61 protein-coding genes and 1 pseudogene (1 of these 62 running past the window's edge) are annotated in these 53,436 nt (G+C 60.9%); 30 read left to right on the plus strand and 32 right to left on the minus strand.

Going from position 1 to position 53,436, the window contains the following annotated elements:
• The first annotated feature begins 162 nt into the window (after positions 1–162).
• The 5 genes from ABLV64_RS03090 (at position 163) to ABLV64_RS03110 (ending at position 3,814) form a co-directional block, all read left to right on the plus strand.
• Positions 163–1,278 carry a serine hydrolase domain-containing protein gene (locus ABLV64_RS03090; protein WP_049093366.1) on the plus strand — a complete coding sequence of 372 codons (1,116 nt, stop codon included), beginning with the start codon at positions 163–165 and terminating at the stop codon, positions 1,276–1,278.
• Positions 1,265–1,609 (plus strand): hypothetical protein, encoded by a 345-nt coding sequence (locus ABLV64_RS03095; RefSeq protein WP_004205915.1) that lies wholly within the window; start codon positions 1,265–1,267, stop codon positions 1,607–1,609. Before ABLV64_RS03090 ends, ABLV64_RS03095 begins: the two co-directional genes overlap by 14 nt.
• A gap of 28 nt (positions 1,610–1,637) precedes the next feature.
• Positions 1,638–2,171 carry a hypothetical protein gene (locus ABLV64_RS03100; protein WP_004205916.1) on the plus strand — a complete coding sequence of 178 codons (534 nt, stop codon included), beginning with the start codon at positions 1,638–1,640 and terminating at the stop codon, positions 2,169–2,171.
• A gap of 2 nt (positions 2,172–2,173) precedes the next feature.
• The gene (locus ABLV64_RS03105; protein WP_004205917.1) at positions 2,174–2,380 is read left to right on the plus strand and encodes a helix-turn-helix transcriptional regulator; all 207 of its coding nucleotides are present in this window, start codon (positions 2,174–2,176) and stop codon (positions 2,378–2,380) included.
• A gap of 141 nt (positions 2,381–2,521) precedes the next feature.
• Positions 2,522–3,814: a glycoside hydrolase family 10 protein gene (locus ABLV64_RS03110; RefSeq protein ID WP_099441800.1), complete on the plus strand. Its 1,293-nt coding sequence runs from the start codon at positions 2,522–2,524 to the stop codon at positions 3,812–3,814.
• 16 nt (positions 3,815–3,830) lie between these two features.
• On the opposite strand, the gene ABLV64_RS03115 is transcribed toward ABLV64_RS03110, so the two are convergent.
• The 5 genes from ABLV64_RS03115 to ABLV64_RS03135 form a co-directional block, all read right to left on the minus strand.
• A complete protein-coding gene (locus tag ABLV64_RS03115) occupies positions 3,831–5,153 on the minus strand; it encodes a type II toxin-antitoxin system HipA family toxin (protein WP_032456033.1) in 1,323 nt (440 codons plus the stop codon).
• Positions 5,153–5,419 (minus strand): type II toxin-antitoxin system antitoxin HipB, encoded by a 267-nt coding sequence (gene hipB / locus ABLV64_RS03120; protein WP_032456032.1) that lies wholly within the window; start codon positions 5,417–5,419, stop codon positions 5,153–5,155. Before hipB ends, ABLV64_RS03115 begins: the two co-directional genes overlap by 1 nt.
• A gap of 282 nt (positions 5,420–5,701) precedes the next feature.
• Positions 5,702–6,028: a hydroxyisourate hydrolase gene (gene uraH / locus ABLV64_RS03125; RefSeq protein ID WP_032456031.1), complete on the minus strand. Its 327-nt coding sequence runs from the start codon at positions 6,026–6,028 to the stop codon at positions 5,702–5,704.
• On the minus strand, positions 6,025–6,525 hold the full coding sequence (gene uraD, locus ABLV64_RS03130; RefSeq protein ID WP_017900378.1) for a 2-oxo-4-hydroxy-4-carboxy-5-ureidoimidazoline decarboxylase: 501 nt from the start codon (positions 6,523–6,525) through the stop codon (positions 6,025–6,027). Before uraD ends, uraH begins: the two co-directional genes overlap by 4 nt.
• Complete coding sequence (locus ABLV64_RS03135) at positions 6,503–7,882, minus strand: nucleobase:cation symporter-2 family protein (RefSeq protein ID WP_017900377.1); 1,380 nt, start codon at positions 7,880–7,882, stop codon at positions 6,503–6,505. Before ABLV64_RS03135 ends, uraD begins: the two co-directional genes overlap by 23 nt.
• A gap of 345 nt (positions 7,883–8,227) precedes the next feature.
• On the opposite strand from ABLV64_RS03135, the gene hpxO reads away from it, so the two are divergent.
• On the plus strand, positions 8,228–9,382 hold the full coding sequence (hpxO, locus tag ABLV64_RS03140; protein WP_032456029.1) for an FAD-dependent urate hydroxylase HpxO: 1,155 nt from the start codon (positions 8,228–8,230) through the stop codon (positions 9,380–9,382).
• Here hpxO and hpxR read toward each other — a convergent pair.
• On the minus strand, positions 9,363–10,286 hold the full coding sequence (hpxR, locus tag ABLV64_RS03145) for a LysR family hpxDE operon transcriptional regulator HpxR (RefSeq protein WP_049003669.1): 924 nt from the start codon (positions 10,284–10,286) through the stop codon (positions 9,363–9,365). The genes hpxO and hpxR overlap by 20 nt on opposite strands.
• A gap of 125 nt (positions 10,287–10,411) precedes the next feature.
• On the opposite strand from hpxR, the gene hpxD reads away from it, so the two are divergent.
• Entirely contained in the window at positions 10,412–11,449 is a 1,038-nt protein-coding gene (gene hpxD / locus ABLV64_RS03150) for a molybdenum cofactor-independent xanthine hydroxylase subunit HpxD (RefSeq protein ID WP_021314344.1), read from the plus strand.
• A gap of 11 nt (positions 11,450–11,460) precedes the next feature.
• Entirely contained in the window at positions 11,461–12,435 is a 975-nt protein-coding gene (hpxE, locus tag ABLV64_RS03155; RefSeq protein ID WP_205608547.1) for a molybdenum cofactor-independent xanthine hydroxylase subunit HpxE, read from the plus strand.
• On the opposite strand, the gene ABLV64_RS03160 is transcribed toward hpxE, so the two are convergent.
• Positions 12,412–13,650 (minus strand): MFS transporter, encoded by a 1,239-nt coding sequence (locus tag ABLV64_RS03160; protein WP_205608548.1) that lies wholly within the window; start codon positions 13,648–13,650, stop codon positions 12,412–12,414. The two genes, hpxE and ABLV64_RS03160, sit on opposite strands and share 24 nt — an antisense overlap.
• 105 nt (positions 13,651–13,755) lie before the next feature.
• Between ABLV64_RS03160 and ABLV64_RS03165 the strand changes: the two genes are divergently transcribed.
• Positions 13,756–14,700, plus strand: a complete 945-nt coding sequence (locus tag ABLV64_RS03165; protein WP_004205934.1) for an AraC family transcriptional regulator — start codon at positions 13,756–13,758, stop codon at positions 14,698–14,700.
• A 9-nt stretch (positions 14,701–14,709) separates the two neighbouring features.
• Here the strand turns inward: ABLV64_RS03165 and ABLV64_RS03170 are convergent, their stop codons facing one another.
• From ABLV64_RS03170 to ABLV64_RS03180, 3 genes are all read right to left on the minus strand, one after another.
• Complete coding sequence (locus ABLV64_RS03170; protein ID WP_004205935.1) at positions 14,710–15,465, minus strand: VOC family protein; 756 nt, start codon at positions 15,463–15,465, stop codon at positions 14,710–14,712.
• A 178-nt stretch (positions 15,466–15,643) separates the two neighbouring features.
• On the minus strand, positions 15,644–15,955 hold the full coding sequence (locus tag ABLV64_RS03175) for a cupin (RefSeq protein ID WP_186920904.1): 312 nt from the start codon (positions 15,953–15,955) through the stop codon (positions 15,644–15,646).
• Between the two features lie 21 nt (positions 15,956–15,976).
• Positions 15,977–16,240 carry a VF530 family protein gene (locus ABLV64_RS03180; RefSeq protein WP_004205937.1) on the minus strand — a complete coding sequence of 88 codons (264 nt, stop codon included), beginning with the start codon at positions 16,238–16,240 and terminating at the stop codon, positions 15,977–15,979.
• A 281-nt stretch (positions 16,241–16,521) separates the two neighbouring features.
• On the opposite strand from ABLV64_RS03180, the gene ABLV64_RS03185 reads away from it, so the two are divergent.
• The 4 genes from ABLV64_RS03185 to ABLV64_RS03200 are packed head-to-tail and all read left to right on the plus strand — an operon-like array spanning position 16,522 to position 19,824.
• Complete coding sequence (locus tag ABLV64_RS03185) at positions 16,522–17,550, plus strand: isopenicillin N synthase family oxygenase (protein ID WP_038431657.1); 1,029 nt, start codon at positions 16,522–16,524, stop codon at positions 17,548–17,550.
• A gap of 23 nt (positions 17,551–17,573) precedes the next feature.
• Positions 17,574–18,380 (plus strand): MetQ/NlpA family ABC transporter substrate-binding protein, encoded by an 807-nt coding sequence (locus tag ABLV64_RS03190; RefSeq protein WP_004205939.1) that lies wholly within the window; start codon positions 17,574–17,576, stop codon positions 18,378–18,380.
• On the plus strand, positions 18,377–19,168 hold the full coding sequence (locus ABLV64_RS03195) for a methionine ABC transporter ATP-binding protein (protein ID WP_075201745.1): 792 nt from the start codon (positions 18,377–18,379) through the stop codon (positions 19,166–19,168). The genes ABLV64_RS03190 and ABLV64_RS03195 overlap by 4 nt, the downstream gene beginning before the upstream one ends.
• Positions 19,165–19,824, plus strand: coding sequence for a methionine ABC transporter permease (locus ABLV64_RS03200; RefSeq protein WP_004217626.1), 660 nt, complete (start codon positions 19,165–19,167; stop codon positions 19,822–19,824). Before ABLV64_RS03195 ends, ABLV64_RS03200 begins: the two co-directional genes overlap by 4 nt.
• 10 nt (positions 19,825–19,834) lie before the next feature.
• On the opposite strand, the gene ABLV64_RS03205 is transcribed toward ABLV64_RS03200, so the two are convergent.
• The gene (locus ABLV64_RS03205; protein ID WP_049003682.1) at positions 19,835–20,893 is read right to left on the minus strand and encodes a nitronate monooxygenase; all 1,059 of its coding nucleotides are present in this window, start codon (positions 20,891–20,893) and stop codon (positions 19,835–19,837) included.
• A gap of 89 nt (positions 20,894–20,982) precedes the next feature.
• Here ABLV64_RS03205 and ABLV64_RS03210 point away from each other — a divergent pair, with 89 nt between their 5' ends.
• The 7 genes from ABLV64_RS03210 (at position 20,983) to ABLV64_RS03240 (ending at position 26,134) form a co-directional block, all read left to right on the plus strand.
• Positions 20,983–21,828: a LysR substrate-binding domain-containing protein gene (locus ABLV64_RS03210; protein WP_017900370.1), complete on the plus strand. Its 846-nt coding sequence runs from the start codon at positions 20,983–20,985 to the stop codon at positions 21,826–21,828.
• Between the two features lie 202 nt (positions 21,829–22,030).
• Complete coding sequence (locus ABLV64_RS03215; protein ID WP_004205943.1) at positions 22,031–22,453, plus strand: VOC family protein; 423 nt, start codon at positions 22,031–22,033, stop codon at positions 22,451–22,453.
• Positions 22,454–22,608: 155 nt separating this feature from the next.
• Positions 22,609–23,796 carry an MFS transporter gene (locus ABLV64_RS03220; RefSeq protein WP_004205944.1) on the plus strand — a complete coding sequence of 396 codons (1,188 nt, stop codon included), beginning with the start codon at positions 22,609–22,611 and terminating at the stop codon, positions 23,794–23,796.
• A gap of 229 nt (positions 23,797–24,025) precedes the next feature.
• Complete coding sequence (locus ABLV64_RS03225) at positions 24,026–24,316, plus strand: hypothetical protein (protein WP_004205945.1); 291 nt, start codon at positions 24,026–24,028, stop codon at positions 24,314–24,316.
• 203 nt (positions 24,317–24,519) lie between these two features.
• Positions 24,520–25,281: a trans-aconitate 2-methyltransferase gene (gene tam, locus ABLV64_RS03230; protein WP_130938998.1), complete on the plus strand. Its 762-nt coding sequence runs from the start codon at positions 24,520–24,522 to the stop codon at positions 25,279–25,281.
• A gap of 161 nt (positions 25,282–25,442) precedes the next feature.
• Complete coding sequence (locus tag ABLV64_RS03235) at positions 25,443–25,763, plus strand: carboxymuconolactone decarboxylase family protein (protein ID WP_004205948.1); 321 nt, start codon at positions 25,443–25,445, stop codon at positions 25,761–25,763.
• Entirely contained in the window at positions 25,754–26,134 is a 381-nt protein-coding gene (locus ABLV64_RS03240) for a tautomerase family protein (protein ID WP_004205951.1), read from the plus strand. The genes ABLV64_RS03235 and ABLV64_RS03240 overlap by 10 nt, the downstream gene beginning before the upstream one ends.
• Before the next feature lie 209 nt (positions 26,135–26,343).
• Here the strand turns inward: ABLV64_RS03240 and ABLV64_RS03245 are convergent, their stop codons facing one another.
• The 7 genes from ABLV64_RS03245 to sad form a co-directional block, all read right to left on the minus strand.
• Positions 26,344–26,790, minus strand: a complete 447-nt coding sequence (locus ABLV64_RS03245) for a GNAT family N-acetyltransferase (RefSeq protein ID WP_348842952.1) — start codon at positions 26,788–26,790, stop codon at positions 26,344–26,346.
• A 253-nt stretch (positions 26,791–27,043) separates the two neighbouring features.
• A complete protein-coding gene (locus tag ABLV64_RS03250; protein WP_049003684.1) occupies positions 27,044–28,495 on the minus strand; it encodes a tagaturonate reductase in 1,452 nt (483 codons plus the stop codon).
• A 113-nt stretch (positions 28,496–28,608) separates the two neighbouring features.
• The gene (locus ABLV64_RS03255) at positions 28,609–29,139 is read right to left on the minus strand and encodes a GNAT family N-acetyltransferase (protein ID WP_064183707.1); all 531 of its coding nucleotides are present in this window, start codon (positions 29,137–29,139) and stop codon (positions 28,609–28,611) included.
• A gap of 77 nt (positions 29,140–29,216) precedes the next feature.
• Positions 29,217–30,641, minus strand: coding sequence for a GGDEF domain-containing protein (locus ABLV64_RS03260; RefSeq protein ID WP_004205958.1), 1,425 nt, complete (start codon positions 30,639–30,641; stop codon positions 29,217–29,219).
• Positions 30,642–30,755: 114 nt separating this feature from the next.
• Positions 30,756–31,124, minus strand: coding sequence for a DUF4186 domain-containing protein (locus ABLV64_RS03265; protein WP_004205959.1), 369 nt, complete (start codon positions 31,122–31,124; stop codon positions 30,756–30,758).
• The gene (gene glsB / locus ABLV64_RS03270) at positions 31,124–32,050 is read right to left on the minus strand and encodes a glutaminase B (RefSeq protein WP_004205960.1); all 927 of its coding nucleotides are present in this window, start codon (positions 32,048–32,050) and stop codon (positions 31,124–31,126) included. The genes ABLV64_RS03265 and glsB overlap by 1 nt, the downstream gene beginning before the upstream one ends.
• A gap of 80 nt (positions 32,051–32,130) precedes the next feature.
• Positions 32,131–33,516 (minus strand): succinate-semialdehyde dehydrogenase, encoded by a 1,386-nt coding sequence (gene sad / locus ABLV64_RS03275; RefSeq protein ID WP_049115611.1) that lies wholly within the window; start codon positions 33,514–33,516, stop codon positions 32,131–32,133.
• A 106-nt stretch (positions 33,517–33,622) separates the two neighbouring features.
• Here sad and ABLV64_RS03280 point away from each other — a divergent pair, with 106 nt between their 5' ends.
• Complete coding sequence (locus ABLV64_RS03280) at positions 33,623–34,501, plus strand: LysR family transcriptional regulator (RefSeq protein ID WP_004205962.1); 879 nt, start codon at positions 33,623–33,625, stop codon at positions 34,499–34,501.
• Here ABLV64_RS03280 and ABLV64_RS03285 read toward each other — a convergent pair.
• The gene (locus tag ABLV64_RS03285; RefSeq protein ID WP_004205963.1) at positions 34,455–34,937 is read right to left on the minus strand and encodes a GNAT family N-acetyltransferase; all 483 of its coding nucleotides are present in this window, start codon (positions 34,935–34,937) and stop codon (positions 34,455–34,457) included. The genes ABLV64_RS03280 and ABLV64_RS03285 overlap by 47 nt on opposite strands.
• A 145-nt stretch (positions 34,938–35,082) precedes the next feature.
• Between ABLV64_RS03285 and ABLV64_RS03290 the strand changes: the two genes are divergently transcribed.
• Entirely contained in the window at positions 35,083–36,027 is a 945-nt protein-coding gene (locus ABLV64_RS03290) for an L-lactate dehydrogenase (RefSeq protein ID WP_017900360.1), read from the plus strand.
• Positions 36,028–36,048: 21 nt separating this feature from the next.
• Here ABLV64_RS03290 and ABLV64_RS03295 read toward each other — a convergent pair.
• Positions 36,049–36,129: pseudogene (locus tag ABLV64_RS03295) on the minus strand (DeoR/GlpR transcriptional regulator); the annotation flags it as partial.
• A complete protein-coding gene (locus tag ABLV64_RS03300; RefSeq protein ID WP_049003692.1) occupies positions 36,129–36,923 on the minus strand; it encodes a PhzF family phenazine biosynthesis protein in 795 nt (264 codons plus the stop codon). The gene ABLV64_RS03300 and the pseudogene ABLV64_RS03295, both read right to left, overlap by 1 nt.
• A 201-nt stretch (positions 36,924–37,124) precedes the next feature.
• On the opposite strand from ABLV64_RS03300, the gene ABLV64_RS03305 reads away from it, so the two are divergent.
• Positions 37,125–38,324 carry a sugar transporter gene (locus ABLV64_RS03305; protein ID WP_323073119.1) on the plus strand — a complete coding sequence of 400 codons (1,200 nt, stop codon included), beginning with the start codon at positions 37,125–37,127 and terminating at the stop codon, positions 38,322–38,324.
• Positions 38,325–38,391: 67 nt separating this feature from the next.
• On the opposite strand, the gene ABLV64_RS03310 is transcribed toward ABLV64_RS03305, so the two are convergent.
• Positions 38,392–39,060, minus strand: coding sequence for a MarC family NAAT transporter (locus tag ABLV64_RS03310; RefSeq protein ID WP_004205969.1), 669 nt, complete (start codon positions 39,058–39,060; stop codon positions 38,392–38,394).
• Between the two features lie 261 nt (positions 39,061–39,321).
• Between ABLV64_RS03310 and marR the strand changes: the two genes are divergently transcribed.
• The 3 genes from marR to marB are packed head-to-tail and all read left to right on the plus strand — an operon-like array spanning position 39,322 to position 40,410.
• Positions 39,322–39,756, plus strand: a complete 435-nt coding sequence (gene marR / locus ABLV64_RS03315) for a multiple antibiotic resistance transcriptional regulator MarR (protein ID WP_004143563.1) — start codon at positions 39,322–39,324, stop codon at positions 39,754–39,756.
• A gap of 20 nt (positions 39,757–39,776) precedes the next feature.
• Positions 39,777–40,151: an MDR efflux pump AcrAB transcriptional activator MarA gene (gene marA / locus ABLV64_RS03320; protein ID WP_002904397.1), complete on the plus strand. Its 375-nt coding sequence runs from the start codon at positions 39,777–39,779 to the stop codon at positions 40,149–40,151.
• Between the two features lie 40 nt (positions 40,152–40,191).
• Positions 40,192–40,410, plus strand: a complete 219-nt coding sequence (marB, locus tag ABLV64_RS03325; protein ID WP_043519537.1) for a multiple antibiotic resistance protein MarB — start codon at positions 40,192–40,194, stop codon at positions 40,408–40,410.
• A gap of 48 nt (positions 40,411–40,458) precedes the next feature.
• Here the strand turns inward: marB and eamA are convergent, their stop codons facing one another.
• Positions 40,459–41,358: an O-acetylserine/cysteine exporter gene (gene eamA, locus ABLV64_RS03330; RefSeq protein ID WP_049003694.1), complete on the minus strand. Its 900-nt coding sequence runs from the start codon at positions 41,356–41,358 to the stop codon at positions 40,459–40,461.
• 194 nt (positions 41,359–41,552) lie between these two features.
• Between eamA and ydeE the strand changes: the two genes are divergently transcribed.
• The gene (gene ydeE / locus ABLV64_RS03335) at positions 41,553–42,749 is read left to right on the plus strand and encodes an efflux MFS transporter YdeE (protein WP_004205975.1); all 1,197 of its coding nucleotides are present in this window, start codon (positions 41,553–41,555) and stop codon (positions 42,747–42,749) included.
• A 129-nt stretch (positions 42,750–42,878) separates the two neighbouring features.
• Positions 42,879–43,361, plus strand: a complete 483-nt coding sequence (locus ABLV64_RS03340; RefSeq protein WP_004205976.1) for a helix-turn-helix domain-containing protein — start codon at positions 42,879–42,881, stop codon at positions 43,359–43,361.
• Between the two features lie 35 nt (positions 43,362–43,396).
• Here the strand turns inward: ABLV64_RS03340 and urtE are convergent, their stop codons facing one another.
• The 7 genes from urtE to ABLV64_RS03375 form a co-directional block, all read right to left on the minus strand.
• A complete protein-coding gene (gene urtE / locus ABLV64_RS03345; protein WP_004205977.1) occupies positions 43,397–44,095 on the minus strand; it encodes an urea ABC transporter ATP-binding subunit UrtE in 699 nt (232 codons plus the stop codon).
• A 9-nt stretch (positions 44,096–44,104) separates the two neighbouring features.
• Positions 44,105–44,902 carry an urea ABC transporter ATP-binding protein UrtD gene (urtD, locus tag ABLV64_RS03350; RefSeq protein ID WP_004205978.1) on the minus strand — a complete coding sequence of 266 codons (798 nt, stop codon included), beginning with the start codon at positions 44,900–44,902 and terminating at the stop codon, positions 44,105–44,107.
• A complete protein-coding gene (urtC, locus tag ABLV64_RS03355) occupies positions 44,902–45,975 on the minus strand; it encodes an urea ABC transporter permease subunit UrtC (protein ID WP_017900354.1) in 1,074 nt (357 codons plus the stop codon). The genes urtD and urtC overlap by 1 nt, the downstream gene beginning before the upstream one ends.
• Positions 45,975–47,549, minus strand: coding sequence for an urea ABC transporter permease subunit UrtB (gene urtB, locus ABLV64_RS03360; protein WP_348842953.1), 1,575 nt, complete (start codon positions 47,547–47,549; stop codon positions 45,975–45,977). The genes urtC and urtB overlap by 1 nt, the downstream gene beginning before the upstream one ends.
• Positions 47,550–47,610: 61 nt before the next feature.
• Complete coding sequence (urtA, locus tag ABLV64_RS03365) at positions 47,611–48,882, minus strand: urea ABC transporter substrate-binding protein (protein WP_004205981.1); 1,272 nt, start codon at positions 48,880–48,882, stop codon at positions 47,611–47,613.
• Positions 48,883–49,052: 170 nt separating this feature from the next.
• The gene (locus ABLV64_RS03370) at positions 49,053–50,156 is read right to left on the minus strand and encodes a cobalamin-independent methionine synthase II family protein (RefSeq protein ID WP_023280916.1); all 1,104 of its coding nucleotides are present in this window, start codon (positions 50,154–50,156) and stop codon (positions 49,053–49,055) included.
• Between the two features lie 148 nt (positions 50,157–50,304).
• Positions 50,305–50,703, minus strand: a complete 399-nt coding sequence (locus tag ABLV64_RS03375) for a rhodanese-like domain-containing protein (protein WP_032456007.1) — start codon at positions 50,701–50,703, stop codon at positions 50,305–50,307.
• 67 nt (positions 50,704–50,770) lie between these two features.
• Here ABLV64_RS03375 and ftrA point away from each other — a divergent pair, with 67 nt between their 5' ends.
• Positions 50,771–51,868, plus strand: coding sequence for a transcriptional regulator FtrA (gene ftrA, locus ABLV64_RS03380; RefSeq protein WP_048324123.1), 1,098 nt, complete (start codon positions 50,771–50,773; stop codon positions 51,866–51,868).
• The gene (locus ABLV64_RS03385; RefSeq protein WP_004205985.1) at positions 51,837–52,052 is read left to right on the plus strand and encodes a DUF4177 domain-containing protein; all 216 of its coding nucleotides are present in this window, start codon (positions 51,837–51,839) and stop codon (positions 52,050–52,052) included. The genes ftrA and ABLV64_RS03385 overlap by 32 nt, the downstream gene beginning before the upstream one ends.
• A gap of 54 nt (positions 52,053–52,106) precedes the next feature.
• Here the strand turns inward: ABLV64_RS03385 and ABLV64_RS03390 are convergent, their stop codons facing one another.
• Both ABLV64_RS03390 and ABLV64_RS03395 read right to left on the minus strand, forming a co-directional pair.
• Complete coding sequence (locus ABLV64_RS03390) at positions 52,107–52,547, minus strand: GNAT family N-acetyltransferase (protein WP_004205986.1); 441 nt, start codon at positions 52,545–52,547, stop codon at positions 52,107–52,109.
• Between the two features lie 263 nt (positions 52,548–52,810).
• On the minus strand, positions 52,811–53,436 hold the 3' portion of the coding sequence (locus ABLV64_RS03395; RefSeq protein WP_004205987.1) for a LacI family DNA-binding transcriptional regulator. 439 nt of this gene lie beyond the right edge of the window; 626 of the gene's 1,065 nt are visible here — the last part of the coding sequence; the start codon falls outside the window, past its right edge; its stop codon occupies positions 52,811–52,813.

Genomic DNA, 53,436 nt, shown 5'->3' on the forward strand with positions numbered 1-53,436 from the left:
ACACCGCGCCGGGTGTGTCTGCTTTACTCCTTATAGAGTTAATCATAAAACGATAAAAATTTATTGTAAAACGATAAACACCAGGCTAACCTGCGCTCACTTTAACACCAGGGAGAAACGGTATTCCCTCACCTGGATGTCGTACCGCGTTAAGGAGAAAACATGCGCTGGAACCGCTATCGCCGGGACAGACAGATCATTGCCGCCGTGCTGGTTTTTACCGTCATCGTGGCGGCGGGGATCGCCCTGCAGCCCGGCTTTCATCCCCCCAGCTCCCGGACGACGGGGGATAAACAGCTGGTCTCGATATTAACGCCTCTGCTTAACGGCGCCCGCGGACAGGTCGCCGCCGCGCTGATTACCCCTCAGGGGGTGCGCTACGGCCTGTGGGGGAGCGAGTATACGACGCAGTATGAGATCGCCAGCCTGAGCAAAACCATGACCGCCAGCCTGCTGCTGGAGGCTATTCGCCGCGGCGAAGTCACCGCGCAGACGCCGGTGTCGGCGCTGGTCCCGGAGATTGTCAGCCCGGTGCGGGACGTTACCCTGGAGCAACTGGTTTCTCACCGTTCAGGACTGCCACCGCTCACCGCGTCGGTTGGGCAGCGGCTGGCTATTCTGAGCGACATTGCCCGGCGGCAGAATCCCTGGCGCTACGATCGACCCGCGCTGATCGCGATGATGAACCAGGCCACTCTGCAGCCGACGAAATGGTTTGATTATTCCAACGCCGGGTTTGCCCTGCTCGGACTGGCGCTGGAGCGGGCGTCTCATCGCGATTTTGCCACACTGATGGCGCAACGGGTCTTTGCCCCCGCCGGAATGCAGGACGCGGAAGTGGCCCGGCACAATACTCCAGCCTCGCCGACGTTTACCGTGGGCTGGTCAGCCTCTGGTTTCCCTCAGCAGCCATGGGTGATGGACGCCTTCGCCCCCGCCGGCGGCGTACGCGCCACGATTGTCGATATGGCGAAATATGCCCAGGCGCTGCTGGCAGGAAACCTGGCAGGCAGTGAAGGCATGCCCCCCCTGTTCGCCACCGATGATCCCGATTCCCGGGTGGGTTATGCCTGGTTCACTACCCGCGTCCGCGGACGGGAGATCGTCTGGCATGACGGGCAGAGTGGCGGCTTTGCGGCAATGATGGCCTTCGACCGACAGCGACAGACCGCGGTAGTGATCCTCTCCGATACCGCCTGGCCGGTGATCGGGCCTGCCATCAAGCTCTTACTGGCTGCCACCCCTGATGAACAGGAGGCGCGTAATGAACGGAATTGACATCCTCTGGGCGCTGTTAACGCTGTTGTCGGTGATCCTGTTTATTTCCGGCGACTGGCTGGCGCAGCGAAAAATACGCCTGCTCAATTATGTTTTGCTGGTGACCGGGGTTATTTATCTCGCCGAGGTTTTCCAGACCCTGCAGAATCTCGGCAAAATGGGCTACCTGTTTCGGATGCTGACCTGGACCATCCAGGCATCGTTCATCACCCTCAGCCTGTACCGCGTCTGGACCCGTCCGTGGTTTGCCAGCCGTCGACGCGGCGTCCGGGCGATGAGCGTTGTCTTCGCCGTGGCCCTTATGTCATGCTTGACGCGGCTGGTGCTTTAATTATTCTCATCAATCAGGAAGGTAAATTGTGAAGCAATCCAGAACCCGGCTGAGTCTGGCTATTATTAGCGGCATACTGCCCCTCTTTTTTATGCTCGCCCTGATCGTGCCGCTGTGGATTTTCTTTACCGGCGAACGATATTTTCTTTCCACCCTGCTGCACTTTGCTGAAGTGCCGTTAACCGACAACCCGGCCCAGGCGCCGGGGATGGCGAGACGTTTGTTGCTGCTGGCCCTGCTGTATCTTCCGGCCGGGCTGTTCGCGTTCGCTATCTGGCAGGGCATGAAGGTAACCCGTAGCGTCCGCCAGCGCAGCGTGCTCAGCCTCTCCCTGGCGCACAGCGTTCGTTACATCGCTCTGGCCATGGTGGGCATGGGGATCCTGTTGCCGGTGTGCCGCTTTCTGATCCCGCTGCTCGCCTGGTGGCCGCAGCCTTATTACCAGGTGGTGTTTCTGCTCAGCGACGGGGTGCTGCTTCTGACAGGAAGCTTGCTGTTTGTGACATTTCACGCCATGCTCCACGGGATCCGTGCGGAAGAAGAGAATAAGGAGTTTATTTAACGATGGCTGTGGTGGTGAATCTGGACAAACTGCTGGTGGAAAAAAAGATGACGTCCAGGGCGCTGGCGGCCTTTGTAGGCATTACCGAACAGAACCTGTCGCTGCTCAAGTCGGGAAAAGTCAAAGGCATCCGCTTTGATACCCTGTCCCGCATCTGCGAGGCGCTCGAGTGTCAGCCTGGCGATATTCTGGCGTGGGAGCCCGACTGACCTCTCCCACCTGATGTCAACAGTCCTGTCAAGGAATTGCTCTGGCCGGCGAATCGTAAGAGAATAGCGCCTACACGCGACGATCTGATTACACGGGAGTTCATCATCAGCCATTCTCGTCGATTCCCCCTAGCCAGCAAAGTGGCGCTGGCAGGCGCGGCGCTCATCGCCGCCGGCATGCTGTTCAGCTGCACCAGTAAGGCCCCCAAATCCCTCGTCACGCCGCCGAAGAGCGCGGCCGTTAAAGCCGGTCAGACGCACCGGGAGCCGGTACGCGGCGTCTGGCTGACCACCGTCTCGCGCCTTGACTGGCCGCCGGTCGGGTCAATTATCGCCAGTACGCCGGAAAGCCGCATCACCCAGCAGAAGCTGGCGCTGATCGCCAAACTCGATAATCTGCAGCGCCTGGGGATCAACACCGTCTTTTTCCAGGTGAAACCGGACGGTACGGCGCTCTGGCGGTCTGATATTCTGCCGTGGTCCGATATGCTGACCGGCAAAATCGGCGAATACCCCGGCTACGATCCGCTGCAGTTTATGCTGGATGAAGCGCACAAGCGCGGCATGAAGGTCCACGCATGGTTTAACCCTTACCGCGTCTCGGTCAACACCAAACCGTCGACGATTGCCGAGCTGAACAACACCCTCACTCAGGTGCCGGCCAGCGTGTTCGTCCTGCACCGTAACTGGATCCGCACCGCCAGCGATCGCTTTGTTCTCGACCCGGGTATTCCCGAAGCGCGTGACTGGATCACCAGCATTGTCGCTGAAGTGGTGCAGAACTACCCGATTGACGGCGTGCAGTTCGATGACTATTTCTACACCGAAACCGCTTCTTCCCCGCTTAACGACAACGAGACCTTCCGTCGTTACGGGCAGGGCTATGCCTCGAAGGGCGACTGGCGGCGGCATAACACTCAGCAGCTTATTGCCCAGGTCTCCGCGACCATTAAAAAACTCAATCCGAACGTCGAGTTTGGCGTTAGCCCGGCCGGGGTGTGGCGCAACCGCTCCCACGATCCGGCGGGGTCTGATACCCGTGGCGCGGCCGCCTATGATGAATCCTATGCCGATACCCGCAGCTGGGTGCAGCAGGGGCTGCTCGACTACATCGCCCCGCAGATTTACTGGCCGTTTGCCCGCGATGCGGCGCGCTACGATGTGCTGGCCAACTGGTGGGCCGAGGTGGTCAAGCCGACGCATACCCGGCTGTATATCGGCGTGGCCTTGTACAAGGTGGGTGAACCGTCAAAAAATGAACCTGACTGGACGGTGGATGGCGGCGTGCCGGAGCTGAAAAAACAGCTCGACCTCAATGAGTCCCTGCCGCAGATCCAGGGCACCATCCTGTTCCGCGAAAACAACCTCAATCAGCCGCAGACCCGCCAGGCGGTTAACTACCTGCGCAGCCGCTGGGGACAGCCGCAGAGCTAACCGCCAGCCGGCTTCGCTATCCCGCCTGCAGCCCTTGCTGCAGGCGGGCGTGCAGTTTCAACATGTTCTCCGTGATGGCACGCCAGACGTGGGCGGAAAAGTCCGACGGCAGCGTTTGGCGGGCGCTTTCGATGGCCTGCGGCACGCGGTCGGCAAACTCGCCCAGGATCGCCAGCATCTGCTCCCGGGGGAAGTTAACCGCTTTGGCGGTCGCCAGAAAATGACGCGGATAGATAGCGTTAATCTCCGTTTTCCGCCCTTTTGTGGCATTGAGCCCCATCGACAGCTTCAGGTCGCGCAGATGCAGTCCCGTCCCGCCCAGCACCGGAAATGCCGAAATAATGTCGTAGAACGGCGTGAGCCGGTAGCTGCCGCCGGGCAGCAAAAAGAGCGAGAAGTTCTTCGCATGCCCGTCCGTTGCCCCGGTCAGCCACTGGAACACCATGAACTTCATAAAGTCATAGCGATCTTTCAGGGCCTCACTGGAGCCCAGCAGAAAGGTCATGATCGCGGCGATACCCGGCCCGCCGTCAGACTCATATTTCATCGACGACGGTATGCCGAATGCCTGACACAGATCCTCCTGCGGCAGACGCAGCAGCACGCGCCCCTCCTGCGCCCAGCGCCGGTCGAAGCGGGTCACCGCCAGCGCACGGATCCGCGGCGTGTTGATAATCTCCGCCTCCGGCACCGCCAGGCCCAACGCCCTGGCCAGCGCCAGGCACAGATATTCGTTATCCACGCTTTCACGCAGATCCAGCGTCGCATTGGGCTGCTTTATCTCGCCGATAGGCAGTTTAATGATATGGGTGGTCGGGGTGGTGCCCTGCGGAATACACCAGTGCTCGCCCATTCGCAGCAGCGCGGTTTTCTCCTGAGCGCCGGCCACCGAGATACGAAAATCGTCCTGGCCGGTCACCATCCCGAGAGGAATATCCGACTGGTAGGCGGTCAGCAAAGCGGTCAGCTGCGCCTCATCCAGCGTCTGCCAGCGCAACGCGGCAAGATACGCCTCTTCCCCCGGCGGCAGCAGAGTCACCGCCCCTACGCTGTCCCGCCCGACCTCGGCCAGCAGATCGAACGGCTGTTTCGAACGCGCCTGATAGCGCCTGACGATCCGCTCGCGGACCTGCGGGCTGTCGGGCAGCAGGTTATCAAAATAGTGATACACCGCGTCGGCGGTAATATTGCCATACTGCAGCGGCAGCGAGAGGGAGAGCGGTCTGGCGCGCGGGCTGCGCAGCCACTCCTCATCATAGCGGAAACTGTGCGCCCCGTTGGCCTGGCGGGTTAAGGTTCCCACGCGCGCATTGTTCATCCAGGTGGTGAGCGTCGCCATTACCAGTCAAGATCCGTGGTGTTATCGGGAATCATCGCCGTCTCTGCCGGTTTGGCGTTCAGGGTCATCACCACCTCCAGCGACTGGAGGATCTTAAACAGGGTGGTTAAGGTGGTTTTGTCGGGGTGATTTTCAAAATTGGACAGCGTCGCCTGTTTAATGCCGATCCGGCTGGCCAGCGCCTCCTGAGTCCAGTGATTTTGCTGGCGCAGCAGTTTCAGGTAATTGGCCAGCTGAACCGGACTGTATATCTGCGGGGAATTCATCGCCTTGTTCCTCACCATCATTTATCCCTCTATCGGGATAAAACTGGTTTTATACCCTGCAAGGGATAATGTCAAGTTTATCCCCTGGTGGGGATAGGTCAATGATTATCCTTACGTAGGGATAAAGCAGAAGGGATGGCAGCCGGAGCAACGTGGTCTGCCCGGTGGCGGCTGCGCCTTACCGGGCCTACGGGCTGTCGCTACCAGTTTCATCATCATCCAGGCCGGGCAAGCGCAGCGCCGCCCGGCAATGGCTGTCACTCGGGCAACGCGCAGCCGGGCTTAGCTGCCGCGGTAGGTCGACCACCCGCCCGGGGCGATCAGAAACGGCAGATGGAAATGGTCCTCTGCCGCCTCGCCAATGACAAAATCAATCTGCGCTCGGGTAAAAACGCTCTCGCGCCCGGCACGGGCAAACCACGCCCCGGTTTCCGCGGTTAAACAGTAGCGCCCCGCCGGCAGCGGCGCGGCGCTGAAGGTGACGATACGCCCCTGGGCGTTGGTCACCAGGTTCGCCAGGGTCTCGCCCTCCTGGCTCAGGCTGACCGCGACGCCTTCAGCCGGCGTGCCGGTGGAAATATCCAGAATATGGGTGCTCAGGGTGCTCATTCGCCAATCGCTCCTTCCAGTCTTAACATCGTAATTTCCCGCAGCTGGGCAAGCGCCTCAGCCACTTCTTCGTCAGCGGTATGCTGCAGCCGGCGCGTCAGCGCCTGCAGAATCTCTTCGCCGCTGCGCCCTTTGGCGCGGATTAAAAACACCCGGCCAAAGCGGGCTTCGTAGCGGGCATTCCCCTCCCGCAGGGCCTGCGCCAGTCTTTCATTATCGCTGTCCACCGCCGACTGCTCCTGGCGTGACATCGTCGCGTGCGCCTGGCTGCCGCTCGGTTTTTCGCCGATCCGCGGATGGGCGCTGAGCGCCGCGTTCAGATCGTTCTCTCCCCAGTCGCCCATCGCTTCCCGGGCGACCTGCAGCAGCGCTTCACGGTTGGCGAAGGGGCGCAAGTTCACCAGCTTATCGCTCCAGGCCGGGATCGCCACACAGGGAGCCAGCAGCTCCCCTGCCTCATCGCCACTCAGGCTGTTAAACTGACTCAGCGCGATCATCCTGACTCCTTATCGTTTTCGTCGCCGCCTGCTCCTGCGGCAGAACAAGGTTCAGCGCTATCGCCACCAGCCCACCGCTGGTGGCCGCGGAACCGAACAGATCGCCGACCATCGGCGGAAAATGGCTGAGAAACGCCGGCACCGACTCCACGCCAAGACCCGCGCCAAACGCCAGACCCACGATCAGCACATCGCGTCGGGTGAGCGGGTTCTGGGTAATGATCCGGATCCCGGCCGCCACCACGCAGCCAAACATCACCATCGTAGCGCCCCCCAGCACCGGCGCCGGGATCTGCCGCAACAGTTCGCCCACCGGCGGGAACAGCCCGAGCAGGATCAGAATCACGCCAATGTAGCGTCCGACATAGCGGCTGGCCACCCCGGTCATCTGGATCACGCCGTTGTTCTGCGCGAAAGTCGTGTTCGGAAAGGCGCTGAGCATTGCGGCCACCATGCAGCTGACGCCATCCGCCAGGATACCGCCCTTCAGCCGGTTGCGGAAAGCGCGATCGTCAACAGACTGTTGTGAAATCAGCGAGTTGGCCGTCAGATCGCCCACCGCCTCCAGAATACACACCAGCGACACCAGCGCCACCGGCAGAAATATCGCGCTGTTAAACTGAAAGCCAAACGGGAACAGCGTTGGCAGGCGAAACAGGGTGTCGCCCAGGCTGTGAAGATGGAACTGACCGCTCAGCCCTGCCGCCACACAGCCCACGGCAATGCCCACCACCACCGAGGAGAGCCGCAGCCAGCGGTTTTTGGCGCAGCTCAACAGGACGATAACGCCAAGGGTACCCGCCCCGAGCGCGATATTGCTCATGCTGGCGAAATCCTGCGCCTTTTCCCCACCGCACCAGTTAATGACGCTGACCTTGATCAGGCTGATGCCGATCAGCGCAATCACGCTGCCGGTAATGATAGGGGTAAAGATTTTCTTCAGCGGTTCGATAAAGCGGCTGACAATCACCGGCACCAGGGCGGCGACAAAGTTAACGCCAAACAGCATCGCCATAATATCCTGCGGCCCGCCGCCCTGCGCTTTCACCCACATCCCTCCGGCTACCGCCACGCCCAGAAAGGCGAAGCTGGTGCCCTGCATGCAGATCATCCCGGCGCCAATGCCCCAGACCCGGTTGGACTGCAGAAAGGTACCGATACCCGAAGCCAGCAGCGACATACTGATGAGATACGGCAGCCAGTCGCCAAGTCCGAGGGTGGCGCCGATGATCAGCGGCGGCGTGATGATCCCCACCAGACCCGCCAGCACATGCTGGAGGGCGCTAAAAAAGGCCGGAAGCGGTGGGATCCGCTGTTCAAGGCCGTAAAGCAGGCCGCTGTGATGTTCGTCAGACATGGTGTTATCCCGTAGCAAAGAGAAGTGCATGGGCTACTGCACAAAGCAGGCCAGAGACGACAAAAGCGCACGAATAAATTTATTAACACTTTAAAATCATAAGCTTAAATTACTCGAATGATGCATCACTTCCCTCCGCTGCTGAACCAGGCTTATGAAACGATAGATTCTTAATGCAACATACAGAAACTTTTGATTCATAAAAAGGCAACCAATGCATCGCATTGCACCGAGGTGGTGCGCCATGACCTGTCGCTGTGCCTCTGGCGGGCGGTTTTCCTCCCTCCGGCGAACTGGTACGCAAATTGCTGTAGTCAGTGCCTACATCTGGAGAAGGAGAAAAAAATGAAAGCAATCGTGATTGGCGCGGGCATCGGCGGCTTAAGTGCGGCAGTGGCGCTCAAACAGTCGGGGATCGACTGCGACGTCTATGAGGCGGTGAAAGAGATCAAACCGGTCGGCGCGGCGATTTCCGTGTGGCCCAACGGCGTGAAATGCATGGCCCACCTCGGCATGGGCGATATCATGGAAACCTTCGGCGGACCGCTGCGCCGCATGGCGTATCGCGATTTCCGCAGCGGCGAGAACATGACCCAGTTCAGCCTCGCGCCGCTGATCGAACGCACCGGCAGCCGCCCCTGCCCGGTATCCCGCGCAGAGCTGCAGCGGGAAATGCTGGATTTCTGGGGACGGGAGCGCGTGCAGTTCGGCAAACGCGTCACCCGCTGTGAAGAAAACGCCGACGGCGTGACGGTGTGGTTTACCGACGGCAGCAGCGCCAGCGGCGATCTGCTGATTGCCGCCGACGGCAGCCATTCCGCGCTGCGTCCGTGGGTGCTAGGCTTTACCCCGCAGCGCCGCTACGCCGGCTACGTCAACTGGAACGGTCTGGTGGAAGTAGATGAAGCGCTGGCGCCCGGCGATCAGTGGACCACCTTTGTCGGCGAAGGCAAGCGCGTCTCGCTGATGCCGGTCTCCGCTGGCCGGTTCTACTTTTTCTTTGATGTGCCGCTGCCGGCGGGTCTGGCGGAGGATCGTGACACCCTGCGCGCTGACCTCAGCCGCTACTTTGCCGGCTGGGCGCCGCCGGTGCAGAAGCTGATCGCCGCCCTTGACCCGCAGACCACCAACCGTATTGAAATCCACGATATCGAACCGTTCAGCCGCCTGGTGCGCGGTCGCGTCGCGCTGCTGGGCGACGCCGGACACAGCACCACCCCGGATATTGGCCAGGGGGGATGTGCGGCGATGGAAGATGCGGTGGTGCTGGGCGCCGTTTTCCGCCAGACCCGCGATATTGACGCCGCCCTGCGCGAGTATGAAGCCCAGCGCTGCGATCGGGTTCGCGATCTGGTGTTGAAGGCGCGCAAGCGCTGCGATATCACCCACGGTAAGGATATGCAGCTCACCGAAGCCTGGTACCAGGAGCTGCGGGAGGAGACCGGCGAACGGATTATCAACGGCATGTGCGACACCATCCTCAGCGGCCCGCTGGGCTGACGGTCGCCATGGACTCAATCACCGCGCTCAGCGTCTGAATGGCCATCTGCGCGGGACGCGATAGCTGACGCGAGGGCGCGGTGCACAGCGCCAGGGTCAGCGGCCGCAGCAGCGTACTGCGCAGCGGGATAAAGGTCAGCTGTCCGCGCTGAACCTCGTCCAGCACGTCGAGCAGGCTGAGGAGCGTCACGCCGCTGCCGCGCAGCACCAGCGACTTAATGAGGCGAATATCATTGCAGCTGATGGTATTCTCCGGCGCAAAGTCATGGTGGCGATAGAGGAGCGCAACACGCTCATGAACGATCAGCGGCGCGCCGGGCACGATGTGCCGCTCCAGGCTGAGCTCGCCCAGAGACAGGGCCTTTGCCCCCGCCAGAGGATGGTCCGGGCGCATCACAATCCCCACCTCCAGTTCGGCAAAGGCCAGTACGCTGAGTCCTGCCTGCCCCTGCGGATCGAGGATCAGACCGACGTCCAGATCCGCCTGACGCACTTTCTGGCTGACGGTGTGGCTGTCGGCCACCTGCAGATCCAGCTCCAGCCACGGCCAGCTGGCAATGATCTCCGCCAGCGCGGCGGCGAAGCCTCCTTCCGCCAGCGCCTGCACCATGCCGACGCTGACGCTCCCGCGCTTCATCCCCTGCAGCTCATCAAATTTTTGCCGGGTCTGACGAAACTCCTTCTGCCAGCGCAACAGATTGTCATACAGCAGTTCACCCGCAGTGGTCATCCGCAGTCCCTCCGGCAGCCGCTCGAACAGCGGCGTCCCGAAGGCCTCCTCGGCCTGCAGGATCTGGCGGTTAATCGCCGAGGCCGAGATATGCAGCTGCTCGGCGGCCCGGCGCAGGCTGCCGCAGCGAGCCACGGCGATGAAATAGTGGGCGAAACGGGAAAATGGACTCATGGTGCCCCTGTACTCTTTTTTGCAACAGCAGAGTGAATTAATGGTGATGGATGTGAACACCCTAATATGACAACAATAATCTCACAACAATAAAACAATCACCGATGTGAGCAGGAAGAGAAATCATGAAGACAACCACCCCCACGCCCCCCGCCCATTGCACCTTCGATCCGGAAGACTGGCTGCGGCTGGCCCGTTGCTGGCACCCGGTGGCCCGCGCCTGCGATATTGACGGCGCTCCGGTGAAAGCCACCCTACTGGACGAACAGCTGGTTATCTATCGTATAAAAGGCCAGGTGGTGGTCGCCCGCGACGTCTGCCCGCACCGCGGCGTCCCGCTGACCCTGGGGTTTCATGAAGAAGAAGGCATCGTCTGCCCCTATCATGGCCTGCGCTTTGGCGAGGATGGCCGCTGCAACCGCATCCCCTCCAGTCCGGGGCAACCCATTCCGGCCAAACTGCATCTCACCAGCTTCGCCGTGGAGGAGCGTTACGGGCTGATCTGGACCTGCCTGGACTGCGATCCGGACAATCCGCCGCCGTTACCGACCATGCCGCACTGGGACGACGCCGGCTTTCAGCAAATCAACTGTCCGGCCTTTGAAGTGAAGGGCTTTGCCGGCCGCCAGGTCGAAGGCTTTCTCGATGTCGCCCACTTCGCGTGGATCCACACCGAGACCTTCGCCGATCCGGACAACCAACAGGTGCCGGACTACACCCCGCAGGAGACGCCGTTCGGCTTTGTTGCCGACTACTGGAGCTCGGTAGGCAATTACCCGGCCAGCTCCGATTTCCGCGCGCCGGAAGGGTTCCAGTGGCTGCGTCACTTTGAAATGCATCTGCCGTTCACCGCCACGCTGACCATCCATTTCCCTGCCGATGCGAAGCTGGTGATCATGAACGCCGCCTCGCCGGTGTCGTCGCGCGTGACGCGAATGTTTGCCCCTATCGCCCGCAATTTTGACCTGCATGTGCCGGTGGAAGACGTTCATGCGTTCAACCTGCGGGTGTTTGAGGAGGACCGCCTGATGGTTGAGACCCAGCGCCCGGAGCGGCTGCCGCTGGATCTGACCCTGGAGGCGCATATTCCGGCAGACCGCAGCTCTATCGCCTACCGGCGCGGGCTGAAGAAGATGGGCTTTGGCGATTTCTTTCTGGTATGAGTGGAGGTCTTATGCGCGACATACTCCCGGTGGTGGTCGATGGCCTGTGGCGCCAGGGCGCGAAAAATCTGGCCGTTCGTCTGGTGAGCGCCGATGGGCAACCGCTGCCGGCGTGGGCGCCCGGCGCCCATATCGACCTCCATCTCCCCTGCGGGCTGATCCGTCAGTATTCGCTGACCGGCAGCCCGGCCAGACGGGATCACTATCTGCTCTGCGTCGCCCGCGAGGCGCAGTCGCGAGGCGGCTCCCGTTATATTCATGACACCCTGCGTCCGGGGCAGCCCTTGCTGATCTCTGCTCCGCGCAACCACTTTCCTCTGCACGGGGGCGGCCACGTGGTGCTCCTCGCCGCCGGGATCGGGATTACGCCGCTGCTGGCGATGGCTCATGCGCGGGCGGCGTCCGGCGCCAGCTTTACGCTGCACTATTACGTCAGCCGCGCGCAGGAGGCCGCCTTCGCCACCGAGATCGCCAGCCAGCTCACCGGCGGAACCTGCCTGATCCACAGCTCTGCCGACGGGCACAGCCCGCGCCTGTGGCTGGCGCAGGATCTGGGCGCGCCGGACGCCGACACCCGAGTCTATTTCTGCGGACCGCCGGGGTTTATGGCCCAGGTGCGCGACACCGCGCTGGCGGCCGGCTGGGCGGAAACGCAACTGCACAGCGAAGCGTTCCAGCCGACCGTCCCGACGGCGGCGTCGGCGGAGGACGGCACCTTCACCATCACCCTCGCCTCCACCGGTGAGCGCTGGCCGGTCCCGGGGGACAAAACCATCGCCCGGGTGCTGCAGGAGCATGGCGTTGAGGTGCCGCTCTCCTGCGAGATGGGGATCTGCGGCGCCTGCCTGACGCCGGTGCGGGAGGGAACGGTAGACCACCGGGATACCGTGCAGTCGGAGGCGGAAAAACAGGCCGCGGAGCAGCATATCGCGCTGTGCTGCTCCCGCAGTCTGTCGGCCAATTTAGTTATCGATCTCGCGGGATAAGCGGCCGGTCTCCGGCTGCTCGGCGCTGGCGACCGGTTTCACCCGCACGGCGGTGAAGACCACGACCATCGCGGTCAACAGTAGCAAACTGCTGCCGGTGAAGACGCCGCTGGCGCCATGCAGATCGAACACCGCCCCGCCGCCGGCGGCGCCGGCGCTGATGGCCAGCTGAATAGAGGCCACCAGCAGACCGCCTGCGCTTTCCGCCTCATCCGGCACGGTGGTGGCCAGCCAGGTGGACCAGGCCACCGGCACCAGACCGAAGGCAAATCCCCACAGGGCGACCAGCAACCCGTCGAGCACGGACAGATGGCCAAACGTCACCATCAGCAGCGCCAGGACGCTCATCATCAGCGGCACCAGCGCCAGGGTCAGACGCAGGCTGCGGCTCAGCAGATAGCTCGCCACCGAGGTGCCGACAAAGTTAGCGACACCGAAGCCGAGCAAAATCAGCGAAACGCCTTCAACGCTGGCCTGCGCGACGGTCTCAAGGAACGGTCGCAGGTAGGTGAAGAAGGCAAAATGGCCGCTGAAAATCAGGATCGACGCCAGCATGCCCCCCAGCATACCGGGACGGCGCAGCACCCTGAACAGCGTGGAGAAGGTGCCAACGCTTTCCGGCCGCATGGAGGGCAGCACCCACAGCTGCCAGAGCAGCGCCAGCAGGCTGGGTATCGCGCAGAGAATAAACACGTTGCGCCAGCCGATCAGCTCTCCGAGGTAGCTGCCGAGCGGCGCGGCCACCACCGTGGCGACAGACACCGCGGAAAAGATGATCGCCAGCGCTTTCGGCACATGGGCCGCCGGCACCAGACGCATCGCCGTGGCGGTGGACATCGCCCAGAAACCGCCGATGGCGATCCCCAACAGCAGACGACCGAGCAGGAGAAACGCCAGCGAACCGGCAAAAGCGACCATCAGGCTGGAGACAATCTGCAGCACGGAAAAGAACATCAGCACCCAGCGGCGGTCGATATTGCGGGTGGCGGTGGCGATCAGCAGGCCGGTGACTAACGCCACTAACGCCGTGGCGGTCACCGCCTGCCCGGCCATCCCTTCGCTGACGCCGAGGCTGCTGGCCATCGGCGTTAACAGGCTGGCGGGCAGAAATTCAGCCACGATCAGGCCGAACACCCCGAGGGCCAGGGCATAGACGGCGCGCCAGGCAGGCCTGACGGGTGACAGGCTCGCGTCAGCAGCTATGCAGGAAGTCATATACATCTCTCCAGGTTTATTAACATCCTGGACATCTTAGGGGCTTACCCCTGGACGATATATGATGCATACTCTTCAGTTATTGATTATTCGTCCGGAATTACCATGAGCCAGCCCACTATCGACCTGACCAGCGAACTGCTGCGCGGTATGCGCCTCTCCGGCGTGAATTACCGGCGCATCGAGACCTCCCGCCCGTTTGGCGTCGGCTTTAGCGCCGTGGCGGGCAAAGCCCAGTTCCATTTCATCAGCCGCGGGCCGGTGCTGCTGCGCATGGCCAGCGGAGAACAGTTCACCCTGGAGAGCGGCGACGCGCTGTTTATTCCCAACGGCGACGGGCACGCCCTGCTCTCCGATCCGCAGGCCGCGGTGGTGAATGTGGCGCAGCTGAACAGCGAAACGGTGTGCAGCACGGTAAGTTGTATCAACGCTGGCGGCCAGCCTGACTGCCCGGAGCGCGCCGTGATTTTCAGCGGTTGTATGGACTTTGAACTCGGCGGCATGCAGCCGCTGGTGAAGGCCATGCCCGAAGTGATGCGGGTGAGCTGCCTGCTCAACACCTGGCCGGAGATCCAGCCGCTGCTGGCGGCGATGGAGCGGGAATCGCTCACCCGCCAGGCGGGCTATGCCGGGATCCTCGCCCGACTGGCGGACGTGGTGGCCGCGCTGATTGTCCGCGGCTGGGTGGCCTGCGGGTGCGGTAACGCCACCGGCTGGGTGCAGGTCCTGCGCGATCCCCGGCTGGCGAAAGCGATCTACGCCATGCATCAACGTCCGGGCGTTAACTGGAAAGTGGAAGATCTGGCGCGGGAGGCGGGGCTGTCGCGCTCTCTCTTCGCCGAGCGTTTTCTTGCCGCCACCGGCACCACCCCCGCCCGCTATCTCACCGAGCTGCGTATGCGGCTGGCGGTGCAGTACATCACCCACGAAGGCCAGGCGCTGGAAAAAGTCGCCTTCAGCCTCGGGTATCAGTCGCTGGCGGCCTTTAGCCGGGCTTTCAAACGCATCACCGGCCAGCCGCCGGGGGCACTGCGCGCGACGGTACGCTAGCGTCAGCCGTTATATAAAGCGATACACGCCGTTGCCGACGCGAAAGCGTTGCCCCTTAAGCGCCGGGTTGGCGACGCGAAACACCAGCTCGGTCAGCTGGTTGGCGGGTCCCTGGCGGAAAGTAAACCACTGGCCGCCCGCGTCCAGCCCCTGCTCTCCCTGTGACGGGAAGCCCAGCAGTGCCTGCCAGCGGTCGCGCACCGCCTGCGGATTGTCCACCTCGAACACCGCCTGCTCGAGCACAATGTCGCCCAGCGGATGAGGCACGTCCAGCCCCTGAGCGCGCAGCCGCGCCAGCCGGGTCTCGTCGTCTTCTCCCCACTGCAGCACAAAAGGAAAGACCAGCCCGTCGGTGTCGCCATCGATGGTGAAGATCCGCCAGCGGATGACATTGCCCTGCGGATCGTGGCGCTGGCCATCGACAATCGGTGACACCGCCAGCCCCTTGCGACGCAAGTGGTCATGGGTGGCCTCGATGTCGTCGCTGCGCAGCGCGACGCGTAACAGCGCTTCGTTCTCCGGCAGCAACCGCGCGGCATCCCGCGAGAGCAGAAATCTGTCCGTCGCGGCGCGCAGTTCGTCGGGGTCGGAAATGGCGAGGAATTCGATATAGGTCAGACCAAAATAGCTCAGCGCATTGCGGGTTCCCCAGCCCGGATGGCGCCCGCCGACCGCCGCCCGCAGCTGCTGCCCGGCAAAGATTTCAATCGCCGCTTCCGGCTGATTCACAAACTGTACTGCGTGATCCCACTGCAAGGTGGCCATGATCTCTCCCGGGGTTGTGCCTGTTAAGACGTCTGCGGCAAAAGATAGTGCTGGGGTGAAGGCAATGGCAAACAAGAATTATGTATATTGAAAGCTGGATAAGTGATTTATATCAACGCGGTATGTTGAGTGTGACAGGCTATGAAACGGCGGGCTAACGAATTGCCCGCCGGCGGGATCAGACCGACCCTTCTTTCTCAATCACCAGAATACGCGCCGCCCCCTGGGGATGGGCGACATGCTCGCATCCCACCTCGGCGTAAAAGATATCTCCGGCGTTCAGCATGAACACCTGCTCCTCGCCGTCGACCTTCACATGCATCGCCACCTGACCATCCATCACGGCAAACACCTCCTGACCGTCGTTGATGTGCCAGATATAGGGTTGGTCGGTCCAGTGCAGGCGCACGGTGGTGCCGGAAAAATTGGCAATGTCCAGCGCGCCCCACGCGCGGTCGGCGGTGAAATCTTTACTGCTCCAGCTCTGCATGATGTTGTCCTGTGGTAAGGGTTATTTTTTCTGCCAGTTTGCCCAGGGATCCGCTTTCTCTGCCGGCGCATCGTCGTCGAGCGAAGCCAGATACATCGCCTCCACCTCTTTGCGCGCCCACGGCGTCCGGCGGAGAAATTTCAGGCTGGACTTGATGCTGGGATCGCTTTTAAAGCAGTTAATGTTGACCTGGCGGGCCATTTCCGCCCAGCCGTAGCGCGCCACCAGCGCATTGAGCAGCGCTTCCAGCGTCACGCCGTGCAGGGGATCTTTTGAGCTGTGCATGAGGATACATCCGTTCCGCATTAAAAAAGTGCGCCCACCTTACTGACTCTCGGTGACGGGCGCAACGGCTTCAGTTCGCCCTTACGCCTTTATCTATTTAACGCAAAAGCACAGAACCCCGCGCGGACATAAATTAGAAAATAACGTTATTGGTTGCTTATCTGGCCCTGAGGCAAGCTGTGTTCAGCCCCGGACAGAGGAAATCACCATGCGCTGCTGTTGTGCCAGAACCCTGAACCTGAATCGACCCATAACTTATTATCCCGTTTTCGGAGAACACAATGAACGCGACCACCCTGCCGATTCTCGATCTGGCCCGCTACGCGGACCCCGCGGATAAAGCGGCCTTCCTGGCCGACCTGCGTCACGCCGCCCGCGACATCGGCTTTTTCTATTTGATCAACCACGGTGTCGACGACGCGCTTCAATATGAAGTTCAGCGCCAGTCCCAGCGTTTTTTTGCGCTCGATGAGGCGCAAAAACAGCAGGTGGCGATGATCCACTCCCCCCATTTTCGCGGCTATAACCGCGCGGCTTCTGAGCTGACGCGCGGCCAGCCTGACTGGCGAGAGCAGTTTGATATCGGCGCCGAACGTCCGGCGCTGACCCTCAGCGACGACGCGCCGCGCTGGCAGCGCCTGCAGGGTCCGAATCTGTGGCCTGCCGCGCTGCCGTCGCTAAAACCGGTATTACTTCACTGGCAACAGCAGATGACTCAGGTGGGGATCCGCCTGCTGCGCGCCTTTGCCGAAGCGCTGCAGCTCCCGGAGAATGCCTTTGACCGGCTTTACGGCGACCAACCCAACGAGCATATCAAGCTGATCCGTTATCCCGGCCAGCAGGAGACCCAGAGCAGCCAGGGCGTTGGCGCCCATAAAGATTCCGGTTTTCTCAGCTTCCTGCTGCAGGACGAGCAGAAAGGGCTGCAGGTTGAGGTGGCGCCCGGGCAGTGGATCGACGCCGTACCGCTGGCCGGCAGCTTTGTGGTCAATATTGGCGAACTGCTGGAGCTGGCCACCAACGGCTATCTGCGCGCTACCGTTCACCGGGTGGTGTCACCGCCGGCTCAGCAGCAGCGCCTCTCCATCGCTTTCTTCCTTGGCGCCCAGCTTGACGCGGTGGTGCCGGTTTATACCCTGCCGCCCGAGCTGGCGCGTGAAGCGCGCGGTCCGGACAGCGACCCGCACAATCCGCTGCTGCGCGATGTCGGCTGGAATTATCTCAAGGGCCGTCTGCGTTCCCATCCGGACGTGGCGGAACGCTACTATCAGGACGTTTTTCGCGAACGCGCCGAGCAATTGATCGTTTAACCATAACTAAAAAGGAACACACCATGAAATATGCTGCTTTTAAACTGGCAGGGGTCGCACTGTCTCTTTCTCTGGCATGGACGTCTGCCCAGGCCGCCGCGCTGCGCGTCGCCGCGGACCCGGTTCCCCACGCGGAGATCCTCAACTACATCAAAAAAATCGATCCCAGTCTCGATCTCAAGGTGGTGGAGCTGACCAGCGGGGTCAACGCCAATGAACTGCTGGCCAGTGGCGATGTGGATGCCAACTACTTCCAGCATGTCCCCTACCTGAAGGATCAGGAGAAAGCGCTGGGTAAAACCTTTGCCGTCGCGGCCACGGTTCATATTGAGCCGCTGGGGATCTACTCGCATAAGCATAAAGATTTCTCGTCGCTGCCGGAAAACGCCACGGTGGCGGTACCGAATAACACCACCAACCTGAGCCGGGCGCTGTTCCTGCTGCAGGCGCAGAAGCTTATTAAGCTGGACCCGAAATTTACCGACCCGGCCACCACCCTGGCGACGCCGAAGGATATTGTCGAGAACCCGAAACACCTGAAGATCCTGGAGATTGAATCGCCGCAGATCCCGCGCTCCCTCGACGATGTCGACCTGGCGGTGATTAACGGTAACTACGCGCTGGAAGCCGGTCTGGTGCCAGCGAAAGATGCCCTGGGGCTGGAAAGCGCCGAGCATAACCCCTACGCCAATATCCTGGTGACCACCCCGGCCCTGGCGAATGACCCGCGTATTAAGGCGCTGGCGAAAGACCTGACGTCGCCGCAGGTGGCGGAGTTTATCCGTAAAAACTACAACGGGTCGGTGATCCCGGTGGCCCCTCAGTCATGATCACCATCGAAGGGCTGAGCAAAACCTACGCCGGAACCGGCCGACCGGCGCTGAACGATATCGCGTTACAGATCCCGAAAGGGGCGATATACGGCATTCTCGGGCGCAGCGGCGCCGGCAAAAGTACGCTCATCCGCTGTCTCAATTTGCTGGAGCGGCCCACCTCGGGCCGCATTCTGGTGAACGGACAGGATATTACTCAGCTGAACAAGGCGGCGCTGCGGGATTATCGCCTGCGCACCGGGATGATTTTCCAGCACTTCAATCTGCTGCATGCCCGCACCGTCGCCGCCAACATCGCGGTGCCGCTGGAGATTGCCGGGGTGCCGCGGGCCGCTCGCGAAGCGCGGGTGCGCGAACTGCTGGAGCTGGTGGATCTCAGCGAAAAGGCCGCCGCTTTCCCGTCGCAGCTTTCCGGCGGGCAAAAACAGCGCGTCGGCATCGCCCGGGCGCTGGCCGCCCGACCGGAGGTGCTGCTGTGCGACGAGGCGACCAGCGCTCTGGATCCCGAGACCACCGCCTCGGTGCTGGCTCTGCTGGCGGATATTAACCAGCGGCTCAATCTGACCATTGTGCTGATAACGCACCAGCTGGAGGTGGTGAAAACCATTTGTGACCACGCGGCGCTGCTGGAACAGGGCGAGATTGTCGAGAGCGGCAAACTCGCCGACCTGCTGGTGACCCCATGGTCGCGGCTGCGCCAGTCGCTGCTGCACGACCCGCAGGCTGAACAGGATTTTCTTACCCGTCACGGCGTTCAGGGGAGGCCATTATGCGGAGTAGCATGAGCTGGGAAGATTTGTGGCCGTTATTACTCGACGGCACGCTGGATACGCTCTATATGGTGGGCCTGGCGGCCCTGTTTACCGTGCTGATCGGGCTGCCCACCGGTGTGTTGTTATTTATTTCCCGCGCCAACGGGCTGGCGCCGATGCCGAAACTGAACGCGCTGTTAGGCGCGGTGATCAACATCGGCAGGTCGCTACCGTTTATCGTGCTGCTGATCGCCCTGATCCCTTTTACCCGGCTGATCGTCGGCACCACGCTGGGCAGCACCGCCGCCATCGTGCCGGTGACCATCGGCGCCTTTCCGTTCTTTGCCCGCCTGACGGAAAACGCGCTCGACGAGGTGGATTACGGAAGAATCGAAGCCATTCTGTCGATGGGCGGCAACGTCTGGCACGTGATTTTTAAATCCCTGCTGCCAGAAGCCCTGCCGACGCTGCTGGCCGGGATCACGCTGACTATCGTGATGCTGATTGGCTTTTCGTCGATGGCCGGGGTGATCGGCGGCGGCGGACTCGGCGACCTCGCCATCCGCTACGGCTATCAGCGATTCAATAATGAGGTGATGTTTGGCACAGTGCTGATCCTGGTGGCGATGGTTCAGGGCGTGCAGATGGCCGGCGATCGGCTGGTGCGCAGCCTGGCCCACCGCCGTTAGCCGTCAGTCATTAGTTCCAGCCGCTCTCTGCCGCCAGCTGGCGGACCAGACTGGCGGCGTCACACTCGCGGATCAACCCCACCCCCTGCCCGGCCCAGTGGGCGCCATACTCATGGACGCCCTGGGCTTTCGCGGCGGCGGCCAGCGCTTTGCCGATATCATACGCCAGCGGATAATCCGGCACGGCGCTCGTCGGACAGGCTTCCCCCAGCGCGCAGAAGGCATTAGCCAGACAGCGTGCCGGACGCCCGGATATCGCGGAGGTCAGCACCGTACGCCCGTCAAGGCTGTTGTGGATCGCCGCGCGATAGCCGGCGTCGGCGGCCGATTCCGGACACAGTAAAAACGCCGTACCGAGCTGTACGCCCTGCGCCCCCAACTGCATCACGCTAGCGATCCCCGCTCCGTCCATGATGCCCCCGGCGGCCACTACCGGGATGGTTAGTCGACGCCGCAGAAGTTGCACCAGGGTGAAGGTGCTCAGCTGCGCGTCAGGCTCCTGCGGAGCAAAGATCCCCCGGTGCCCGCCCGCCTCATAGCCCTGAGCGACCACCACGTCGATCCCCTGCTGTTCAATCAGCAGCGCCTCCTGGAGCGAGGTTGCCGTCGCCAGGGTGACAATCCCCTGCTGTCGCAGACGCTGGATCGTCTCACCTTCAGGAAGGCCGAAATGAAAGCTCACCACCGCCGGCGAGTGGTCGAGAAGCAGCTCCAGCATGGCGGTGTGGCCGATAAACGTCTGGTATATCTCCCTAAGCGATGCCGGAGGCGTACTGCCAAAGCGGGTAAAATGGGGGCGCAGCGTCTCTGCCCAGTCCGCTTCACGTGGGGCGTTGCGCCGCGGCGGCGCATGGCAAAATAAATTGACATTGAACGGCCGGTCCGTCAGCTGGCGGGTGGCGACGATCATCGCTTCCGCCTGGGCAACGGTTGCAGCGCCCAGCCCCAGCGAACCCAGCGCCCCGGCATTACTCACCGCAGCAGCCAGCGCAGGGGTGGAGACGCCCGCCATCGGGGCCTGGATCAGGGGGTAGTCAATATCAAGAAGCGAAAGCAGTGAATTTTGCATGAGTTCCTCGTAGATGAGTGATGCCGGAGGCTTACCATCTCTTTTAAAGATGATAAGATCAACATCATTATCATATTGAGAATAAAAATATGAACCACAGCACACTGCAGATTTTTATCCAGGTGGCCGACACGCAAAGCGTCACCCTGGCAGCAAAACGGCTTGGCCGCGCCCAGTCTAATATCACCACCCGTATTCAGCAGCTGGAAGAGGAGCTTGCCGTGGAACTTTTCGTCCGCGGCAACAAAAAAATGGTGCTATCGCCGGCAGGCGTTCAGTTTCTCAGCTATGCCCGGCGGATCCTGAGCCTGGCGGAGGAGGCAAAGCAGGCTCTGCATCCGACCACACCCGGCGGCAGCCTGCGGTTGGGCGCGATGGAGGCGACCGCCGCCAGCCGTCTGCCGCCGCTGCTTACCCGCTTCCAACAGCAATGCCCGCAGGTGGATGTCACCCTCAGCACCCGGCCGACCCGCCAGTTAGCCGAGGGGGTATTCACCGCCGCCCTCGATGCCGCGCTGGTCTGCCTGCCGCCAGGGCCGGATGGCCAACCGACATGCCCGCCCGGGCTGGAATCTGTCCCGGTGTTTCAGGAAACCCTGATGCTGGTCCGGCCGCAGGGCGCGGGCCCGCTGCGGTTCGCGGCATTTACCAGCGGCTGCAGCTATCGGGCGTTGGGAGAGCGCTGGCTGGCGGAGCAACAGGCGGCCGTCGAGGTGCATGAGGTTAGCTCCTATCACAGCATGCTGGCCTGCGTGGCCTCCGGGCGCTACGTCTGCCTGCTGCCGCAGAGCGTGCTGTCGCTGATGACGCTTCCCGAAAACTGTCTTAGCGAACCGCTGTGCGAGGCGACCACCCAGCTTATCTGGCGTCAGGGGTTCAGCACCTCCGCCCTCAGCGAGTGGCGCATCCTGTTGCAAAGCGCTGCGAACGGCTAAGCTAGAAGAGGATTCAGTGACACACGCGCAGGGGGCGACCCAGAGCTCTTGCCGACAAACGCAGAGGCGTTTTGCCGCTACAGTATCAACCCGAGCGACAACAGCGACAGAATCGCTTTTCGCCACAGGTCGCGGCTGTGACGCCGCTTTTTTGCCGGGTGGCGGCTGCGCCTGATCCGGCCTACGCCTTATGGGAGTCATTATGTCGTTCTGCCACATGCGCATCGCCAGACCGGTCAGCGAACTGGAGACCAGCGCCAGCATGTATTGTGCCGGGCTGGGGCTGCAGGAACTTGGCAGCTTTACCGATCATGAAGGATTTAGCGGGATTATGATCGGCTCCGCGGATGCCAGCTGGCATCTGGAATTCACCCACTGCCGCCACCATCCCGTTACCCCCTCGCCAGGAGATGAAGATCTGCTGGTGCTGTACTATCCGCAGCGTCAGGCCTGGGAGGCACAATGCAGCGCCATGGACGCCGCCGGGTTTCTGCGCGTCACGGCGTTCAACCCCTACTGGGAGGTCAACGGCGTCACTTTCGTCGACCGCGACGGCTATCGCACCGTGCTGCAAAACCGCGCCTGGGGCGTGGTGGGCGATGAGTCGCATGTGGCGGCGAGCTGACGATGATCGGGGCTGGCGTCAACCGCTGCAAAAGCAATTATTTACCTTCGGACAGACAACGTTCCCGTCGGTTACCGATAAAACGCCTTCCCGACTCGCCAGCCTTCTCGCGGCGCGCTATGCTAAACATCCCTATGTATTAACCCTTTATCCCTATGAGCACTTCCGTCAGCACCACGCAGCTTAATTTGCGCATCATTTCGATCGTTGTTTTTACCTGTATCTGCTATCTCTCCATTGGTCTGCCACTGGCCGTTCTACCGGGTTATATTCACTATCAGCTGGGCTACAGCACCTTTGTCGCCGGTATTGTGATCAGTCTGCAGTACATCTCCACGCTAATAAGCCGGCCGCACGCCGGGCGCTATACCGATATCTGGGGGCCGAAAAGAGTGGTTAGCCTCGGGATCGTCTGCTGTCTGCTTAGCGGCGCCTTCACGCTGCTGGCGGTAATGTTGCAGACGATGCCCATGCTGGCGATTGCCGCGCTGTTGGCGGGCCGGGTATTTCTTGGCGTCGGCGAGAGCTTTACCGCCACCGGAGCCACCCTCTGGGGGATCAAAACCGTCGGCGCGATCCATACGTCACGGGTGATCTCGTGGAACGGCGTGGCGACCTATGTGGCGATGGCGGTGGGCGCGCCGCTGGGGGTCACTCTTAACCACTATTTCGGCATCAGCGGCTTTGCCACGGTGGTGGTGATGGTCGCCGCCATCGGCCTGCTGTTCGCCCGCACGCGGCAAGACGTCAGCGTGACCGCCGGTGTCAGAGCGCCCTTTCACGCGGTGGTGCGCAAAATCTGGCCTTATGGCCTGGGGCTGGCCTTTGGCACCGTCGGTTTCGGCGTTATCGCCACCTTTATCACCCTTTACTTTGCCGCGCACAGCTGGCAGGGCGCCGCGTTTACCCTCTCGCTGTTCAGCGTCGGTTTTATCTGTGTTCGCCTGGTGCTGGGGAATACCATCACCCGCTATGGCGGAGTCCCGGTCTCCCTGGCCTGCTTCGTCATCGAATGTCTCGGTCTGCTGCTTATCTGGCTGGCGCCGTCAGCCTGGGTGGCGGGCATCGGCGCCTTCCTCACCGGCTCGGGTTTTTCGCTGGTCTTCCCGGCGTTGGGGGTTGAGGCGGTAAAACAGGTGGAAGAGCAAAACCAGGGGACCGCCCTCGGCACCTACTCGGCGTTCCTTGACCTCGCGCTGGGGCTGACCGGGCCGCTGGCCGGCTGGGTCGCCGGCTACTACGATCTCGCCACCCTGTATCTGCTGGCGGCGATCGTCGTCGTGTTCGCTTTCCTGCTGATTTTACGCGTACATCTGCAACAGCGGGCAGCGGTCAGGACGTAGCCAGGCCCGGCTCGCGGATCGCCGCGGGCTGCCGACACCGGCAAAAAACGAATCGGCAATTGACGACGATTCGGCTTCCGTGCCAACATCCCCCTCAGCGTCTGGCGACAGATGCAAGGACGGTGGCGGAAAACAACAGAGATCGCGCAACGATCCAGCCCGCCGCCGTAGTCCAATCCGAATCACTGACCCACACGGTGAATTCCTGATTCTGGCGGGAAACACAGACATGCACCAAAGTTTTAATCAGCGCGTTCATTTCTATTACTGCGTCCTGGTCGCGCTGAAGATGCACGGAAAGTCGAAAAAGTCGGGCGGTATCCGAGGAAAGAACAACTTTCTGCTGAAATGGCTGCGCCGGGCGCAGGATAACAACATTTTCCATCCCGATATCACCAGTGAAATCGAATGGCTGCGCGGGAAGATTATTCAGGCCGGCTACGATACCGATCTCGAGCCGATGCTGGATTTTGTTTACGCCACCGCCAGCCGCGCCGAAGCGCTGAAGAACGCCGAATAAGCCACTGCGCCCGCTGCGGGCGCAGATGCTGACCAATCCGCTTCCCCTCACAATGTGCCCATACCGCACGCGATAGCCTGCTGATGCCATTTTATCTGTGACAGTGTCACGCTGCCAGATGCTGCAGGGGATCATTACCCCCTGACAGGCGGCCCTGGGCGTTCTATGCTTTGCCCTGTCTCCCTCACACAGGACAACGCCCGATGGCTGACTGGAATCCTTCGCTGTATCTGCAGTTTGACGCTGAGCGCACCCGCCCGGCGGCTGACCTGCTTTCCCGTATCGCTCACCTGCAGGTTGAGAGCGTCGTTGACCTCGGCTGTGGGCCGGGCAACAGTACCCGCCTGCTGCGTGCCGCCTGGCCGCTGGCGGCGATCGTCGGTATCGATAACTCCCCGGCCATGCTGGACCAGGCGGCGCGGGCCTTACCCGACTGTGAGTTCATCGAGGCCGATATCGCCAGCTGGCGGCCTGCGCAACCGCCAGACGTGATCTATGCCAACGCCTCGCTACAGTGGCTGGCGGATCATGAGACGCTGTTTCCGCATCTGGTGAATCAGCTGGCGGATAACGGTACGCTGGCGGTGCAGATGCCGGATAACTGGCAGGAGCCCTCCCATACTCTGATGCGTCAGGTCGCCGGCGAGCTGGGATTGCCGGACCGCGGCCGCCAGCCCTTGCTTCCGCCGGACGCCTGGTACGATCTGCTCACCCGTCAGGGCTGTGAAGTTGATATCTGGCGCACCACCTATTTTCATCCGCTCGCTTCTCATCAGGCGATAGTCGACTGGCTGCAGGGCACCGGATTGCGACCTTATCTGACGGACCTCGATGAGCAGGCCAAAAGCGCCTTTCTGACCCGCTATTTGGCATCGTTGGCCGACCACTATCCGTTACAGTGTAACGGAATGGTGCTTCTACGCTTCCCACGTCTGTTTATCGTGGCGCGAAAAATAGCCGCCTGAGGGTTGCCTTGAGCGTGGCGTAAAACATAACCAATACATAAGCAAGTCGAGCCAGCAAACATTCCTGTTTTTCAGGATCAATTATCCTGAACATTGCGATATTCAACACATTCCTCAGCGTGCGACAGTGACGACCACTTCAACCTGTAACGGGAGTCACCATGGATACCACCCCTGTCGATCGCCACACGCTGGCTGCCATTGCGCCAAAACTGGCAGAACTGACCGAAACGGTGCTGTTTGGCGATATCTGGGCGCGCAGCGAGCTGTCGCCCCGGGAACGCAGCTTAATCACCCTCTCCGCCCTGACGGCGCTGGGCAAAACCGAGCAACTGCCCTGGCATATCGCCTACGGCTATCGAAATGGCCTGAGCCAGGAGGAAATTGTCGAATTATTTACCCACCTGGCGTTCTACGCCGGCTGGCCGGCGGCGGCCAGCGCCCTGACCTGCCTGAACGCGCAGGAGGCGCCATGCCTCTGACCCGTATTTCGCTTGGTACGGCATGGCGTCCCGCGGAGTTTGCTCAGCTGTCGGCGCTATTCCATGAGTGTCTGGTGGCGGAGTTTGCCGTGCCGCCGGCGGACAAATTTCAGTTTATCGAGCAGACCGCCGACGGGCAGCGCATTTACGACCCGCATTATCTTAGCGGCGGTCGCAGCGACCGCTTCGTGCTGTTTCATATTTTCGCCGGAAAACCGCGCCGCCGGGCGCAGAAACAGGGTCTCTATCGTCGGCTCTGCGCGCGGTTAGCCGATGAGATGGCGGTCAGCCCGCAGGACGTGATGGTGGTGATCCAGTTTAACCAGCTGGAGGACTGGAGTTTTAGCGCCGGCAAAATGGCGGGTGAATAAGTCAGGCGGCGCCTGCAGGGGCGCCGCGATTCAGGCTATTTAGTTGCTACCAGGCGAGATGATGCACCAGTGACAGATCCCAGGCCGTCGCCAATAGCGAAAGAAACATTATCAGATTGACCACTGTTTCGAGACGTTTTTCCATCGTTGCTTCTCCTGAGCCTGTTTCCCCTGTTATAGCGGGAAAAGCTTAACAGCATCTTATCGCTTCAGGAGTCAAGGGTGATCCTGTAGCGTACATAATCGTCAGCTGGGGTGAACTCATCATACAGGTGGCGGGCGGGATTATCACGGCGAGTATGCCAGTACAGACGTGACCAGCCTTGATCAGTCCCTTCGGTTTGCAGCGACTTAATCAGCGTTCTGGCAATGCCTTGTCCGCGGAAAGCTGGATCGACGAACAGATCCTCCAGATAGCAGATTGGCGTGGTGACCCAGGTGCCTTCGTGCAGAATGCAGATAGCGAATCCCACCACCGTATCATTCACCACTGCGACCCTGCCCAGCACGGGTGAGTTCACGTCCAGCATCCGCTGCCAGGTGCATTCGGTCACCTCTTCCGGCTGCAGACTGCCGTAGAAGTGGGTATAGCCTTCCCAGAGCTGAAGCCATTCGGCTTTGTCATGCGGCCGTACTTCCCGGATATCGATGACCATGCGAGTTTCCTTACAGATGAATGAATTAGCCTGCGAACATTGGCAGGAACCAGGTATTAAGGCCATTATTTTCCTGCGCAGATATTTGTTCAAGCGGCTTAACCATAATTCCCGCCTGCGCAGGGCGATTTGGCACTAAAAAGCCTTTTGCAGCGGGGCTGCTGACCGGCTCTATCGGGACAATAAAAAAGCATGTTGTAACTAATTTGAGTGCCAATAAACCCGGCCGCAGCCGGGTGAAGAGACTCCGCTATCAGCAGAGCGGCCTGACGGCGTCGCGCATTCCGCGGGTCAGAATAGCGTCAAGGTCAGCGGCGACCTGATCCACCAGTCCGGGGATCTGGCTTAGATCCTGCTCCCAGTGGGACTCCACGCTGAGCACAGCGGAAACCAGCTCGCGGGTGCTTATCTGACCGTCGCGATGGCGGGCCCAGAGCGTCTGGTAGCGCGTCAGCCAGTCAGCATCATCCTGTACCGGATAGCTTGTCCCCTCCCGCTCTCCTCGGTAGAAGGCGATCAGCGCCGCCAGGGCGAAGGTCAGGCGCGGCGGCAGCGTGCCATGCGCCTTCTGCCCTGCCAGCAGCTGCGGCAGAATACGGGTGCGGTACTTGGTCATGCCGTTGAGGGCGATCGAGAGCAGCTGATGTTTGATATAGGGATTGCGGAAGCGCCCGGTCACGGCGCTGGCGAATGACACCAGCTCATCGCGCGGCAGGTCCAGCACCGGAATAATCTCGTCATAAATCGCTTTTTCGACAAACGCGCAAATCTCCGCGTCGTTCATCGCTTCGCCGACGGTGTCGATTCCAGCCTGGAAGGCCACCGGCACCAGGGCGGTGTGCGCCCCGTTAAGGATCGCCACTTTGCGCTCTTTATAGGGCTTGATATCGTCGACGATACGCACATTCAGCGGCAGCTTATCGAGACGCAGCTCGCTGGCCAGCGAAGCGGGCCCCTGGATAACAAACAGATAGAAGTGCTCGGCGGTATCGAGGAAAGCGTCTTGATAGCCGGTTTGCGCCTCCAGAGCCGCCACTTCATCGCGCGGATAGCCGGTCACAATGCGATCCACCAGGGTGGAACAGAAGGTGTTCGCCGAGGTGAGCCAGTTGATAAAGTCCTGCGGCAGCTGCCACTCGGCGGCATAGCGCAGGACCAGGGCCTGCAGCGCCTCACCGTTATAATCGATCAGTTCGCAGGGGATAATCACCCATCCCTTATCGGCTGCGCCGGCGAAATGCTGGTAACGCTCAAACAGCAGGCGGGTTAGTTTCGCCGGATAGCTGACCGGCGGCGCGTCGTCAAACCGGTCCCCGGCATGGTAGCTGATGCCTGCCTCGGTGGTATTGGAGAAGACAAACCGTATCTCCGGGTTATGCGCCAGACGTAAAAAAGCGTCGTAGTCAGCGTAAGCGCTGATTTCGCGGTTGACCGATCGGATCAACCGCGCGTCGCTAACCGCTTCGCCCTGCTCGTTGAGACCACGGATAATGGTGGTATAGAGGCCGTCCTGGGTGTTCAGAGACGGTGGAAAATCCGTGTCAATGGGGCGAACGACCACGATGCCCGCATTCAGGTCGGTATGCTCGTTGAGCAGGTCGATCTGCCAGTCAACGAATGCGCGCAGGAAGTTGCCTTCACCAAACTGGACGATACGGTCAGGGTACTGCGCGCCGGGGAAATCACGACGGTTTAATGTTTTCACAATGGGTTCCCTCTAATAGTAGTCATACAACCTGAGTAATTGGTCCAATAAGTTATCAGGTTTTACGACCACTGAAACCCTGTTTTGATCAAAGCATTCTGCAATAGCGGCCGTCAGGGCAGAAACTTATAGAACAGCGAGGTGGCAGTCATCTTGCCGTCTGGCATCAGCGCATAGCGCGGAATTTCCCCCACTTTTTCCCAACCGCAGCGAACATAGAACTGCTCCGCCCCGCTGCCGGTCGCCGTGTCCAGCACCAGCACTGTCTTCCCTTCCCGGCGAGCGGTTTGCTCAAGCTCCGCCATCAGCGCGTTGGCAATACCCTGGCGGCGGGCATTTTGGTGAACCAAAAGTTTGGCGACATCCGCACGATGCGGCTGATTTTCCGGCTGGCTGATAATCAGCTGCACGGTGCCGACGGGGCGCGAGTCAGCGTCAAGGGCGGCCAGCACGATGCGCTCCCCGGCCGCCACACTGTCAGCGGTACGTTGCCAGAAGGTCGTCGCGGTTTGCAGACTAAAAGGCAGCATAAAGCTCACCGAGGCGCCGCCGTTAACGCAGCTGGCCAGGATATCGCTTAATGCCGAAAGATGATGAAGAATATCGTCACGCGACAGCGTGCGCAGTGAAAAGGATGTGGTCATAAGAGCTCCCTGTTATCGACCACATCACTATGTTTTTAACCAAAAATTAACACAAGAGAGATCCTGATAGGATTTTCTTATGGCGCGCTTTCGGTGAGCGCCGGCATACAGATGCGGTTACGGCCGGTCTGTTTGGCTTTGACCATTTCATCATCCGCCGCCAGCAGCAGCTGGTTAAACAGTTCGGTAATGCGGGCGTGGCCCACCTCGCGGGTCTCCAGTCCCATACTGATGGTCAGATGGATCGGGTTCTGACCGAGGCCGAAGGGTTGCGACTCCACACCGTGGCGGATCTTCTCCGCCAGCACATAGCCCTGCTGAGCGCTGTCGACGACGGCGGCCACCGCAAACTCCTCGCCGCCGATACGGGCAACCATCCCCTGCTCGCCCACCAGGTGTCGAACCTGCTGGGCAAACTGGGTCAGCACGCAATCGCCGCCTTCATGGCCCAGAGCATCATTCACTCGCTTGAAGCCATCGATATCCAGCACCATCACCGTCAGCAGCTTATCCGCCGGCAGCGCCTGGCGCTTCAGCGCCTCGCTCAGCCCGGAACGGGAATAGACGCGGGTCTGGAAATCAAAATCAGCGCGCAGGGCCAGCTGCTTCACCAGCATGTTAATCGCCTCGACGCTGGAGGCGACGATCACCGGGCTTATCAGCATAGCCGCGATCCCCAGGCGGGTGGAGAACAGCTGCCACGGCTGCATTCGCGTATCCGGCGAAAAGTGAATTAACGAGTTGGCCACCAGCAGTATCTCGCCGATGCCGGTGAGAAAGGTCAACAGGCAGGTCAGCGGCAGCGGATAGCGCACGGCGCACCAGATCAGGGCCGGTAACGGGAAGGTAATGCTGCCGGCGCCGCCCACCGCCACGCCGAGGGCAATCGACAGCACCAGCGCCAGCGCTGGCAGCAGCTGGTGAAAGCGAAAACCGCTTAACGCGGATGGCAGCGTCAGGGTCAGAATAAACGGCAGGATAAGCACCGCCGTCGAGAACTGCTCGCTAAACCAGTCCGCCAGCTGGGGAATAAAGGTGGCGCGCTCGACGTCCACCGACCCCAGCGCGCCGACCGCTGCGCACAGCAACGCGGCTAACAGACAGAAACAGAATAAATTAAGCGCGTTAATCGGGCCTGGCATGGAATCGGCGCGTCGTTTATCCCACAGCACCAGCTGCGCCAGGGTCACAATAAAGACAATATTGGAGAAGTTAATCAGCAATGAGGCAAAGCCCATTCCCCAGCGCGAGGTTAATCCGTCATAGACCAGCATTGCCGCAAAGCAGACGGCATAAAAATAGCTGCGATTAAGCCATACGTAGCGCGCAAAAATCCCGGCCATCACGGCGTTGAGCGGCCAGAAGAAAGAGAGCTCCTGCACCAGACGCAGCATGGCGCCCAGAAAATGCAGCAGTAGCGTTAACGTAAATAAGACCAGTGCATCGCGCACGGGTTGTTCTTCACGAAACAGTGTAAATGACCGAATCGACAGTGAAGACATTCAGTAATTATCCGTCTAATTGTTTCAGGCAATTATTATGTTAATAGTTAGTTAGCGGATTATCATAACATGAGAATATTTATCAGGCATACTCCGGCGCCGATCAAATGCAAATTAGCGCACAGACGGCGCGTTCATCTGCAGCACCAGCCAGCGGTGGATCACCTGCACAATATAGCGCTGTTCCTGCTCGCTCAGCGCGCGGCCGTGGGGAATGGCGTGCCATTTTTCCAGGCAGCCGCGACAGCAGGTGGCGGTCGCGTGCTGGGCGATAAACACCGGGTGACCGCGCATCGGCGTCTGCTTGCCATCATTGGCCGGAGCGGCGGATGCCAGCCGCTGGCGAATGAAATCGGCGGCGTGCTGGTCGATGACCTCCGGTCCCTTATCGAGACAATATTGCCGCTCTTTCATCCCCAGCCGGAAGCGCGAACGAAACGTCGAGCGCGCCAGACGAGCAAACAACCGATCCTGATCGACCATCAGAACACCGACCTCCCCAGCCGCTGAGTCAGTTTCTCCAGCAGCGCCACCCCGGCCAGCGAGTTACCCGCCTCGTCAAGCTCCGGGCTCCACACCGCGATCGCCATCTCCTGCGGCACGATCGCCACAATTCCGCCGCCGACGCCCGATTTCGCCGGCAGCCCCACGCGCCAGGCGAACTCGCCGGCGTTCTGGTACATGCCGCTGGTCATCATCAGGGCATTCACCTGACGGGACTGGATAGGCGCGATAACCGGCTTTTCCAGGTGCGGGGCGATGCCGCGGTCGGCGAGGAAGAGAAAGGTTCGCGCCAGCTCGACGCAGCTCATCTCCAGCGAACAGTAATGAAAATAGTTCTGCAGCACGGTGGTGACGTCGTTATGGAAGTTGCCGAAGGATTTCATCAGCCAGGCGATAGCGGCGTTGCGCGCCGAATGTTCAAACTCAGAGCGGGCCACCAGCGGATCGTAGGCGATATCGGCCACGCCGCTGAGGCGGCGGACTATCTCCAGCATCCGCTGGCGCGGCGCGCTGAGCCGGCTCTGCAGCATGTCGCAAACCACCAGCGCCCCGGCGTTGATAAACGGGTTGCGCGGTTTACCCTGCTCGATCTCCAGCTGCAGCAGCGAGTTAAACGGCTGGCCAGAGGGATCTTTCCCCACCCGCTGCCAGATCTCTTCTTCCTGATAGTGGTTCATGGCCACCACCAGACTCAATACTTTGGAGATCGACTGGATGGAGAATCGTTCATGCGCATCGCCGGCGGCAAAATGTTGCCCGTCCACTGTACTGATAGCGATGCCAAGCTTGTCGCCGCTGACGCTGGCCAGCGCCGGAATATAATCCGCCACTTTACCGCGGCCAATCAGCGGCCTGATTTCTGCCAGAATGGCTTCCAGCATTGCGTTATTGATCACCGTCGCCACACGCGGCTCCTTGCCCACCGTCGAATTTTGGTGGGCGAGTATAGCAGACGAGAACGACGGTCGTCAGGGGCAAACGCAGATTAGCGACGGTCTTTCCAGACGGTCTGCGCATTGCAGAACTCGTGCAGACCAAAATGCGACAGTTCACGACCAAAACCGCTCTTCTTCACGCCGCCGAAAGCCACCCGGGCGTCGCTGGCGCAGTAGCCGTTAAGGAAGACGCCGCCACACTCCAGCTCGCGGGCAAAGCGCTGAGCCTGCGCCTCGTCGGTGGTGTAGACCGTTGCTGACAGGCCAAATTCGCTGTCGTTGGCGAGGGCCAGTGCGTGGTCCGCATCTCGGGCGGTGGTCAGGGTCGCCACCGGACCAAACAGTTCCTGGCGGAAGCCGGTCATTCCGGCGGTGACGTTGCCCAGGACCGTGGGCGCGTAGTAATTGCCCGCCCCTTCGATTTTCTCCGCCCCCAGCAGCAGGGTCGCGCCTTCATCGAGGGTCGCCGTGACCTGCTGGTGCAGTTCATCGCGCAGATCGAATCGCGCCATCGGCCCGACGTAATTCTGCTCGTCGCGCGGATCGCCCATCTTCAGCGCCGCGACGGCGTCGACAAATTTGCGGGTGAAGGCTTCGGCAATGCCGGCTTCGAGGATAAATCGTTTCGACGCGGCGCACACCTGGCCGCTGTTCTGATAGCGGCCGGTGACGGCGGCCTTTACCGCTTCATCCAGATCGGCGTCGTTCAGGACGATAAAGGGATCGGATCCCCCCAGCTCGAGCACGCATTTCTTCAGCGCTGCGCCCGCCTGAGCGCCAATCGCTTTTCCGGCGCGGACGCTGCCGGTGACGGTCACCGCCGCGATGCGGTCGTCATTGATAATCTGCGAAACGCCGTCATTGGTGGCATTGACCCAGCCAAAAACCCCCTCCGGCAGGCCAGCGGCGGCAAAAATTTCGCCCAGCAGACGGGCGCTGCCCATTACGTTAGGGGCATGCTTCAGCAGGTAGCTGTTGCCGGCCAGCAGGATCGGCACCGCGCCGCGCAGCACCTGCCAGACCGGGAAATTCCACGGCATCACCGCCAGAATGGCCCCCAGCGGACGATATTCGATCACCGCCTGGTTATTTTCCACCAGGGTGGCTTCGGTCGCCAGCATCGCCGGGCCATGTTCGGCATACCAGTCGCAGAGGTTGGCGGATTTCGCCACCTCGCCGCGAGCCTGAGCAATCGGTTTGCCCATCTCGAGCGTGATCGTCTGGGCCACCTCTTCACCGCGGGCGCGCAGCTCGGCCCCAATGCGGCGCAGCGCGTCGGCGCGTGCGGCGAGCGGCGTCTGACGCCACTGGCGATAACCCGCCGCGGCGAGAGCGATAGCCGCGTCGACCTCGCGTTCGTTGGCCCACGGCAGCGAGGAGACCACCTCACCGGTAGTCGGGTTGACGGATACGGCGTGCGTTGCAGATAAATTCATCGTTATTCTCTCTCTCGTTGCTTGCGAAGTGAGCGTATTCTGGCTTACCTTTCCATTCATTGAAAATGAATAATATTAAGCAACGCATTCACAAAAGAAGAATGGTATGGACCTGACTCAACTTGAGATGTTTAACGCTGTCGCCAGCACCGGCAGCATCACCCAGGCGGCGCAAAAAGTGCATCGTGTGCCGTCCAACCTCACCACCCGCATCCGCCAGCTGGAGGCTGATCTTGGCGTTGAGCTGTTTATTCGCGAGAACCAGCGGCTGCGCCTCTCGCCCGCGGGCCACAGCTTTTTACGCTACAGCCAGCAGATCCTCGCCCTGGTTGACGAGGCGCGAATGGTGGTGGCGGGCGACGAACCCCAGGGGCTGTTCTCTCTCGGTTCGCTGGAGAGCACCGCGGCGGTGCGGATCCCCACCACCCTGGCCCACTTTAATCAGCGTTACCCGAAAATTCATCTCGCCCTCTCCACCGGCCCCTCCGGGACGATGATCGACGGCGTGCTGGAGGGAGCCCTGAGCGCCGCGTTCGTTGATGGACCGCTGGTGCATCCGGGCCTGGAGGGGCTGCCGGTGTTCCCTGAAGAGATGATGATCGTCGCCCCCTACGGCCACGCGCCCATCGTCCGCGCCAGCGAAGTGAACGGGGCAAATGTCTACGCTTTTCGCGCCAACTGTTCCTACCGCCGGCATTTTGAGAGCTGGTTCCATGCCGACAGAGCGACCCCGGGCAGGATCCACGAGATGGAGTCTTACCACGGGATGCTGGCCTGCGTGATCGCCGGCGCGGGCCTGGCGTTGATCCCGCGCAGTATGCTGGAGAGTATGCCCGGCCATCAGCAGGTATCCGCCTGGCCGCTGGCGGAAGAGTGGCGCTGGCTCACCACCTGGCTGGTGTGGCGCCGGGGCGCCAAAACCCGCCAGCTGGAGGCGTTTATAGCGCTGCTGAACGAAGATCGGCGAACAGCGGTTTCTCCATAAACACGCTGAGCGGATCGGGCTGGTAAGGGGCAAACGCGCAGCGGGTCTGATAGCCGTTGCGCGTATAGAGGGTGATGGCCGCATGCTGATGGATGCCGGTCTCCAGGCGCAGAGTATGGCAGTCGCGCTGCCGCGCTTTCTCCTCCAGGGCCGCCAGCAGCTTTTCTCCCAGCTGCTGTCCGCGGTGCTGCGGATCGATATAGACCCGCTTCATCTCGCCAAAACCTTCAGCGCTGAGGACGATAGCCCCGCAGCCAACGGCTTCGCCCTGCGGACTGCGAATCGCCAGGGCGATCACTGTCTCCGGCGGCAGCTGGCTGAGGTCCAGCAGATGGTTGCTCTCCGCCGGGTAGAGTGTCTCCTGCCAGGCGTCGAGAGCGGCAATCAGGGCGGTAAATTCGGCGTCGGTGGGGGCGATGTCGGTAACGGTATACATAGGTGAGCTCCTTTTTTTACGCCACTGTAGCGCGCCTCAGGACGGTTTCCGCCATAGCATTAACTTATATTGCCGCCAACCACTTGCGCTAACTCACTGAAACACAGTAATTTTATCCCCTGCCGTTCGTTTTTGAGAGCTGAATATGCACACCAAAGCCCGTAAAGTGATGATTATTGGCGCCGGCAACGTCGGCGCGTCGGCGGCCTACGCGCTGCTCAATCAGAGCATCTGCGAGGAGCTGATCCTCGTCGACATTAACCAACAGCGCGCCGAGGCACACGCTCAGGACCTCAGCGATGCCGCGGCCTATCGGCCGGGGATGATGACCATCTCTACCCGGGAGGCTAGCGACTGCGCTGATGTCGACATCGCGGTGATCACCGTCTCCGGCGGTGCGCTGCGTCCAGGCCAGAGCCGACTGGATGAACTGACCACCACCGCGAAGATAGTGAAGCGCATCGTGCCAACGATGATGGCCAATGGGTTTAACGGCATCTTTCTGGTAGCCACGAACCCCTGCGACATCATCACCTGGCAGGTATGGCAGCTCTCCGGCCTGCCGCGCAGCCAGGTGCTGGGCACCGGCGTCTGGCTGGATACCACCCGCCTGCGCCGTCTGCTGGCGCAGGAGCTGAACATTGGCGCCCAGAGCATCGACGCTTTTATCCTCGGCGAGCACGGCGACACTCAGTTTCCGGTTTGGTCGCACTCCTCGGTGTATGGCTCGCCGATAGCCGACCTCTACCAGCAGCGCACCGGCCGGCCGCTCGACCGCGAGGCGATGGCCGATAAAGTGCGTAAGCTGGGGTTTGAGATCTACGCCGGTAAAGGCTGTACGGAATATGGTGTGGCAGGCACCATCGCCGAGATCTGCCGTAATATTTTTACCGGCAGCCACCGCGCGCTGGCGGTCTCCTGCATTCTTGACGGTGAGTACGGGGTCTGCGGCGCGGCGGCTGGGGTGCCGGCGGTGCTGGCCCAGGGGGGCGTGGAGCAGATTATCGAACTGCGGCTGGCCGACGAAGAGCAGGCGAAGTTCAGCCAGTCGATTGCGGTAATCAAAGCCAATATCGCGCGTCTGCCCTGATGGCAGACGGCGACGTCTGGTTCAGTCGGCAATGATCAGCTGTGGGGAAAGGGTCACCAGCGCCTCGCGGGTCGCTTCCGGCAGGTGGCTGTCGGTAACGATTACCCTCGCAGATAAACCGTTCCGCGCAGATAGGTGGTGGCCTGGCCGCCTATCAGCACCCTGTCGCCCTGCCACTGGCAGCGCAGGTCGCCGCCGCGAGCGGAGCCCTGGCGCGCCATCATGGTGGTTTTCCCCAGTTTTTCGCCCCACCAGGGGATCAGCATGCTATGGGCGGAGCCGGTCACCGGATCCTCCGGCACCCCTTCACCCGGGCAGAAGAAGCGGCTGACAAAGTCATACTCCTCATCCGGCGCGCTGACGCAGATCATTTTGCCAAGCGTCTGCAGGCGCGCCATGTCCGGCCGCACCGCTTCAACCTGCTGACGATCCGCCAGCAGCACCAGATAATCGCGCCCTTCACGTACCTCGACGGCCGCCTCGAGGCCTAGTCCGGCCAGCAGGTCCGCCGGCGGGTTGGCCACCGGGGTGGTCGTCCACGCCGGGAAGTCGAGCGTCAGCCAGTCGCCGCTGCGGGTGACTCGCAGGTCGCCAACGAAGCGGGTGCTGAAGGTGATGGTCGCCGAGGGATGGTCGAGATATTCAAAAATAACGTGCGCCGCGGCCAGGGTGGCATGACCGCAGAGGTTGATCTCGTGCAGCGTGGTAAACCAGCGCAGCTCATAGCCTTCGTCGGTGCGGACGAAGAACGCCGTTTCGGACTGATTATGCTGTTGGGCCATTTTCAGCAGCACATCGTCGGCTAACCACTCGCTGAGGGGGCAGACGGCCGCGGCATTGCCACCGAAGTTTTTATCGCTGAAAGCATCGACCAGATAAAATTGAATTTCCTGCATACACTGTCCTTACTTTTTTTACTTTCCTTCAACATGACATAAAAGCGCCCCTCTGACACTATCCATAGCAAAATTAATTGCTTAACCGCGCCTGGCTGCTTGCAGTGAAATGAGAGGCAGATCACATAATGATTGTCTTTTCGCCAGCAAACGTTTTATGATCGGCGTCACATCTTCCCCTGAATCACCAGTCCAGAGCTTATGACTACGAATACGGTCTCACGCAAGGTAGCGTGGCTACGTGTCGTGACGTTGGCCATCGCCGCGTTTATTTTTAACACCACAGAATTCGCCCCGGTCGGTCTGCTATCGGATATTGCCGACAGCTTCGACATGGAAACCGCCCAGGTGGGCATGATGCTGACCATCTACGCATGGGTGGTGGCGTTAATGTCGCTGCCGTTTATGCTGCTGACCAGCCAAGTGGAGCGCCGGCGGTTGCTCATCGGCCTGTTTATTCTGTTTATCGCCAGCCATGTGCTGTCGTTCTTTGCATGGAATTTTGACGTGCTGGTCATCAGCCGCATCGGCATCGCCTTCGCCCATGCGGTGTTCTGGTCGATAACGTCGGCGCTAGCCATCCGCATGGCCCCCCCGGGCAAACGGGCGCAGGCGCTCAGTCTGATCGCCACCGGTACCGCGCTGGCGATGGTGTTTGGGATTCCGATCGGCCGCATCATCGGCCAGTATTTTGGCTGGCGAATGACCTTCCTGGCGATCGGCCTGGGCGCGTTAGCCACCCTGGTCTGCCTGGTGAAACTGCTGCCGACCCTGCCGAGCGAACACTCAGGCTCGCTGAAGAGCCTGCCGGTGCTGTTCCGTCGCCCGGCGCTGGTCAGCGTATACATTCTGACCGTAGTGGTGGTGACCGCCCATTATACCGCCTACAGCTATATCGAACCCTTCGTCCAGACGGTGGCGGGTCTGAGCGGCAATTTTGCCACCGTGCTGCTGCTGATCCTCGGCGGGGCCGGGATTATCGGCAGCATTCTGTTCGGCAAGCTCGGTAACCAGCACGCTTCGGGGCTGATAAGCTTCGCCATCGGCCTGCTGCTGGCCTGTCTGCTGCTGCTTCTGCCTGCCTCGCATAACCCGCACCACCTGATGCTGCTCAGCATCTTCTGGGGGGTGGCGATTATGATTATCGGTCTCGGCATGCAGGTGAAAGTGCTGGCCTCCGCCCCGGACGCCACCGACGTCGCCATGTCGCTGTTCTCGGGCATCTTTAATATCGGCATTGGCGCCGGCGCGCTGGTGGGCAGCCAGGTGAGTCTGCATCTCTCTATGGCCTCCATCGGCTATATCGGCGCTATCCCGGCGCTGGCAGGCCTGATCTGGGCCCTGCTGATCTTCCGTCGCTGGCCGGTATCGCTGGAAGAACACCAGCCGCACCACTCTTAATTTAGCCGCAAAAAAAGCCCGCCGGTATCGCTCCGGCGGGCTGTTGTCTCTCTGCGCATCACCGCGGTCAGGGATGCCAGGTCGAAATGATCTCCAGCACGCCATTAATAATAAATTGCACGCCCATGCAGACCAGCAGGAAGCCCATCAGTCGTGAGATGGCCTCAATGCCGCCTTTGCCTACCAGACGCATAATCGCCCCCGAACTGCGCAGGCAACCCCAGAGAATGATCGCCAACAGGGCAAAGATAATCGGCGGCGCCGCCAGCACCACCCACTCCGGGAAGTCCACCCCGTGTTTAACGGTCGAGGCGGAACTAATGATCATCGCGATGGTGCCCGGACCGGCGGTGCTTGGCATCGCCAGCGGCACAAAGGCGATATTGGCGGTCGGCTCATCCTGTAGTTCTTCCGATTTGATCTTCGCTTCCATCGAATCGTGGGCTTTTTGCTGGGGGAACAGCATACGGAAACCGATAAAGGCCACAATCAACCCCCCGGCGATTCGCAGCCCAGGTATTGATATGCCGAATGTATTCATCACCACCTGGCCGGCATACCATGACACCATCAGGATGGCGAAGACATACACCGAGGCCATCAACGCCTGCTTGTTACGCTCGGCGTTGTTCATATTGCCCGCCAGGCCGAGGAACAGCGCCACGGTAGTCAGCGGATTCGCCAGCGGTAAAAGCACCGCCAGGCCGAGCCCTATCGCTTTAAACAAATCGAACATAGTTAAATAAAGTCCCGTAAATATTCATTTTTTAAAGATGGTTTCAGTCCGTGAGTATACCGGCTTCAACAATTTCAACGCCAGCCAGCTGATAAATCACTTTCGCCAAAAATTAACAAGCGTTAGAAAATTCACAAACAGTGACACGCGTCGAATTTTTTTGTTTTAGCAAATCGTGGCATCGGCTAATTCATAATGTTGACTTATGATTGCCTGGGCAATAGTATCAATCGCAACTAAATAATTGCCTGGGCAACCATCATGAAAAGTACCAGCGACCTGTTCAACGAAATGATCCCGCTGGGCCGCTTGATCCAGATGGTTAACCAGAAAAAAGATCGCCTGCTCAACGACTACCTCTCACCCATGGATATTACCGCGACCCAGTTTCGGGTGCTCTGTTCCATTCGTTGCGAGGTATGTATTACCCCCGTTGAGCTGAAAACCGTGCTTTCAGTCGACCCGGGCGCGATGACGCGTATGCTCGACCGCCTGGCGTGTAAAGGCTGGATTGAACGGTTACCCAACCCCGCTGACAAGCGCGGTGTGCTGGTGCAGTTGACGCCAGACGGCGCAGCCCTTTGCGAGCAGTGTCATCAGGTTGTGGGTCAGAAGTTACACCAGGAGTTAACAAAAAATCTGTCGGCGGACGAAGTCGCCATGCTTGAGCAACTCCTCAAGAAGGTCCTGCCGTAAAAATAAGAAGAGGTAAGATGATGTCCAGACGTAATAATGACGCCATCACTATCCATAGTATTTTGTCGTGGATCGAGGATAACCTGGAATCGCCCCTGTCGCTGGAAAAAGTGTCTGAGCGCTCAGGTTACTCCAAGTGGCACCTGCAACGTATGTTTAAGAAAGAGACTGGCCATTCCCTCGGCCAGTACATCCGCAGCCGTAAGCTGACGGAGATTGCGCAAAAGCTCAAGCAGAGCAATGAGCCAATCCTGTACCTGGCGGAACGCTACGGTTTCGAATCGCAGCAGACCTTGACGCGAACATTTAAAAACTATTTTGATGTTCCGCCCCACAAATATCGCATAACGAATGTACCTGGCGAATCCCGCTATCTGCATCCGCTAAATAACTGATGTTTATCGCCTGTAATATCAAAGACGTATTGAGGAAATCATGAAACTATTCGCTGCCGCAGCTATCGTCCTTCTGTCGCTGGCATCCAGCTTCAGCTTTGCGGAGCAAACCACCACGCCGGTGCGGCAAAACCAGCGTGACACAATGATTCTCCCTTCGGACCATAACGACTCGCCGTTTGATTTCAATCATATGGCGGCCGGCAATGATAAATCTGACGAACTAGGCGTACCGTACTACCAGCAGCACGACCTGTGATGCCATTACACGCATACTTGTGTATAGCCCCGTCTCCGGGGCTTTTTTTTACCCGCGCGCCATGCCCGGCCACACCAGACGCAGACCGAAAACGTTGATATAGAGCCCGGCCATGATCAGCGCCGCCCCGGCGAGCTGCAGTCCGCTCAGCGTCTCCCCCAGCAGCAGCGCGGCGCTGGCCATCCCCACTACCGGCACCAGCAGCGACAGCGGCGCCACCCGCCAGGTTTCATAGCGCCCCAGCAGCGAGCCCCAGATACCATAGCCGACGATGGTGGCGATAAACGCCAGGTAAAGCAGCGAGAGAACCGTCAGCATATCGATCTGGCGTAGACTCGCCAGCATGAGCTGCGGGCCATCGATCAGCCAGGAGGCAAACATAAACGGCAGCACCGGGATCAATGCGCTCCACACCACCAGCGACATGATCGGCGGGCGGGTCGCCTGGGACATGATTTTTTTGTTGAAAATATTGCCGCAGGCCCAGCTGAGCGCCGCCGCCAGGGTCAGCATAAAGCCCACCAGCGGGACATGCTCCCCGCCGAGGCTCCCCTCCACCAGCACCAGCACGCCGAAGATCGCCAGCGCGATCCCCGCCAGCTGCTTGCCCTGTAAGCGTTCGCCAAAGACGAAGGCGCCGAGAATGATGGTAAAAAAGGCTTGCGCCTGCAGCACCAGCGACGCCAGCCCCGCCGGCATGCCCAGGCCGATAGCGCAGAACAAAAAGGCAAACTGGCCAAAGCTAATGGTCAGGCCATAGCCCAGCAGCAGGCGCAGCGGAATGGCCGGCCGGGCGACAAACAGCAGCGCCGGGAAGGCGACCAGCATAAAGCGCAGGCCCGCCAGCATCAGCGGCGGCATATTGTGCAATCCCAGCTTAATCACCACGAAGTTAAGCCCCCACACCACCACTACCAGCAGCGCCAGCAGTCCATCTTTCCTCGTCATACCCTGCCTCTGTCGTTATTAGAATTTTTGTGAACAAAATCAAACTAGCGAAAAAGCGGTCGCCAGGATAGATCATTATTTTTGGCAGGTTCGGAAGTGCCTATCGCCACCGGGGCGACCTGTACAAGGCGTGATGGCCGTGTTATTTGTGATCGAAGACATAAAATTATAACAACATGACAGGCAAGGAAATCATGATCACCACACTCCGGCGCTCCACCATCGCGCTGCTGGCATCGTCGCTACTGTTGACTATCGGCCGCGGGGCCACACTGCCGTTTATGACCATCTACCTCACCCGACGCTATCAGCTGGAGGTGGATGTGATTGGCTACGCCCTGTCGCTGGCCCTCGTGGTCGGCGTGCTGTTTAGCATGGGCTTTGGCATCCTCGCGGACAAGTTCGACAAAAAGCGCTATATGGTGTGGTCAGTGCTGGTGTTTATCCTTGGTTTCAGCGCGATACCGCTGGTCAATAACGCTATCCTGGTGGTGATCTTCTTTGCGCTGATCAACTGCGCCTACTCGGTCTTTTCCACCGTGCTGAAAGCCTGGTTCGCCGACCGGCTGACGGCGGAGAAAAAAGCGCGCATCTTCTCGCTGAACTACACCATCCTCAACATCGGCTGGACCGTCGGACCGCCCATCGGCACGCTGCTGGTGATGCACAGCATTAATCTGCCATTCTGGCTGGCGGCAGCCTGCGCCGCCTTCCCGTTAGTGTTTATTCAGCTGTTTCTGCAGCGAGATGGCGCCGCCGCCGCCCAGCCAGGGGCTGCCGTCTGGACGCCTTCGGTGCTGCTGCGCGACCGCGCGCTGCTGTGGTTTACCTGTTCAGGGCTGCTGGCCTCCTTCGTCGGCGGCGCTTTCGCCTCCTGTATCTCGCAGTACGTACTGGTGGTCGCCAGCAGCGACTTCGCCGAAAAAGTGGTGGCCGTGGTGCTGCCGGTTAACGCCGCGGTGGTCGTCGCTCTGCAGTATGCGGTTGGCCGGCGACTGAGCGCCAGAAATATCCGCCCGCTGATGACCTTCGGCACCGTCTGCTTTGTGATCGGCCTCGTGGGCTTTATGTTCTCCGGCGCCAGCCTGTGGGCATGGGGGATCTCGGCGGCAGTCTTCACCCTTGGCGAGGTGATTTATGCCCCCGGCGAGTATATGCTGATTGACCATATCGCCCCGCCGGGGATGAAGGCCAGCTACTTCTCCGCTCAGTCGCTGGGATGGCTGGGCGCGGCATTCAACCCGATGCTGACGGGGTTGATCCTCACCCATCTGCCGCACTGGTCGCTTTTTGTCATTCTTATCGGGGCCATTGTCGCCGCCTGGCTGATGATTTTCCGCGGGATCAATGCCCGCCCCTGGCAGCCGGATTCTCCGCTGGCCAACGCCTGACGCCAGATGGCATGCGGCTGTCAGGTTGCTGTCGGGCCGTTGTCGGGTCGCTGTCGTGGTGGCTGGCGGCCCGCTTTTCCATACTCCATCACAGGTTTACATCCGCAGAACGTTATGGAGCATACAAATATGAACAGCAACAATCAGGTCAAACAATTACGGCTGCAGCGCGCCTGGTCCCAGGAACAGCTGGCCGAAATGGCGGGTCTCAGCGTCCGCACGATCCAGCGCATTGAGAATGGCGAACGCCCGGGACTGGAGACCCTCAGCGCCCTCGCCGCGGTCTTTGAGGTGACGGTGGCCGAGATCGGCGGCGAAGCCTCGCGGGAGGGCGCTCCGGGCCCGGAAGCCTCGCTGGATCTGCGTATAGAGGAAGCGAAAGCGCGGGTGCAGCAGGAGAGCCGCTTTTTTCGTTCGCTGTCGGTGGCGCTGGTGGTCTGCGTGCTGCTGGCGCTGCTCAACCGGTACACTAACCCGCAGTACACCTGGTCCGGCTGGGTCGCCCTGATCTGGGGCGCTCTGCTGGCGGTGAGAGGATTACGCCTGTTCGTGTTCGGCGAATGGATCAAAAACTGGCGCCAGGCGCGCCTGCAGCGGCTGCTGCGTAAATAGCAAGGAAACCGGCGGCGCGAACGCCGCCGGTCCGTTCAGATAGTCACCAGGGCGCGTACGCCGTCGGTTTCCATATCTCCGCCCTTGCCCTGCTGGACGATGGCGCCGCGCGACATCACCAGGTAGTGGTCCGCCAGCCCGGCGGCAAAGTCATAGAATTGTTCCACCAGCAGGATGGCCATATCCCCGCGGCTCGCCAGCTGACGGATCACCTCGCCAATCTCTTTGATGACCGAGGGCTGGATCCCTTCGGTGGGCTCATCGAGGATCAGCAGCTGCGGACGGCTGGCCAGCGCCCGGCCGATCGCCAGCTGCTGCTGCTGGCCGCCGGATAAGTCACCGCCCCGCCGCTGCTTCATGGTCTTGAGCACCGGGAAAAGCTGGTAAATCTCCTCCGGCACCTGCTGCGCCTCGCGGGCGGGAAAGCGCGATAGCCCCATCAGCAGGTTTTCCTCCACCGTCAGGCGCGGAAAAATCTCGCGTCCCTGAGGGACGTAGGCCACCCCGGCCTGCACCCGCTGGTGCGGTTTACGGTGGGTGATGTTCTGATCCTGCCAGCGCACTTCGCCGCTGCGCGCCGGGATCAGCCCCATCAGACATTTCAGCAGGGTGGTCTTGCCGACGCCGTTGCGCCCCAGCAGGCAGGTGACTTCGCCCTGGCGGGCGGAAAAATCCACCCCACGCAAAATATGGCTGCCGCCGTAGTATTGATGTAGCTGACTCACCTGTAACATTGGCGCTCCTTAACGTCCCAGATAAACTTCAATGACCTGTTCATTGGCCTGCACCTCCCGCAGCGATCCCTCCGCCAGCACCTGGCCCTGATGCAGGACCGTCACCCGGTCGGCGATGGTCTCGACAAATCCCATGTCGTGCTCCACCACCATCAGGGAGTGCTGTCCGGCCAGCGTGCGAAACAGCTCCGCTGTATATTCGGTTTCCGCATCGGTCATGCCGGCCGCTGGCTCATCAAGCAGCAGCAGATGCGGCTCCTGCACCAGCAGCATGCCGATCTCAAGGAACTGTTTCTGGCCATGGGAAAGCAGCCCCGCCTGGCGGTAGCGTTCGCCGTCAAGACGCAGCAGGCGCAGCACCTCATTCAGCCGATCGTCCTGTTCGCTGCTCAGCCGGGCGCGCAGGCTGGCCCACACCGATTTATCTCCCTTCATCGCCAGGGCGAGATTTTCCGCCACCGTCAGCGCTTCGAAGACCGTCGGCTTCTGAAACTTGCGCCCGATGCCCTGGCGGGCGATGGCCACCGGTTCGAGGGTGGTCAGATCCACCGACTGGTCATAGATCGCTTTGCCGCTCTGCGGCCGGGTTTTGCCGGTGATCACATCCATCAGGGTGGTCTTGCCCGCGCCGTTGGGGCCGATCACACAGCGCAGCTCGCCGACGCCAATCGCCAGCGACAGGTCCGTCAGCGCCCGGAAACCATCAAAGCTGACGTTAATGTTCTCCAGCTGCAGTACCGGGTCGGTTTGCGCACGAAAGCGATCGCCGGGCAGCTGGCGGGTAAACAGTCCTTCATCCGGTTGCATTAGCGGTCTCCTCGACGCAGCAGGCCCATCACCCCGCGGGGTAAAAACAGGGTTACGATGATAAAGATGAGGCCGAGAAACAGCTGCCAGTACTCCGGCATCGCCACGGTGAAAATGCTCTTCGCGCCGTTGACCAGCCCGGCGCCAAGCACCGGGCCAATCAGTGTGCCGCGCCCGCCGAGCGCCACCCAGATGGCGGCCTCGATGGAGTTGGTCGGCGACATTTCGCTGGGGTTGATGATCCCCACCTGCGGGACATATAACGCCCCCGCCAGGCCGCAGAGTACCGCCGACAGCGTCCACACCAGCAGCTTGAAGCCGCGCGGGTCGTACCCGCAGAACATCAGGCGGTTCTCGGCATCCCGCACCGCGGTGAGGATCCGACCAAACTTACTCTGCGCCAGCGCCGAGCCCAGCCACAGGGTCAGCAACAGCAGCAAAACCGTGGCCATAAACAGGGTGGCGCGGGTGCCGGTGGCGGTGACCGGAAAACCCAGCAGCGTGGTAAAACCGGTGAAACCGTTGTTGCCGCCAAACCCGGTCTCGTTGCGAAAGAACAGCAGCATACCGGCATAGGTCAGGGCCTGGGTCATGATCGAGAAATAGACCCCTTTGATCTTCGAGCGAAAGGCAAACCAGCCGAAAACCAGGGCCAGCAGACCGGGAACCAGCACCACCAGCGCCATCGCCCAGGCGAAATGCTGCGTGCCCCACCAGAACCAGGGCAGTTCGCTCCAGGAGAGAAAAGACATAAACGCCGGCAGACCGTCGCCCGCCGCCTGGCGCATCAGGTACATGCCCATAGCGTACCCGCCGAGGGCAAAGAAAATCCCGTGCCCCAGCGACAGCATACCCGCGTAGCCCCAGACCAGATCCAGCGCCACCGCCACAATGGCGTAGCAGAGGATTTTACCGCTCAGGGTCAGCAGCCAGCTCGGTACCGCCAGCGGATGGGAGGCCGGCAGCAGCGCGAGAAATGGCATGCTCAGTAGCCCCAGCACCAGCAGGATCCCCAGCCAGCGCAGAGGCCGCGGCGCGCGCTGCGCCAGCGTTAAGGTAACAGGTTGGCTCATCAGTCAATCACCCTCCCTTTCAGCGCGAACAGACCCTGCGGGCGTTTCTGAATAAACAGAATAATCATCACCAGGATCAGGATCTTGCCCAGCACAGCGCCCATTTGCGGTTCGAGAATTTTGTTGAAAATGCCCAGCCCAAAGGCCGCCGCCACGCTGCCGGCCAGCTGGCCGACGCCGCCCAGGACCACCACCAGAAACGAGTCGATGATGTATCCCTGACCCAGTTCAGGCCCGACATTGCCGAGCTGCGACAGCGCCACGCCGCCCAGCCCGGCAATACCGGAGCCGAGGCCAAAGGCCAGCATATCCACCCGCCCGGTAGGCACGCCGCAGCAGGCGGCCATCGCCCGGTTCTGCGTCACGGCGCGGACGTTCATCCCCAGACGGGTGCGGTTCAGGATGAGCCAGGTAAAGCACAGCACCAGCAGGACGAACGCCAGCACCGCCAGCCGGTTCCACGGCAGGATCAGGTTCGGCAGGACCTGCACGCCGCCGGAGAGCCAGGCGGGGTTCGCCACCTCGACGTTCTGTGCGCCAAACAGCATCCGCACCAGCTGGATAAGCATCAGGCTGATCCCCCAGGTGGCGAGCAGCGTCTCCAGCGGCCGACCATACAGATGACGAATAATGGTGCGCTCCAGCGCCATGCCGATCCCGGCGGTCACCAGAAACGCCACCGGCAGCGCGACCAGCGGATAAAAGGCCAGCCACTGCGGCGCGAGCTGCGCCAGCGCCTGCTGAACCAGCCAGCAGCTGTAGGCGCCAATCATCAGCATCTCGCCGTGGGCCATGTTAATCACCCCCAGCAGGCCGTAGGTGATCGCCAGCCCCAGCGCGGCCAGCAGCAGCACCGAGCCCAACGATAGCCCCATAAAGGCCTGGCCCAGCAGATCGCCGAGCAGCAGACGATGTTTGATCTTTTGCAGGCTGTCGCTGGCCGCCTCGCGCACCGCCGCATCCGGCTCATGCTGGGCATCGGTAAAGGGGATCAGGAGCGCCTGGGTTTCCGGGTCCGCGGAATGGCCGAGCAGCGTCACGGCGGCCAGCCGCGCGCTGGCCTCAGGCTGAGTGAGCTGCAGCCGGGCCAGCGCCACCTCCAGCAGGCCCCGCACATTATCATCGCTTTCCGCCTTCAGCCGCTGCTGCAGCAGCGCGGCCATGGCCGGGGTCGCTTCCCGCTGTAGCGTTCGTGCGGCGGAAGTTCTCTCCGTGACGTTGTCACTTAAAATAAGGTGGCTGGCCAGCGCGCCGGCAGCCAGATTGCGCAGGCGGTTGGTCAGACGCACCGGTCGGGTTTCGCCCTGGGGCGCGGCGACGGCACCCAATGGCTGTAATCCGCCCTGTCGGGTGCGGAAAGCATGTTTTCCGTCGTCCATCACCAGGCTCTCGGTGGTCAACGCCCGCAGCAGCGGCAGACGATCCGCCTGCGGCGCTGCCGCCCACTGGGTCAACAGCTGCGCCTGCTGGCTGCGGCTGGCGGCAACGAAGTCGTCCGCCTCCGCGGCCTGTGCCCGCCATGGCAGCAGGATCAGCAGTAGCGTCAACACACTCATGAGACGCAATGCGTTCATGTCGTTCTCCTCTGGTCAGCGGCCGACGGACGCGACGTTCCCGCTCCGTCGGCCCTGGCGCTTACTGGCTGACGGTTTTCACCGGATGGTCAGGTTTCTTATCATTACCGGGGATCCACGGGCTCCACGGCTGCGCGCGGACGGGCTCATCGGTCTGCCAGACCACGTTGAACTGGCCGTTGCCTTCAATTTCACCGATCATCACCGGCTTATGCAGATGGTGGTTGGTGGCATCCATCGTCAGGGTGAAACCGGACGGCGCTTTGAAGGTTTGTCCGGCCATAGCGTCGCGCACTTTGTCCACGTCGGTGGTGCCGGCTTTGGTCACCGCCTGCGCCCACATATGCAGACCCACCCAGGTCGCCTCCATCGGATCGTTGGTCACCACCGTATCGGCATTCGGCAGCTTGTGCGCTTTGGCGTAAGCGCGATAATCGGCGACAAAGGCTTTGTTGGTCGGGTTATCGACCGACTCAAAGTAGTTCCATGCCGCGAGGTTGCCGACCAGCGGTTTGGTATCGATGCCGCGCAGCTCCTCTTCCCCCACCGAGAAGGCCACCACCGGCACATCGGTCGCTTTCAGCCCCTGGTTAGCCAGCTCTTTGTAGAACGGCACGTTGGAATCGCCGTTGATGGTAGAGACCACCGCCGTTTTGCCGCCGGCGGAGAATTTTTTGATATTGGCGACGATGGTCTGGTAATCGCTATAGCCGAACGGGGTGTACACTTCTTCGATATCTTTGTCCTGGATCCCTTTGGCATGCAGGAAGGCGCGAAGGATCTTGTTGGTGGTGCGCGGATAAACGTAGTCGGTTCCCAGCAGGAAGAAGCGTTTGGCGCCGCCGCCGTCCTCGCTCAGCAGGTATTCCACCGCCGGGATGGCCTGCTGGTTAGGCGCCGCGCCAGTATAGAAGACGTTGGGGGACATCTCTTCCCCTTCGTACTGTACCGGGTAGAACAGCAGGCCGTTCAGCTCCTCAAACACCGGCAGGACCGATTTACGCGAGACCGAGGTCCAGCAGCCAAACACCACCGCCACCTTGTCCTGGGCCAGCAGCTGGCGTGCCTTCTCGGCGAACAGCGGCCAGTTGGAGGCCGGGTCGACCACCACCGGCTCCAGCTTCTTGCCCAACACCCCGCCTTTGGCGTTGATGTCGTCGATGGCCATCAGGGCGACGTCCTTCAGCGGCGTTTCGGAAATCGCCATCGTCCCGGAGAGCGAATGCATGATCCCGACTTTAATAGTGTCGGCGGCATAGGCCTGGAAGGAGAGACCCATAGCCATAACAGAGGCGGAGAGTGCAAAAGCTTTTAATAACGTTCTTCGTTGCATGATTCACTCCTGAGTAGCGCAAAAATAAAGAATTAACAGCTAACCAGAGGTGATAAGGCAAAAACGGTGCCAGGTTGTGAGAACAGTGGGATGCGGCGCAGGCGGACGGCGGAGGCGAAGGAGATGGCAGCGTTGCCTCATCACGGTGCAACGCTGCGCTAAGAAAGCAATTACCAGACGTCGGCGGCGATGGCGGTCACCAGACGGACTTTTTGCCACTGCTGGTCTTCGCTGAGGGCGTTACCCTCTTCCGTGGAGGCGAAACCGCACTGCGGACTCAGGCAGATCTGCTCGAGCGGAACATATTGCGCCGCCTCAGCGAGGCGCGCTTTTACCCCCTGCGGGTTCTCCAGCTCGCCGTTTTTGGTGGTGATAAGCCCGAGGACCACCTGCTGATGGCCGGGACGAATAAAGCGCAGCGGCGCGAAATCTCCGGAGCGGTCGTTGTCATACTCGAGGAAGAAGGCATCGACATTGACGCCGCCAAACAGCACCTCAGCCACCGGCTCGTAACCGCCCTCCGAGATCCAGGTTGAGCGGAAGTTGCCCCGGCAGACGTGCAGGCCCACCGTCAGATCGGCCGGCTTGCCCTCCAGCGCCTGGTTCAGCACCCGGGCATAAATGCGCGCCAGCGCATCCGGATCGTCGCCGCGCTCGCGCACCTGCTGACGCTGGGCATCGGAACAGAGATAGGCCCAGACGGTATCGTCCAGCTGCAGATAGCGGCAGCCGGCGTCATAAAACGCACGGATCGCGTCGCGCCAGGTGGTGGCCAGGTCGTCGAAGTAGTCGCTGAGATCCGGGTAAACGGTGGCATCAATATCTTTCCGACCGCCGCGGAAGTGGAGCACGCTCGGGCTGGGAATGGTCATCTTAGGCTGCGCGTCGCCGCTGATGCTTTTCAGATAGCGGAAATCCTCCAGCATTGGGTGGTCGCCAAACGCCAGCTTGCCGGTAACGCGCACGCCGTGCGCTTTGGTCTGCACGCCGTTGAACTGGATCCCCTGCTCGGCATCGTAACGCTCAACGCCTTGCAGGCCGTCGAAGAAATCAAAATGCCACCATGCGCGACGAAACTCGCCGTCGGTAACCACGTGCAGGCCGCAGTCGCACTGCTGCTGGACCAGGTGACGGATAGCGTTATTCTCAATGTCGCGCAGCTGACCGGCGTCGATGAGCCCCTCAGCCAGCTGCTGACGCGCCTGTTTGATGCTGTCCGGGCGCAAAAAACTGCCGACGATGTCTGCGCGGAACGGGGCCTGTTGACGTTGCATGCTGTCTCCTTAGCGGTGGGCGCGTTAGTTGCCCACCGTGATAGTTCATTATTTGAATTTTTAGACTTCTGGATGGCTATATGTCCAGATACTGGCATGCAGGCCGGCGGGCCGCAAACGAGAATATTTCATGGGACATGAAAAATATTCATTTACCGGCGACAAACGCATAGCCCTCATCTTCCCAGCCGGTGATCCCGCCGAGCATCATTTTCACCGGCCGCCCCAGTTCGGCCAGCTTTAGCGCGGCAACGTCGGCACCGTTGCAGTGCGGCCCGGCGCAATAGACCACAAACAGGGTCTCTCCCGGCCAGGCCGCCATTCTCTCGGCGCTGATCTGGCTGTGCGGGAGATGCAGCGCGCCGGGCAGGTGGCGCCTCGCGAAGGCCTCCTCGCTGCCGACCACGTGCAGCAGGACAAAGTCGACCTCGCCGGCACGCTGGGCGCTGTGCACATCGGCGCAGTCGGTCTCGAGATGCAGCTTATGGCGGAACCAGCGGATAGCCTCGGCGGAGGTGGCGGGGGTAAATTGGGTTACTACACTCATGGCGTCTTCTCCTTGTCTGTGATAACACTACTTTACTGACGCCCATCACCCTTATCTGCCGGCAACCATGACAGAAAACGCTAACATCCTGACAACTCCTTCGGTGACACTGTCACCTCACCGCGTGGTGGCCCTCGCCTACGATGGCCTGTGCACCTTTGAGTTTGGCGTGGCCGTGGAGATCTTCGGCCTGCCGCGCCCGGAAATGGGCGAGCGCTGGTACCAGTTCGCCGTCGCCGCCGTCGATGAAGGGCCTCTGAGAGCCACCGGCGGAGTCCGGTTGATGACCGACGGCGGCCCTGAGCTTCTCGCCCAGGCGCAGACCATCGTGGTCCCCGGCTGGCGCGGCATCGATGCCCCGGTCCCCGAGGCGCTGTGCGCCGCCCTGGCCGCCGCTCACGCCCGCGGGTGCCGGATTATTTCCATCTGTTCCGGGGTGTTCGTTCTCGCCGCCGCCGGGTTGCTCAATGGCCGCCAGGCGACAACCCACTGGCGCTACACCGCCGCGCTGCAGTCCCGTTTTCCGCAGATCCAGGTGGTGGAGGATGTCCTGTACGTGGGTGATGATTTGCTGATGACCTCCGCCGGCAGCGCGGCGGGGATCGACCTCTGTCTGCATCTGGTGCGCGAGGATTTCGGCAGCGAGGCAGCGAATGTGGTCGCCCGCCGCCTGGTGGTCTCTCCCCATCGCGACGGCGGTCAGGCGCAGCAGGTCCTGCGTCCGGTGGCCCGCAGCCGGGAGAGTCTGCGCCTTGGCCAGCTGTTTGATTATCTGCACCAGCATCTCGCCGCCAGCCACACCGTCGCCTCCCTCGCACAGCGCGCCGGCATGGGGACGCGCACCTTTTTGCGCCGCTTTGAAGAGGCCACTGGTAAAACCCCCGCCCGCTGGCTGCTGGAGGAGCGTCTGCTGCGCGCCCGTCAGCACCTGACGGAGAGCACGATGGGCATCGACCAGATCGCTGAGCGCTGCGGCTTTGCCAGCGCTGGCACCCTGCGCCACCATTTTCGCCAGCGCTTCGCGCTAAGCCCACTGCAGTACCGTAAACAGTTTGCAACTTCTCCGATTGCAAAATCGTCCCAGCCACGGACAATAGACGGCCACAGTAAACCGGTCGCCAGGATGGTCGATGATGAAGAAAGAGTGTCGGGTAGTGATCTATAAAGAGGGCCTGCTGGGCAGCCTGTTTTTTGGCGAAGCCAAAGCCGACCCTGACAAAATGAGCCAGTTTCTCAGTAGCTATACCCGCGAAGGCTGGGAGGTAAAAACCATGTCGGTGGAGCGACGCCGTACCGCCCTGTTCTGGTCGCGGGAAGCGTATCTGTTTGTGCTTGAACGGCCCCTCTGACGGTGCCTGCGCCTGGTTTAACCGCTTAAGCCAGGCGTTGCCCGGTATCCGCGCTCAGGGCTGGCGGATATAGCCCTGCTCCTGCATGTTGCGCATGGCCTCCTCGCTGGCGCAGACCATCCCGGTGGTCAGCATGGCAAAACCAAAGCGCTGATAGAATGGGATTTTATCGGCCACCGCATAGATAAAGATTTTGCCGAAGGGCAGCAGCTGCTCCCGGATGGCCAGCATTAGCTGTTGTCCGTAACCCTGCCCCTGGCGGTCGGGGACGATCGCCACATCCGACAAATAGCTGCTCCAGGTGCAGTCGCTGATGGCCCGCGCCACGGCAATCAGCTGACCGTGCTCATAGCCAAACCAGCAGAAGGTGCTATGGAGAAACGCCTGCTCCAGCTGCTGAACATCACGTTCATTCAGCCCGGCCTCGGCGACGATGGTCCTCACCCGCCGCCAGTCTACCCGCCCAATCGCCTCTTTCCCCTCAATCACCATCATGACCTTGACTCCCGTTGTGTTCGGCATCTATCCCGAAAGACAGATGTAGCATGCCGCCGCAGGGGATGCCAGGCGAAAAAACGAACGGAACAAAGCGGGAAACGGAGGAAGGCAAAAAAAAACCGCCATGTGACTGGCGGTAAATCAATGCTTGCATGGATAGATTGTATTTTGCATTTTTCGCAGGCAGAGGATCCTGACCTCTCTACGTTTGATCTCGAGGTTAGCATGGTCAACCTCAATAAATCCTCAACGGCCTGCGGCTAGAGCTTCTCCACCAACGCTTTCAGCTGCGCCAGGGTCTGCTGCCGGTCCTCCGCGGCGGCGAGCGGCCACGCCGACTGGCGCACGATGAGCCGGGTCGGCAGCAGCTCGCGGATCCGCAGCTGCGGGGCCGCCATCAGAGCAATCAGCCGCTCCACGGCCCGCTTGCCCAGCAGATCGAAGTCCTGCGCCACCGTGGTGAGCGGCGGCTGAAAGTAGAGACTGTCGGCGGTGTCGTCATAGCCGGTCACCGATACCGCCTGGCTGCCGCTGCGATTGAGCTGGGCCAGCGCGCTGAGTACCCCGAGCGCCATCTGATCGTTCGCCACCACAATGGCGCTGATCCGCGGCTGCAGGTGCAGCAGTTCAAAGGTTTTCTGCCAGCCGCTGGCGGCGCTCCAGTCTCCGAACACCGTGGTTGAACGGGCGATATTCAGACTGTGCAGCGCCTCGCGCCAGCTGGCGAGACGCAGACGGGCGGAAACCGAACTTTCCGGCCCTGCCAGCAGGCCAAATTCGCGATGCCCCAGCTCCCACAGATGGCGCACGCACGCCCCACAGCCGTCGCGATGATCGAAGCGCACGCAGCAGACATCGGCCTCCGGGGAGACGTCCAGAAACAGGC

It is taken from the genome of Klebsiella sp. JB_Kp031, assembly GCF_040064295.1.
Classification (GTDB): domain Bacteria; phylum Pseudomonadota; class Gammaproteobacteria; order Enterobacterales; family Enterobacteriaceae; genus Klebsiella; species Klebsiella quasipneumoniae.

What these genes read in the sequence shown, in the direction of transcription:
- ABLV64_RS03375 (WP_032456007.1), bottom strand. Translation starts at nt 50,703, where the DNA reads ATGAGTGTAGTAACCCAATTTACCCCCGCCACCTCCGCCGAGGCTATC.
- ABLV64_RS03215 (WP_004205943.1), top strand. Translation starts at nt 22,031, where the DNA reads ATGTCGTTCTGCCACATGCGCATCGCCAGACCGGTCAGCGAACTGGAG.
- ABLV64_RS03300 (WP_049003692.1), bottom strand. Translation starts at nt 36,923, where the DNA reads ATGCAGGAAATTCAATTTTATCTGGTCGATGCTTTCAGCGATAAAAAC.
- marR (WP_004143563.1), top strand. Translation starts at nt 39,322, where the DNA reads ATGAAAAGTACCAGCGACCTGTTCAACGAAATGATCCCGCTGGGCCGC.
- ABLV64_RS03370 (WP_023280916.1), bottom strand. Translation starts at nt 50,156, where the DNA reads ATGCAACGTCAACAGGCCCCGTTCCGCGCAGACATCGTCGGCAGTTTT.
- uraH (WP_032456031.1), bottom strand. Translation starts at nt 6,028, where the DNA reads ATGAGCACCCTGAGCACCCATATTCTGGATATTTCCACCGGCACGCCG.
- ABLV64_RS03225 (WP_004205945.1), top strand. Translation starts at nt 24,026, where the DNA reads ATGCACCAAAGTTTTAATCAGCGCGTTCATTTCTATTACTGCGTCCTG.
- ABLV64_RS03105 (WP_004205917.1), top strand. Translation starts at nt 2,174, where the DNA reads ATGGCTGTGGTGGTGAATCTGGACAAACTGCTGGTGGAAAAAAAGATG.
- ABLV64_RS03160 (WP_205608548.1), bottom strand. Translation starts at nt 13,650, where the DNA reads ATGACTTCCTGCATAGCTGCTGACGCGAGCCTGTCACCCGTCAGGCCT.
- ABLV64_RS03235 (WP_004205948.1), top strand. Translation starts at nt 25,443, where the DNA reads ATGGATACCACCCCTGTCGATCGCCACACGCTGGCTGCCATTGCGCCA.
- ftrA (WP_048324123.1), top strand. Translation starts at nt 50,771, where the DNA reads ATGACAGAAAACGCTAACATCCTGACAACTCCTTCGGTGACACTGTCA.
- ABLV64_RS03255 (WP_064183707.1), bottom strand. Translation starts at nt 29,139, where the DNA reads ATGACCACATCCTTTTCACTGCGCACGCTGTCGCGTGACGATATTCTT.
- ABLV64_RS03200 (WP_004217626.1), top strand. Translation starts at nt 19,165, where the DNA reads ATGAGCTGGGAAGATTTGTGGCCGTTATTACTCGACGGCACGCTGGAT.
- ABLV64_RS03305 (WP_323073119.1), top strand. Translation starts at nt 37,125, where the DNA reads ATGACTACGAATACGGTCTCACGCAAGGTAGCGTGGCTACGTGTCGTG.
- sad (WP_049115611.1), bottom strand. Translation starts at nt 33,516, where the DNA reads ATGAATTTATCTGCAACGCACGCCGTATCCGTCAACCCGACTACCGGT.
- ABLV64_RS03190 (WP_004205939.1), top strand. Translation starts at nt 17,574, where the DNA reads ATGAAATATGCTGCTTTTAAACTGGCAGGGGTCGCACTGTCTCTTTCT.
- ABLV64_RS03205 (WP_049003682.1), bottom strand. Translation starts at nt 20,893, where the DNA reads ATGCAAAATTCACTGCTTTCGCTTCTTGATATTGACTACCCCCTGATC.
- ABLV64_RS03210 (WP_017900370.1), top strand. Translation starts at nt 20,983, where the DNA reads ATGAACCACAGCACACTGCAGATTTTTATCCAGGTGGCCGACACGCAA.
- ABLV64_RS03170 (WP_004205935.1), bottom strand. Translation starts at nt 15,465, where the DNA reads ATGGCCACCTTGCAGTGGGATCACGCAGTACAGTTTGTGAATCAGCCG.
- ABLV64_RS03090 (WP_049093366.1), top strand. Translation starts at nt 163, where the DNA reads ATGCGCTGGAACCGCTATCGCCGGGACAGACAGATCATTGCCGCCGTG.
- urtA (WP_004205981.1), bottom strand. Translation starts at nt 48,882, where the DNA reads ATGCAACGAAGAACGTTATTAAAAGCTTTTGCACTCTCCGCCTCTGTT.
- ABLV64_RS03165 (WP_004205934.1), top strand. Translation starts at nt 13,756, where the DNA reads ATGAGCCAGCCCACTATCGACCTGACCAGCGAACTGCTGCGCGGTATG.
- ABLV64_RS03260 (WP_004205958.1), bottom strand. Translation starts at nt 30,641, where the DNA reads ATGTCTTCACTGTCGATTCGGTCATTTACACTGTTTCGTGAAGAACAA.
- ABLV64_RS03135 (WP_017900377.1), bottom strand. Translation starts at nt 7,882, where the DNA reads ATGTCTGACGAACATCACAGCGGCCTGCTTTACGGCCTTGAACAGCGG.
- ABLV64_RS03095 (WP_004205915.1), top strand. Translation starts at nt 1,265, where the DNA reads ATGAACGGAATTGACATCCTCTGGGCGCTGTTAACGCTGTTGTCGGTG.
- marB (WP_043519537.1), top strand. Translation starts at nt 40,192, where the DNA reads ATGAAACTATTCGCTGCCGCAGCTATCGTCCTTCTGTCGCTGGCATCC.
- ABLV64_RS03310 (WP_004205969.1), bottom strand. Translation starts at nt 39,060, where the DNA reads ATGTTCGATTTGTTTAAAGCGATAGGGCTCGGCCTGGCGGTGCTTTTA.
- marA (WP_002904397.1), top strand. Translation starts at nt 39,777, where the DNA reads ATGTCCAGACGTAATAATGACGCCATCACTATCCATAGTATTTTGTCG.
- urtE (WP_004205977.1), bottom strand. Translation starts at nt 44,095, where the DNA reads ATGTTACAGGTGAGTCAGCTACATCAATACTACGGCGGCAGCCATATT.
- ABLV64_RS03220 (WP_004205944.1), top strand. Translation starts at nt 22,609, where the DNA reads ATGAGCACTTCCGTCAGCACCACGCAGCTTAATTTGCGCATCATTTCG.
- hipB (WP_032456032.1), bottom strand. Translation starts at nt 5,419, where the DNA reads ATGAATTCCCCGCAGATATACAGTCCGGTTCAGCTGGCCAATTACCTG.
- hpxE (WP_205608547.1), top strand. Translation starts at nt 11,461, where the DNA reads ATGCGCGACATACTCCCGGTGGTGGTCGATGGCCTGTGGCGCCAGGGC.
- eamA (WP_049003694.1), bottom strand. Translation starts at nt 41,358, where the DNA reads ATGACGAGGAAAGATGGACTGCTGGCGCTGCTGGTAGTGGTGGTGTGG.
- ABLV64_RS03115 (WP_032456033.1), bottom strand. Translation starts at nt 5,153, where the DNA reads ATGGCGACGCTCACCACCTGGATGAACAATGCGCGCGTGGGAACCTTA.
- ABLV64_RS03185 (WP_038431657.1), top strand. Translation starts at nt 16,522, where the DNA reads ATGAACGCGACCACCCTGCCGATTCTCGATCTGGCCCGCTACGCGGAC.
- hpxO (WP_032456029.1), top strand. Translation starts at nt 8,228, where the DNA reads ATGAAAGCAATCGTGATTGGCGCGGGCATCGGCGGCTTAAGTGCGGCA.
- urtC (WP_017900354.1), bottom strand. Translation starts at nt 45,975, where the DNA reads ATGAGCCAACCTGTTACCTTAACGCTGGCGCAGCGCGCGCCGCGGCCT.
- ABLV64_RS03285 (WP_004205963.1), bottom strand. Translation starts at nt 34,937, where the DNA reads ATGTATACCGTTACCGACATCGCCCCCACCGACGCCGAATTTACCGCC.
- tam (WP_130938998.1), top strand. Translation starts at nt 24,520, where the DNA reads ATGGCTGACTGGAATCCTTCGCTGTATCTGCAGTTTGACGCTGAGCGC.
- ABLV64_RS03280 (WP_004205962.1), top strand. Translation starts at nt 33,623, where the DNA reads ATGGACCTGACTCAACTTGAGATGTTTAACGCTGTCGCCAGCACCGGC.
- ydeE (WP_004205975.1), top strand. Translation starts at nt 41,553, where the DNA reads ATGATCACCACACTCCGGCGCTCCACCATCGCGCTGCTGGCATCGTCG.
- hpxD (WP_021314344.1), top strand. Translation starts at nt 10,412, where the DNA reads ATGAAGACAACCACCCCCACGCCCCCCGCCCATTGCACCTTCGATCCG.
- ABLV64_RS03240 (WP_004205951.1), top strand. Translation starts at nt 25,754, where the DNA reads ATGCCTCTGACCCGTATTTCGCTTGGTACGGCATGGCGTCCCGCGGAG.
- ABLV64_RS03195 (WP_075201745.1), top strand. Translation starts at nt 18,377, where the DNA reads ATGATCACCATCGAAGGGCTGAGCAAAACCTACGCCGGAACCGGCCGA.
- ABLV64_RS03340 (WP_004205976.1), top strand. Translation starts at nt 42,879, where the DNA reads ATGAACAGCAACAATCAGGTCAAACAATTACGGCTGCAGCGCGCCTGG.
- ABLV64_RS03245 (WP_348842952.1), bottom strand. Translation starts at nt 26,790, where the DNA reads ATGGTCATCGATATCCGGGAAGTACGGCCGCATGACAAAGCCGAATGG.
- ABLV64_RS03175 (WP_186920904.1), bottom strand. Translation starts at nt 15,955, where the DNA reads ATGCAGAGCTGGAGCAGTAAAGATTTCACCGCCGACCGCGCGTGGGGC.
- urtB (WP_348842953.1), bottom strand. Translation starts at nt 47,549, where the DNA reads ATGAACGCATTGCGTCTCATGAGTGTGTTGACGCTACTGCTGATCCTG.
- ABLV64_RS03265 (WP_004205959.1), bottom strand. Translation starts at nt 31,124, where the DNA reads ATGGTCGATCAGGATCGGTTGTTTGCTCGTCTGGCGCGCTCGACGTTT.
- hpxR (WP_049003669.1), bottom strand. Translation starts at nt 10,286, where the DNA reads ATGAGTCCATTTTCCCGTTTCGCCCACTATTTCATCGCCGTGGCTCGC.
- ABLV64_RS03290 (WP_017900360.1), top strand. Translation starts at nt 35,083, where the DNA reads ATGCACACCAAAGCCCGTAAAGTGATGATTATTGGCGCCGGCAACGTC.
- ABLV64_RS03385 (WP_004205985.1), top strand. Translation starts at nt 51,837, where the DNA reads ATGAAGAAAGAGTGTCGGGTAGTGATCTATAAAGAGGGCCTGCTGGGC.
- ABLV64_RS03180 (WP_004205937.1), bottom strand. Translation starts at nt 16,240, where the DNA reads ATGCACAGCTCAAAAGATCCCCTGCACGGCGTGACGCTGGAAGCGCTG.
- ABLV64_RS03390 (WP_004205986.1), bottom strand. Translation starts at nt 52,547, where the DNA reads ATGATGGTGATTGAGGGGAAAGAGGCGATTGGGCGGGTAGACTGGCGG.
- uraD (WP_017900378.1), bottom strand. Translation starts at nt 6,525, where the DNA reads ATGATCGCGCTGAGTCAGTTTAACAGCCTGAGTGGCGATGAGGCAGGG.
- urtD (WP_004205978.1), bottom strand. Translation starts at nt 44,902, where the DNA reads ATGCAACCGGATGAAGGACTGTTTACCCGCCAGCTGCCCGGCGATCGC.